Source organism: Mesorhizobium sp. P3_A10 (genome assembly GCF_056403175.1).
The window spans coordinates 775,509-833,179 of the sequence record NZ_JBFUFZ010000002.1; the positions used below are offsets into that span (position 1 = coordinate 775,509).

Annotated in this window: 46 protein-coding genes and 1 tRNA gene (1 of these 47 only partly in view); 20 read left to right on the plus strand and 27 right to left on the minus strand. The window is 63.1% G+C overall.

Features of this window, described 5'->3' with window-relative positions:
* Positions 1-99 precede the first annotated feature (99 nt).
* A complete protein-coding gene (locus AC1DXU_RS10630) occupies positions 100-501 on the plus strand; it encodes an SET domain-containing protein (protein ID WP_477368932.1) in 402 nt (133 codons plus the stop codon).
* A 56-nt stretch (positions 502-557) separates the two neighbouring features.
* Here the strand turns inward: AC1DXU_RS10630 and AC1DXU_RS10635 are convergent, their stop codons facing one another.
* From AC1DXU_RS10635 to AC1DXU_RS10650, 4 genes are all read right to left on the minus strand, one after another.
* Positions 558-1,508, minus strand: coding sequence for a cytochrome c (locus tag AC1DXU_RS10635; protein WP_477367880.1), 951 nt, complete (start codon positions 1,506-1,508; stop codon positions 558-560).
* Positions 1,509-1,517: 9 nt separating this feature from the next.
* Positions 1,518-1,955, minus strand: a complete 438-nt coding sequence (locus AC1DXU_RS10640; protein WP_477316198.1) for a c-type cytochrome — start codon at positions 1,953-1,955, stop codon at positions 1,518-1,520.
* A 167-nt stretch (positions 1,956-2,122) separates the two neighbouring features.
* Positions 2,123-2,719 (minus strand): superoxide dismutase, encoded by a 597-nt coding sequence (locus tag AC1DXU_RS10645; protein WP_477316196.1) that lies wholly within the window; start codon positions 2,717-2,719, stop codon positions 2,123-2,125.
* A gap of 107 nt (positions 2,720-2,826) precedes the next feature.
* Complete coding sequence (locus AC1DXU_RS10650; protein ID WP_477367883.1) at positions 2,827-3,705, minus strand: branched-chain amino acid aminotransferase; 879 nt, start codon at positions 3,703-3,705, stop codon at positions 2,827-2,829.
* A gap of 154 nt (positions 3,706-3,859) precedes the next feature.
* Between AC1DXU_RS10650 and AC1DXU_RS10655 the strand changes: the two genes are divergently transcribed.
* A complete protein-coding gene (locus tag AC1DXU_RS10655) occupies positions 3,860-4,522 on the plus strand; it encodes a haloacid dehalogenase type II (protein WP_477367886.1) in 663 nt (220 codons plus the stop codon).
* 171 nt (positions 4,523-4,693) lie between these two features.
* Positions 4,694-5,494: a L,D-transpeptidase gene (locus AC1DXU_RS10660; protein WP_477367889.1), complete on the plus strand. Its 801-nt coding sequence runs from the start codon at positions 4,694-4,696 to the stop codon at positions 5,492-5,494.
* Between the two features lie 66 nt (positions 5,495-5,560).
* Here the strand turns inward: AC1DXU_RS10660 and AC1DXU_RS10665 are convergent, their stop codons facing one another.
* A complete protein-coding gene (locus AC1DXU_RS10665) occupies positions 5,561-7,108 on the minus strand; it encodes a helicase HerA-like C-terminal domain-containing protein (RefSeq protein WP_477367891.1) in 1,548 nt (515 codons plus the stop codon).
* 275 nt (positions 7,109-7,383) lie between these two features.
* On the opposite strand from AC1DXU_RS10665, the gene AC1DXU_RS10670 reads away from it, so the two are divergent.
* The 4 genes from AC1DXU_RS10670 (at position 7,384) to AC1DXU_RS10685 (ending at position 11,625) form a co-directional block, all read left to right on the plus strand.
* Complete coding sequence (locus tag AC1DXU_RS10670; protein WP_477367894.1) at positions 7,384-8,826, plus strand: methylmalonyl-CoA mutase subunit beta; 1,443 nt, start codon at positions 7,384-7,386, stop codon at positions 8,824-8,826.
* Complete coding sequence (scpA, locus tag AC1DXU_RS10675) at positions 8,823-10,943, plus strand: methylmalonyl-CoA mutase (protein ID WP_477367897.1); 2,121 nt, start codon at positions 8,823-8,825, stop codon at positions 10,941-10,943. Before AC1DXU_RS10670 ends, scpA begins: the two co-directional genes overlap by 4 nt.
* Positions 10,944-11,011: 68 nt before the next feature.
* A complete protein-coding gene (locus AC1DXU_RS10680) occupies positions 11,012-11,242 on the plus strand; it encodes an AbrB/MazE/SpoVT family DNA-binding domain-containing protein (RefSeq protein WP_477367900.1) in 231 nt (76 codons plus the stop codon).
* On the plus strand, positions 11,239-11,625 hold the full coding sequence (locus AC1DXU_RS10685; protein WP_477367903.1) for a type II toxin-antitoxin system death-on-curing family toxin: 387 nt from the start codon (positions 11,239-11,241) through the stop codon (positions 11,623-11,625). The genes AC1DXU_RS10680 and AC1DXU_RS10685 overlap by 4 nt, the downstream gene beginning before the upstream one ends.
* Here the strand turns inward: AC1DXU_RS10685 and greA are convergent.
* Positions 11,622-12,095, minus strand: coding sequence for a transcription elongation factor GreA (greA, locus tag AC1DXU_RS10690; protein ID WP_477367906.1), 474 nt, complete (start codon positions 12,093-12,095; stop codon positions 11,622-11,624). The two genes, AC1DXU_RS10685 and greA, sit on opposite strands and share 4 nt — an antisense overlap.
* Before the next feature lie 109 nt (positions 12,096-12,204).
* Here greA and AC1DXU_RS10695 point away from each other — a divergent pair, with 109 nt between their 5' ends.
* A complete protein-coding gene (locus tag AC1DXU_RS10695; protein ID WP_477367908.1) occupies positions 12,205-13,557 on the plus strand; it encodes a TIGR03808 family TAT-translocated repetitive protein in 1,353 nt (450 codons plus the stop codon).
* A gap of 53 nt (positions 13,558-13,610) precedes the next feature.
* Here the strand turns inward: AC1DXU_RS10695 and AC1DXU_RS10700 are convergent, their stop codons facing one another.
* Both AC1DXU_RS10700 and AC1DXU_RS10705 read right to left on the minus strand, forming a co-directional pair.
* A complete protein-coding gene (locus tag AC1DXU_RS10700) occupies positions 13,611-14,615 on the minus strand; it encodes an asparaginase (protein ID WP_477367911.1) in 1,005 nt (334 codons plus the stop codon).
* A gap of 25 nt (positions 14,616-14,640) precedes the next feature.
* Positions 14,641-15,807 (minus strand): acetyl-CoA acetyltransferase, encoded by a 1,167-nt coding sequence (locus tag AC1DXU_RS10705; protein ID WP_477243714.1) that lies wholly within the window; start codon positions 15,805-15,807, stop codon positions 14,641-14,643.
* 209 nt (positions 15,808-16,016) lie between these two features.
* Between AC1DXU_RS10705 and betI the strand changes: the two genes are divergently transcribed.
* The 5 genes from betI (at position 16,017) to betB (ending at position 22,311) form a co-directional block, all read left to right on the plus strand.
* Positions 16,017-16,607 (plus strand): choline-binding transcriptional repressor BetI, encoded by a 591-nt coding sequence (gene betI / locus AC1DXU_RS10710; protein ID WP_477316172.1) that lies wholly within the window; start codon positions 16,017-16,019, stop codon positions 16,605-16,607.
* A complete protein-coding gene (betC, locus tag AC1DXU_RS10715) occupies positions 16,604-18,133 on the plus strand; it encodes a choline-sulfatase (RefSeq protein WP_477367914.1) in 1,530 nt (509 codons plus the stop codon). The genes betI and betC overlap by 4 nt, the downstream gene beginning before the upstream one ends.
* Positions 18,130-19,131, plus strand: coding sequence for a threonine/serine dehydratase (locus tag AC1DXU_RS10720; protein ID WP_477367917.1), 1,002 nt, complete (start codon positions 18,130-18,132; stop codon positions 19,129-19,131). The genes betC and AC1DXU_RS10720 overlap by 4 nt, the downstream gene beginning before the upstream one ends.
* The gene (betA, locus tag AC1DXU_RS10725) at positions 19,124-20,776 is read left to right on the plus strand and encodes a choline dehydrogenase (protein WP_477367920.1); all 1,653 of its coding nucleotides are present in this window, start codon (positions 19,124-19,126) and stop codon (positions 20,774-20,776) included. Before AC1DXU_RS10720 ends, betA begins: the two co-directional genes overlap by 8 nt.
* 71 nt (positions 20,777-20,847) lie before the next feature.
* Positions 20,848-22,311, plus strand: a complete 1,464-nt coding sequence (betB, locus tag AC1DXU_RS10730) for a betaine-aldehyde dehydrogenase (protein WP_477367923.1) — start codon at positions 20,848-20,850, stop codon at positions 22,309-22,311.
* 63 nt (positions 22,312-22,374) lie between these two features.
* On the opposite strand, the gene AC1DXU_RS10735 is transcribed toward betB, so the two are convergent.
* On the minus strand, positions 22,375-24,612 hold the full coding sequence (locus AC1DXU_RS10735) for a mannose-1-phosphate guanylyltransferase/mannose-6-phosphate isomerase (RefSeq protein ID WP_477316162.1): 2,238 nt from the start codon (positions 24,610-24,612) through the stop codon (positions 22,375-22,377).
* A 53-nt stretch (positions 24,613-24,665) separates the two neighbouring features.
* A complete protein-coding gene (locus tag AC1DXU_RS10740) occupies positions 24,666-25,565 on the minus strand; it encodes a LysR family transcriptional regulator (protein ID WP_477367926.1) in 900 nt (299 codons plus the stop codon).
* Between the two features lie 98 nt (positions 25,566-25,663).
* Between AC1DXU_RS10740 and AC1DXU_RS10745 the strand changes: the two genes are divergently transcribed.
* Positions 25,664-26,551 (plus strand): NmrA/HSCARG family protein, encoded by an 888-nt coding sequence (locus AC1DXU_RS10745; RefSeq protein ID WP_477367929.1) that lies wholly within the window; start codon positions 25,664-25,666, stop codon positions 26,549-26,551.
* A gap of 100 nt (positions 26,552-26,651) precedes the next feature.
* Here AC1DXU_RS10745 and AC1DXU_RS10750 read toward each other — a convergent pair whose 3' ends face one another.
* Positions 26,652-28,172, minus strand: coding sequence for a phosphomannomutase/phosphoglucomutase (locus tag AC1DXU_RS10750; protein WP_477367932.1), 1,521 nt, complete (start codon positions 28,170-28,172; stop codon positions 26,652-26,654).
* A gap of 199 nt (positions 28,173-28,371) precedes the next feature.
* Here AC1DXU_RS10750 and AC1DXU_RS10755 point away from each other — a divergent pair.
* Positions 28,372-28,448 (plus strand) — tRNA-Pro (locus AC1DXU_RS10755).
* 219 nt (positions 28,449-28,667) lie between these two features.
* Positions 28,668-29,012 carry a hypothetical protein gene (locus AC1DXU_RS10760; protein WP_477367935.1) on the plus strand — a complete coding sequence of 115 codons (345 nt, stop codon included), beginning with the start codon at positions 28,668-28,670 and terminating at the stop codon, positions 29,010-29,012.
* 38 nt (positions 29,013-29,050) lie between these two features.
* Here the strand turns inward: AC1DXU_RS10760 and AC1DXU_RS10765 are convergent, their stop codons facing one another.
* From AC1DXU_RS10765 to AC1DXU_RS10830, 14 genes are all read right to left on the minus strand, one after another.
* Positions 29,051-30,670, minus strand: coding sequence for an ABC transporter ATP-binding protein (locus tag AC1DXU_RS10765; RefSeq protein ID WP_477316152.1), 1,620 nt, complete (start codon positions 30,668-30,670; stop codon positions 29,051-29,053).
* Positions 30,671-30,687: 17 nt separating this feature from the next.
* Positions 30,688-31,815, minus strand: coding sequence for an ABC transporter permease (locus AC1DXU_RS10770; RefSeq protein ID WP_477316150.1), 1,128 nt, complete (start codon positions 31,813-31,815; stop codon positions 30,688-30,690).
* Positions 31,808-32,731: an ABC transporter permease subunit gene (locus tag AC1DXU_RS10775; RefSeq protein ID WP_477316148.1), complete on the minus strand. Its 924-nt coding sequence runs from the start codon at positions 32,729-32,731 to the stop codon at positions 31,808-31,810. Before AC1DXU_RS10775 ends, AC1DXU_RS10770 begins: the two co-directional genes overlap by 8 nt.
* 175 nt (positions 32,732-32,906) lie before the next feature.
* Positions 32,907-34,499: a peptide ABC transporter substrate-binding protein gene (locus AC1DXU_RS10780; RefSeq protein WP_477316146.1), complete on the minus strand. Its 1,593-nt coding sequence runs from the start codon at positions 34,497-34,499 to the stop codon at positions 32,907-32,909.
* 473 nt (positions 34,500-34,972) lie between these two features.
* Positions 34,973-36,601 carry a beta-galactosidase BglA gene (gene bglA, locus AC1DXU_RS10785; RefSeq protein WP_477367938.1) on the minus strand — a complete coding sequence of 543 codons (1,629 nt, stop codon included), beginning with the start codon at positions 36,599-36,601 and terminating at the stop codon, positions 34,973-34,975.
* Complete coding sequence (gene glgX / locus AC1DXU_RS10790; protein WP_477367941.1) at positions 36,601-38,604, minus strand: glycogen debranching protein GlgX; 2,004 nt, start codon at positions 38,602-38,604, stop codon at positions 36,601-36,603. The genes bglA and glgX overlap by 1 nt, the downstream gene beginning before the upstream one ends.
* Before the next feature lie 157 nt (positions 38,605-38,761).
* A complete protein-coding gene (locus AC1DXU_RS10795) occupies positions 38,762-40,390 on the minus strand; it encodes an alpha-D-glucose phosphate-specific phosphoglucomutase (protein WP_477367944.1) in 1,629 nt (542 codons plus the stop codon).
* Positions 40,391-40,393: 3 nt separating this feature from the next.
* The gene (glgA, locus tag AC1DXU_RS10800; protein ID WP_477367947.1) at positions 40,394-41,839 is read right to left on the minus strand and encodes a glycogen synthase GlgA; all 1,446 of its coding nucleotides are present in this window, start codon (positions 41,837-41,839) and stop codon (positions 40,394-40,396) included.
* Between the two features lie 19 nt (positions 41,840-41,858).
* Positions 41,859-43,124, minus strand: coding sequence for a glucose-1-phosphate adenylyltransferase (gene glgC / locus AC1DXU_RS10805; protein WP_477367950.1), 1,266 nt, complete (start codon positions 43,122-43,124; stop codon positions 41,859-41,861).
* Positions 43,125-43,160: 36 nt separating this feature from the next.
* Positions 43,161-45,374 (minus strand): 1,4-alpha-glucan branching protein GlgB, encoded by a 2,214-nt coding sequence (gene glgB / locus AC1DXU_RS10810; RefSeq protein ID WP_477367953.1) that lies wholly within the window; start codon positions 45,372-45,374, stop codon positions 43,161-43,163.
* A gap of 182 nt (positions 45,375-45,556) precedes the next feature.
* Positions 45,557-48,025, minus strand: coding sequence for a glycogen/starch/alpha-glucan phosphorylase (locus AC1DXU_RS10815; protein WP_477367956.1), 2,469 nt, complete (start codon positions 48,023-48,025; stop codon positions 45,557-45,559).
* A gap of 149 nt (positions 48,026-48,174) precedes the next feature.
* Entirely contained in the window at positions 48,175-48,957 is a 783-nt protein-coding gene (locus tag AC1DXU_RS10820; RefSeq protein ID WP_477243678.1) for an ATP-binding cassette domain-containing protein, read from the minus strand.
* Positions 48,958-48,959: 2 nt separating this feature from the next.
* Positions 48,960-50,021, minus strand: coding sequence for an ABC transporter permease (locus tag AC1DXU_RS10825; RefSeq protein WP_477316130.1), 1,062 nt, complete (start codon positions 50,019-50,021; stop codon positions 48,960-48,962).
* Positions 50,022-50,180: 159 nt separating this feature from the next.
* The gene (locus tag AC1DXU_RS10830; RefSeq protein ID WP_477316476.1) at positions 50,181-51,158 is read right to left on the minus strand and encodes a substrate-binding domain-containing protein; all 978 of its coding nucleotides are present in this window, start codon (positions 51,156-51,158) and stop codon (positions 50,181-50,183) included.
* Positions 51,159-51,430: 272 nt separating this feature from the next.
* Between AC1DXU_RS10830 and AC1DXU_RS10835 the strand changes: the two genes are divergently transcribed.
* The 4 genes from AC1DXU_RS10835 to AC1DXU_RS10850 all read left to right on the plus strand — a co-directional run bounded on the left by AC1DXU_RS10835 (position 51,431) and on the right by AC1DXU_RS10850 (position 55,421).
* Positions 51,431-52,654 (plus strand): ROK family transcriptional regulator, encoded by a 1,224-nt coding sequence (locus tag AC1DXU_RS10835; protein WP_477367959.1) that lies wholly within the window; start codon positions 51,431-51,433, stop codon positions 52,652-52,654.
* Complete coding sequence (locus AC1DXU_RS10840) at positions 52,655-53,101, plus strand: RbsD/FucU family protein (protein ID WP_477367962.1); 447 nt, start codon at positions 52,655-52,657, stop codon at positions 53,099-53,101. It begins immediately after the preceding gene.
* A complete protein-coding gene (locus AC1DXU_RS10845) occupies positions 53,098-54,021 on the plus strand; it encodes a carbohydrate kinase family protein (protein ID WP_477367965.1) in 924 nt (307 codons plus the stop codon). The genes AC1DXU_RS10840 and AC1DXU_RS10845 overlap by 4 nt, the downstream gene beginning before the upstream one ends.
* Before the next feature lie 257 nt (positions 54,022-54,278).
* Positions 54,279-55,421, plus strand: coding sequence for a DegT/DnrJ/EryC1/StrS family aminotransferase (locus AC1DXU_RS10850; RefSeq protein ID WP_477367968.1), 1,143 nt, complete (start codon positions 54,279-54,281; stop codon positions 55,419-55,421).
* Between the two features lie 3 nt (positions 55,422-55,424).
* Here AC1DXU_RS10850 and cysQ read toward each other — a convergent pair whose 3' ends face one another.
* Positions 55,425-56,213, minus strand: a complete 789-nt coding sequence (gene cysQ / locus AC1DXU_RS10855; RefSeq protein ID WP_477368933.1) for a 3'(2'),5'-bisphosphate nucleotidase CysQ — start codon at positions 56,211-56,213, stop codon at positions 55,425-55,427.
* 10 nt (positions 56,214-56,223) lie between these two features.
* On the minus strand, positions 56,224-57,671 hold the 3' portion of the coding sequence (gene cysN / locus AC1DXU_RS10860; RefSeq protein WP_477367971.1) for a sulfate adenylyltransferase subunit CysN. The gene runs 490 nt beyond the window's last position; the window shows 1,448 of its 1,938 coding nt (coding positions 491-1,938); its start codon lies off the right edge, out of view; it ends in the stop codon at positions 56,224-56,226.

Consider the following 57,671-nt stretch of genomic DNA (forward strand, 5'->3'; position numbering starts at 1 on the left):
GGCGCGATTTTCTGCTCGCAATTGCCACCATCGCGCGCTACCCAATGCCCGGCTTTTTCAATGCCGCGACTGCCAGTTGCCATCTCGCAAGGGTCCGCCATGCTGCTCGTTGACGTCTATCTCGACAAATCGTCCATCCAGGGCATCGGTGTGTTTGCGAGGGGTCACATTCCGCGCGGCGCGCTGATCTGGAAGCTGGACCCGAGATTCGATCGAATCATCGACGTGGAGACTTATGAGAGCGAAAGCGGATCGGTGAAGAGTTATCTCGACCGCTATTCCTACCCCGACCGGCGCGACCCGAACTACATCGTCTTTGAAGCCGACGACGCGCGCTTCATGAACCATGCCGATGAGCCGAATTGCGACGTCTCCTCACCTGAGGAAACATACGCCTTGCGCGATATCGTGCCCGGCGAGGAACTGACTTGTGACTACAATCATTTCTTCGAGACCGGCTTCGACTTTCTCGGCGACCGCCATTTGTCGCCGGAAAACTAGAGCATGATCCCGAAAAGTGGGAACCGGTTTTCGGAAAAGATCTTGCTCAATACAGACTAGCTCGCCGGCTTTTTACGCGGCGGATAGCCGTTGGGATGCGGCGGTATTGCCTTCAGATAGGCTGCGATCGCCGCACGGTCCTCGGGCGTCAGCTCGGCCATGTTTTTCTGTACATCGACCATGGCACCGCTCGCGGAATCGAACTCAGGCGTAAAGCCGGTTTCGAGATAGTTGGCGATGTCGGCTTCAGACCAGTTGCCGATGCCGCCCTCGCCGGAGGTGATGTTCGACACGATACCACTGCCTTCGACAGCCGCGGCGCCGGCCAGCCACTGGCTTTTCTTGCTGCCGCCGGTGAAGGCGCGCGGCGTATGGCATTCGCCGCAGTGGCCCGGCCCCTCGACCAGATAGCGGCCGGCCATCACCGGATCCGGCGTGCTATAGGGAAAGGGGACAACCGGCTGGTCACTCAGATAGAGGCGTTTCCAAAGCCCGAGACCGCGACGGATGTTGAAGGGAAAACTCAAGGAATGGTCCGGCGCCTTGCCGGCGACCGCCGGCAGCGTCTTCAGGAAGGCGTAGAGATCGGCAATGTCCGAAGGTCTCATGCGCGCATAGGAGGCATAGGGAAAGGCCGGGTAAAAATGCTCGCCGGTCGGTGACACGCCCTTCAGCATGGCGTTGGCCAGGTCTTCGACCGACCAGGCACCGATGCCGTCCTTGGCATCCTGCGAAATGTTGGGCGGCACGAAGGTGCCGAACGGCGTCTTCAGTTCGAGACCGCCGACCAGTTGAAAACGGGCATCGCCTTTCGAGCCCGGCTTCGAATGACAGGATGTGCAGCCGCCGGCATTGAAAATGCGCTTGCCCCTGGCGGCATCGCCGGGGCCGAGCTTTGCTACGGTCTCGGCGTCCAGCCTGACCGGCGCCGATAGGAGCCAACCGCCAACCGCGCCGACGCCACCCAGAACAAGGGCGGCGCCGACAAGTTTTTTCAGCCAGGGCATTGCCCGCGATCAGCCCTTTTTGATCCTGTAAGTCTGATGGCAAGTGCCGCAATCGGAGCCGATGGTGTTGAACTGCGCCTTCAAGGCGTCGACATCCGCAGGTGCGGCTGCGACTGCTGCCTTGACGTCAGCGAGATACTTGGCATGAACCGTCTTGAAGCCGGCCATATCTTCCCAGATCTTGGGAGCAGCCGTGGTGTCGCCAGCGTCGCTGCCAGCCGGGAAAAGAGCGTCAATATCCAATTTCTCGGCATTGGCCTGCAGCGCCTGCAACGCGGTCAGCACCGCCGCTGCCTCAAAGGGTTCCTGGCCGTTGACCACTTTCGACAAGCCGCCGGCAATCTTGCCACGTTCCTTCATCAGAAGCTGCCGATCCAGGATGGGGTCGGCAAAGGCCGCCGAGCCGACGAGGGCGAGCATAGAGATGGCGAGGACAAGCTTTCTCATTCAATTGGCTCCATGGTGAAGATATTTCGAGACAGAACGATAACGGTGCGGATGGTGCGAATATTCCCCTTATGCGTGGGTAATTCCGGTCGGCGATTGTTCAGTGCCAGACGCTTTGGCACGCAAAAGAAAAGCCCCGGTCGTGCCGGGGCTTTTCAGAAGAGCGATCAGGCCTTTTCGTAGAGTTCGAGGACATGGTCCCAGTTGATGAGACTGTCGACGAAGGCTTCGAGGTATTTCGGCCGGGCATTGCGATAGTCGATGTAATAGGAGTGCTCCCAGACATCGACGCCCAGGATCGGCGACGCGCCGTGGACGAGCGGGTTCTCGCCGTTCGGCGTCTTCGAGATCGCCAGCTTGCCGTCCTTGACCGAAACCCAGGCCCAGCCCGAGCCGAACTGGGTGGTGCCGGCGGCAATGAAGTCCGCCTTGAACTTGTCGTAGCCACCGAGGTCGCTGTCGAAAGCCTTCTGCAGCGCGCCCGGAAGCTTGGTGCCGCCGCCGCCCTTTTTCATCCACTTCCAGAAATGGATGTGGTTGTAGTGCTGGGCGGCATTGTTGAAGAGGCCAGCATTCTTGCCGAATGACTGCTTCACCACATCTTCGACCGAGAGATCGCCGAGGCCCGCTTCCGCGGCCAGCTTGTTGCCGTTGTCGACATAGGCCTTGTGGTGCTTGTCGTGATGATACTCCAGCGTCTCCTTCGACATGTAAGGCTGCAGGGCCTCGTAGTCGTAAGGCAAGGCGGGCAATTCAAAAGCCATCGGTCATACTCCTCGTGGAAAAAATCCGGTGTCGATACCGGATTAACATAGGTCTGGATTGATCTGGAACAACTCCGGGATGAAGCGCCGGTTCCCTTTTTAGCGGGTCAGCCAGCGGAAGTCGAATGCGCCCAATCCCAATAAAGTTCACGCGCCTTCTTGGCCACCGGCCCAGGCTGCAGGTTGCGATCCTCGATCCGGGTGATCGGCACGACTTTCGAATGGTTTCCGGTCGAGAAGATTTCGTCCGCTTCGAGGAAATCGCGCACCGACAGCGTCTTTTCGGTGGTCTTGAAGCCGTAGTCGCCAAGCAGCGTCATCGTCCTGGAGCGGGTGATGCCGGACAGGAAAGTGCCGTTCGGCGCCGGCGTCAGCACATGGCTGTCCTTGACCAGGAAAATGTTGGAGCTTCCGGTCTCGGCGACATTGCCCAGCATGTCGAGCACCAGCGCATTGTCGAAGCCGCGCATCTTGGCTTCGAGGATGGCCCGCCCATTGTTGGGGTAGAGGCAGCCGGCCTTGGCATTGGTCGGCATGGTTTCGATGGTCGGCCGCCGGAACGGCGACACCGTGACCGAAAAGCCGGTCGGCGAGATCATCGGCGATTCGTAGAGGCAGAGGCAGAAACGGGTCGAGGCCGGGTCGGCCGGCACGCCCATATAGCCGCCATGCTCGGCCCAATACATCGGCCTGATGTAGACCGCCGTCTTGCCGTCGAACTTCTTCAGCCCGTCCCAGGTCAGCCCGACGATCTTGTCAGGGCTCATGGTTGGCTTGAGGCCAAGCGCGATGGCCGAGGAATTCACCCGCGCGGCGTGAAGATCGAGGTCGGGCGCCACACCTTCGAACCAGCGGGCGCCGTCAAAGACGCTGGTGCCGAGCCACATGGCATGGCTGCGCGGCCCCAGAATGGCGACGTTGCCTTCATACCAGTCGCCGTCGACGAAGGTCCATGTCGCTGAGAGCGCCGCTGCCGCCAGTGTCATTGCTGGGTTCCGTTCCGATCCTGTCTCATCAGGTCATTGGAAGATGCTTTGGCGGGCGCCGTCAACCGGCTTGAGCCAGATTTTGTTGAGGCCAGCGGAGCTTAGCTACAATCAGCGCTTGCACCTTGCCTTGCCTCGCCTCAAGACTGTTGCCATGCACCATGCAGCCTATGTTTTCGACGCCTACGGCACTCTGTTCGACGTGCACGCCGCCGTGCGCCGTCACGCCGACCAGATCGGACCGGACGGCCAGCTGCTGTCGGAGATCTGGCGCGCCAAGCAGCTGGAGTATTCCTGGGTGCGGACGTTGATGGGCGCCTATGCCGATTTCTGGCAACTCACCGAACAGGCGCTCGACTTCGCCTTGCGCAAGGTTCCCTCCGCGGACAAGGGCCTCAGGGCCAAGCTGCTCGAGGCCTATTGGCGGCTGGACTGCTACCCGGAAGTGCCGGCCGTGCTCAAGGCACTCAAGGCTTCGGGCGCCAGGCTGGCGATCCTGTCCAACGGCTCGCCCGAGATGCTGGAAGCGGCAGTCAAATCCGCAGCGCTCGATCAGGTTCTGGATGATATCTACTCGGTCGACGCAGTCAGGCGCTTCAAGACCGACCCTGTTGTCTACGAGATGGTGACGACGGGCTGGCGCCTCTATCCGAGCGCGGTGTCGTTCCAGTCATCCAATCGCTGGGATATTGCCGGCGCCACCAAATTCGGTTTCCGGACAGTCTGGATCAACCGCTCAAACCAGCCTGAGGAATACCGGGATTTTCCGCCGGCACTGATCCTGCCGTCGCTGGAAGGGCTCTTGACCGGCGGCTGAACACCTGTTGCCCCTAGGCAACAGTGGCGGAGCCGCCACAGCTTTGCCTTTGTTTGCCCACCCTCAGGCCAGAATCGGAACCGCCTATCGCGCCAGGCATTGGTAGGGCTAGCGCCGCACCGATCAGCGTATTCACGCTTTGTTTCGACTTGAGACTTCATAAAGGCAACCATGTTCACAACCAAAATCGATTCGTATCGTCTGAGCCGCCGCGGCTTTCTCAATGCCGCAGCGCTCGGCGCCGCCTCGGTTGCGGTTTCCGCCTGCGCCACGGTGGCGCCGCCGGTTGAGCCGCCGCCGCCGGTTTATGAAGAGCCGCCCCTCGGCGACTATGCGACAATGTACGGCCCGATTTCGGACAGCGGCTTCGACCTGCCGGCCATCCCGATCAAGAAGATGGACCCGCAGTTCCTGCGCCAGATCGTTCCCGACCCGACCGGCCAGAGGCCCGGCACTATCGTCGTCGATACGACCAACCATTTCCTCTATCTGGTGCGTGAGGGTGGCCAGGCCATCCGTTACGGCGTCGGCCTCGGTCGCGCCGGCTTCGAATGGTCAGGAGACGCCGTTGTCCAGTGGAAGCAGAAATGGCCGAAATGGACGCCGCCGGACGAGATGGTTGCCCGGCAGCCCGAGCTGGAGCAGTACAGCGCCAAGAATGGCGGCATGCCCGGCGGGCTGAAGAACCCGCTCGGTGCGCGTGCGCTCTATCTATTCCAGGGCGATGCCGACACGCTCTACCGCCTGCACGGCTCGCCCGAATGGAATTCGATCGGCAAGTCGGTGTCTTCCGGCTGTGTTCGCTTGATGAACCAGGACATCATCGATCTGTTCGACCGCGTGCCCTCGAAGACGCCGGTGATCGTCACCGCCAATGTCGGTCAGGACATGGTGGCGACGGCAAACCGCAGAGCCATTCCGATCGATGCCGGCGTGCCGGAAGGATCGATCCTGCTCGGCCCGGTAAACTGATCGGCGAACTCGATTTTCTGATGGGGCGAAAGTAGCGAGCGGCGGGCCTTCGCCGCTCCGGCTTTCTCAGCGTCCTCGTGAGAGGCTCCCCAATATTCCGCGAACGATGGCGCGGCCGACGGACGAGCCGACTGAACGCACCACCGCTTTGATCGCGGCTTCAGTGACGGTCTGGCGGTTGGAAGGCCTTGGCGCCGGCGCGCGGCGGCCACCGGATTGCGGCGGCGAATCGTCATTGCCGAAGCCGGGGATGGTCCAGCGCGAGCGGCCGCTGTCGGCCTGCTGTGCCTGCTCTTCAGCCTCCTGCGCTCCTTTGGCCTTCTTCTGCAGCATCTCAAAGGCCGATTCACGATCGATGGTCTGGTCGTACTGGCCGGCGACCGGGCTCTGGTCGATCAGCTTGCGGCGCTCGTCCGCCGTAATCGGGCCAAGCCTGGACGACGGCGGCCGGATCAGCGTCCGCTGCACCATGGACGGCACGCCCTTGGCTTCCAGCGTCGAGACCAGCGCCTCGCCGGTGCCGAGCTGCGTGATGGCCGTGGCGCAGTCGAAGTCGGGATTCGGCCTGAACGTTTCGGCGGCCGTCTTCACCGCCTGCTGCTCACGCGGGGTATAGGCGCGCAGCGCGTGCTGGACGCGATTACCGAGCTGAGCCAGAACCTTCTCAGGGATATCCAAGGGGTTCTGCGTGACAAAATAGACGCCGACGCCTTTCGAGCGGATCAGGCGGACGACCTGCTCGACGCGGTCGATCAGCACCTTCGGCGCCTCGTCGAACAGGAGGTGCGCCTCGTCGAAAAAGAAGACCAGCTTCGGCCTGTCGGGGTCGCCGACCTCGGGCAATTCCTCGAACAGTTCCGACATCAGCCAGAGCAGGAAGGTGGCATAGAGCCTGGGGTTCATCATCAGTTTGTCGGCAGCCAGCACGCTGATGGCGCCGCGGCCGTCGCGGGTGGTGCGCATGATGTCGGCGATGCGCAGTGCCGGCTCGCCAAAGAAATGCGCAGCACCCTGCTGTTCCAGCACCAGCAGGGTGCGCTGGATGGCGCCGACGGAGGGCTTGGTGACATTGCCGTAACGCGAGCTGATCTCGTCGGCGCGCTCGGCGATGTTGGCCAGCAGCGCCTGCAGATCCTTCATGTCGAGCAGCAGCAGGCCGTCCTCGTCGGCGATGCGGAAGGCGATGTTCATGATGCCTTCCTGCGCCTCGGACAGGTTCATCAGCCGCGACAGAAGCAGCGGCCCCATTTCCGAGACGGTGGCGCGGATCGGATGACCCTGCTCGCCGAACAGGTCCCAGAAGATGACCGGGAATTCCTGGAAATCATAGGGTTCGAGCTTGACCTGCGCGGCGCGCTTGACCAGGAAATCCTGGGTCGTGCCCATCATGGCGATACCGGACAGATCGCCCTTGATGTCGGCGCAGAACACCGGCACGCCGGCATTGGAGAAGCCCTCCGCCAGAATCTGCAGGGACACGGTCTTGCCGGTGCCGGTGGCGCCGGTGATAAGGCCATGGCGGTTGCCATATTGCAGCAACAGCTGTTCGGCGCGCTGATAGCTGTCATCGGGCTTGCGGCTGGCGCCGAGGAAAATGCTGGTGTCGTCAGCCATATGTCGGTCTCCGCAAAGCTGATGGCATCGAATGCCCTGATCTTTTGAAGGCCCGATCTTTTGAGGGCATAGGGCTCGCCGCAGCTATAGTGAGGCCATTGCGCAGCGACAATGGCCATCATCGAAAATGGCCTTTTGCCGCTTGCGGATTTTGCGCATGTTTGGCAATCGGTTGCTGGTTCGCCATCGCAGCAAGCATGTTGCATTGTGATATCGCACCGGGGACCGTAGACTGACGTTTCAGGCTGTTGCGGCCGACAAAATGAGGAATGCGGATGGGCGCCGGCGCCTTGACCAGGGATGACGACCTTCCGAACGCTGACCGGCAGCGATGGCTGGCGCTGGCGGAGAAGGCGCTCGCCGGCGGCTCGTTCGAGGAAAACCTGGTCTCCCATACCGACGACGGCATCCGCATCGAGCCGCTCTACGATCGTTCGCCGACGGCAGAGCCGTTGGTGCGGGCCAATCCAAGATCGCCGTGGATCGTCAGCCAGCGCATCGACGATCCGGATGTCGGCCGTGCCAAAGCTCAGGCGATGGACGACGTCGCACAGGGCGCCACGGGATTGTCGCTGGTCTTCGAGGGCGCGCCGAACGCGTTCGGTTACGGCCTGCCGCGGACGGCGAAGGCGCTGGAAACGGTGCTGGACGGTGTGCCGCTCAACCGCGTCCAGGTGCGCATCGACGCGCATCCGTGGAGCCGCGCCGTGGCCGACTGGCTGGTGGCGTTCCTCGGTAAGCGCCGCTCCGACCCAGCCAAGCTCAACCTCTCCTTCGGCATCGATCCGGCGGCGATCTTTGCCGGAACCGGCCGGCTGCGCATGTCGATCGAGGCCTTGCAGGCATCGATGCCGCAATCGCTGGCGCATTTCTTCTCGATGGGCGTGCCCGGCGTGCTGCTCGAGGCGGACGGGCGGGTGTTCCACAATGCCGGCGCCACCGAGGCGCAGGAACTCGGCACCATGCTCGCTTCGGCGGTCTCCTATCTCAGGATGTTCGAGCAAGCGCGCCAGCCGCTGGTCTATGCGGCCCCGCATATCGGTTTTGCGCTGAGCGTCGACCAGGATCAGTTGCTGTCGATGGCCAAGGTCCGGGCGCTGCGCCGGTTGTGGGCGCGGATCCAGGAGACTTGCTCGATCCCGGCCTCGACCGCCAACATCCATGCCGAAACGTCGTTCCGCATGATGACGATGGCGGATCCGGAGACCAACATCCTGCGTACCGCGATCGCCGCTTTTGCGGCTGCGGCCGGCGGGGCGGATTCGATCTCTATCCTGCCGCACACGATCGCGCATGGCCTGCCGGCCGGCTTTGCCCGCCGCGTCGCCCGCAACGCGCAGCTGATCATGGCCAATGAAAGCCATATCGACCATGTCGCCGACCCCGCCTATGGCTCGGGCGCCGTCGAGGCGCTGACTTTGGGCCTCTGCGAAGCCGCCTGGGACGAGTTCCAGAAGATTGAGGCGGAAGGCGGCGTGCTGTCCAGCCTGAGCCAAGGCCATATCCAGAAACGGGTCAAGGCGGCTGCCGCCCGCCGCAACGCCGCCTATTTGACCGGCGAAAGGGCGATCATCGGCACGACGCTTTATCCCCCAACAAGTGAACGTCCGGTCGAGACGCTGGCAGCAGAGCGGCGGCCCGCCTTCACCGACGGCGTGGCGGTGTGCGAGCCGCTGTTTCCTGTTCGTGTCGACCAATCGATCGGAGCCGCTCCTTGATCCCGGACTTCAGCCAGATCGGCTGGGTGTCGCCACGCCGCGCACCGGTCGAAATCAAGGGCCAGCGGCTGACGCCGGAAGGGCTGATCGCCAAGCATCTGTACAATCAGAGCGACCTCAAGGGTTTGCCGAACCTCGACACCTATCCTGGTATGCCGCCCTTCGTGCGCGGCCCCTATCCGACCATGTATGTCCAGCAACCCTGGACGATCCGGCAATATGCCGGCTTCTCGACCGCGGAAGAATCCAACGCCTTCTACCGGCGCAATCTTGCCGCGGGGCAGAAAGGCCTATCGGTCGCCTTCGATCTCGCCACGCATCGTGGCTATGACAGCGACCATCCGCGCGTTGCCGGCGATGTCGGCATGGCAGGTGTCGCCATCGATTCCATCCTCGACATGCGCCAACTGTTCGACGGTATCCCGCTCGACGAGATGACGGTGTCGATGACCATGAACGGCGCGGTGCTGCCGATCATGGCGCTGTTCATCGTGGCGGCGGAAGAACAGGGCGTTGCGCAGAAGGATCTGGCTGGGACCATTCAGAACGACATTCTGAAAGAGTTCATGGTGCGCAACACCTACATCTATCCGCCAAAGCCATCGATGCGGATCGTGTCGGATATCTTTTCCTACACGTCGAAGCACATGCCGAAGTTCAATTCGATTTCGATCTCCGGCTATCACATGCAGGAAGCGGGCGCGACGGCCGACCTCGAGCTCGCCTACACGATCGCCGACGGCATCGAATATGCCCGCGCCGGCGTCGCCGCCGGCCTCGACATCGACCGTTTCGCGCCGCGGCTGTCCTTCTTCTGGGCGATCGGCATGAACTTCTTCATGGAGGTCGCCAAGCTACGGGCAGCGCGCCTGTTGTGGTCGAGCCTGATGCAGAAGAATTTTGCGCCGAAGGACGAGCGCTCGCTATCGCTGCGCACCCATTGCCAGACGTCGGGCTGGTCGCTGACGGCGCAGGATCCGTACAACAACATCATCCGCACCATGATCGAGGCGATGGCCGCCACGCAAGGCCATACGCAGTCGCTGCACACCAACTCCTTCGACGAGGCGATGGCGCTGCCGACCGACCATTCGGCCCGCATCGCCCGCAACACGCAGCTCATCCTGCAGAAAGAATCCGGCACCACGCGCATAGTCGACCCGTGGGGCGGCTCGGCCTATCTCGAACGGCTGACGCATGATCTGGCGGCGCGCGCGCTTGCCCATATCGAGGAGGTCGAAAGTCTCGGCGGCATGGCCGCCGCAATCGAAAAGGGCATACCCAAGCTGCGCATCGAAGAGGCGGCTGCGCGCACGCAGGCACGCATCGATTCCGGCGAGCAGATGCTGGTTGGCGTCAACGCGCATCGACCGGAGACCGATATCGACGTCGATGTGCTGAAGATCGACAATGCCGAGGTCAGGGCGCGGCAATTGTCGAAGCTGCAGCGGCTGAAAGGCACACGCGATGTCGCTGCCGCCGAGAGCGCGCTCGATGCCCTGACCCGCGCGGCGGAGAGCGGCGACAATCTGCTGGAATTCGCCATTCGCGCCGCGCGCGCCAATGCCACGGTCGGCGAAATTTCGCTGGCGCTGGAAAAGGTTTTTGGCCGCCATGTCGCCTCGGTGCAGACGATTTCGGGTGTCTACCGCAACGCACTCGGCGACAACCCGGTGGTCGACCGGCTGCAGGAAAAGATCGAGGCTTTCGAGAAGACATCCGGCGGCAAGCCGCGCATCCTCGTCGCCAAAATGGGACAGGACGGCCACGATCGCGGCCAGAAGGTGATCGCCACCGCCTTTGCCGATCTCGGCTTCGACGTCACCGTCGGGGCGATGTTCCAGACACCGGAAGAGATCGCAAAGCTCGCGGTCCAACATGATGTCCACATCATCGGGGCGTCATCGCTGGCGGCGGGTCACCTGACGCTCATTCCGCAGCTGAAGGACGCGCTGAAGAAGCTCGGTCGCGACGATATGCTGATCGTCGCGGGCGGCGTCATCCCGCCGCAGGACTACGACGCGGTGCTGAAGGCGGGTGCCGCGGAAATCTTCCCGCCGGGCACGGTCATTCCGGAAGCCGCGGACCGGCTGATGGATCGCCTGCTGGCGGGCTAGCTTGTTGTATCTCGTTGTAACATTTAGCATGCCGCGTTATAATCGATGTTGAAACAGGACATTTCAACATGAACACCACCATTCGTAAGATCGGCAATTCCGACGGCTTGATCCTGCCCAAGGAGCTTCTTGAGCAGCTGAATCTGAAGACGGGCGATAAGGTGGCTGTCGTTCGGGAAGGCGAGGAGCTTCGACTGCGCCGCCTTGAGGACTCCGCCGAGGAATTCGAGCGCAAGATGAAGATCGCACATGAGCGGATGAAGAAATACGAGGTTGCCTACCGCGCGCTCGCGAAATGATCGAACATCACTCGCGGGAATTCGTGGAAGCGATGCATGCCGAACAATTACGCCTTCACGGCGGGGCGCCGGATATCCGCGATGGAGGCATGCTGGAATCAGCGCTCGCCAGACCCCGGCAGAAAGAGACCTACGGCGAGCCTGATCTTTGCGAACTGGCGGCCGCCTATCTTTTCGGCATCGCGAAGAACCATCCGTTCGTAGACGGCAACAAGCGCACGGCTTTTGCCGCAGCAGACTTGTTTCTCTACTTTAACGGGTTCAGCGTTGAAGCCGAGCAGGCGGATGTCATCCAGTTGGTTATGATGGTGGCGGCCAGCGAAATCGATGAAGCGGGTGCTGCGGCTTTCTTTCGCGACCATGTCGTCAAGCTCGAAGACTAGCCGTCCGAGAGCTTGACGATTTCCCATTCCTTGCCGTTGACGGCAGCCACGTCGCCGATCCTCTTACCATATAGCGCGATGGCCATAGGCGAAACGTGGGAAATGCTACCCTTGGCGGGGTCGGCTTCGTCTTCGCCGACGATCTTCCAGTGGACCTTCCTATCGTCATCGCCTTGCAGCGTGACGCCCATGCCGAAGCGCACCAGATCGCTGCCCGGCTCCGGTACGGAAAGCTCGGCGCTCTCACGCCGCGCGGTCCAGTAGCGCAGGTCGCGCGACACCAGCGCGATGCGCTCCCGATCGGCCTGCTTCTCCGCCTTGGCCAGTTCGTCGCGCAGATCTGCCAACTCCTGCTCGATCTGCACCAGGCCGTGTTCGGTCACCAGATTGCGGTGCTGGCTGACGGGCCGCTCGCCGATGCCGGCAATGGCGCTTTCGCTGTCTTCCTCGCGGGTGAAAGCTCTGCTCATCCGTCGAATTTAGGCGCGTCGTTGCGACTGTACAAGCCATTGCCGGCAAGCTGGCGGCGCCTGGCACGAATCCTGCGATTCCACGACCGGATGCCAGGATACTGTGCCGATGTTGAACAGACGAACGCTGCTGACGCAGACCGCCGGCTTTGCCGTGATCGGCCTCTCGCTCGGCAAGGCAGCCGCTGCCAGCCTGCCCGGCATCGAGAGAGCGACCGATCTCGGCCTGCAGCCGGGCGCGCTTGACGACCAGAGCAAGGCCTTCGCCAAGCTGTTGCGCGACGCCAGCGAGCGCGACATGCCGGTGTTCCTGCCGCCGGGCGCCTATGTCGTGTCCAACCTCACCTTGCCCGCCCGCGTCAGGCTTTCCGGTGTGCCGGGCGCGTCGCGCATCGTCTATGGCGGCGACGGCCATTTGCTTATGACCGAACAGGCAGAGCATGTCGAATTCAGCGGGCTGGTGTTCGACGGCGCCAATCGCTGGATCGCCGACTACGCGCAAGGCCTGCTCGACCTGCGCCGCGTCGCCCACCTCGTCGTCGACAATTGCCAGATCTCCGGCAGCGGCAAGCATGGGCTGGCGCTCGAGCACGCGTCGGGCCGCATCGAGCGTTCCGAAATATCGGGGGCGGCGGACGCCGGCATCTACTCCGTCGAGGCCGCCGGCCTGGAGATTTCTGATAACACCGTGTCCGACTGCGGCAATGGCGGCATTCTCGTGCATCGCTGGCAAGTGGCTGAAGACGGCACCATCGTCACCGGCAACCGCGTGCAGCGCATCCAGGCGCGCACCGGCGGAACCGGCCAGAACGGCAGCGGCATCAACGCCTTCCGCGCCGGCAATGTCTCGATATCGGGCAACATCGTCTCCGACTGCGCGTTTTCGGCGATCCGCGCCAACAGCTCCAGCAATTTGCAGGTCACCGGTAACACCTGCTCGCGGTCGGGCGAGACGGCGCTCTATTCCGAATTTGCCTTTGAAGGCGCGATCCTCAGCAACAACATCGTCGACGGCGCCGCCAACGGCATCTCGATCGTCAATTTCAACGAAGGCGGACGCATGGGCGTGTGCCAGGGCAACATCGTGCGCAACCTCTCGACGACAGGCCCCTACCTCGCCGATGCGCCCGGCTTCGGCGTCGGCATCAGCGTCGAGGCCGACACCACGGTTTCCGGCAATGTCATCGAGAACGCACCGCTCTACGGCATGCAGATCGGCTGGGGCGCCTATATGCGCAACGTTGTGGCGACCGGAAACATCATCCGCAAGGCCGGAACCGGCATCGCCGTCACCGTGGTCGAAGGTGCTGGAACGGCAGTCATTTCCGACAATGTCATCGACGGCGCGAAAAACGGCGCCATCATCGGCCAGCGCTGGGCCGAACCGGTGACTGGCGATCTCGCCTCGCTAGGCAATGCGGGCTACGCGCATCTCACTGTCGAGCGCAACCACGTCAGCTAGGAATTCGGGTGAGGCCGGCCTGACCCGAATTTTCACCGGCAGGAGTGTATTCGTCAGCTGAGGGCTTCCGTCAGCCGGAGCGCGCCGACCTTGGCGCCGACCCGGCTTGCGATGGCTGGATTTGCCTGTTCGGTCAGTGTCGCGGCGAGAACCGTGTCGGTCCTTAGCAGCTTGGCCAGCACGGCGGCGATCATGACTTCGGCGGCGCGGCCGGCGCCGTCATCGCATTTGAGCGCGATGCCGAGGCCAAGCTCGGGAAGTGCTGCGCAATAGACGCCTTCGGCGCCGGTCTTAACGAAAATCCGACCAGGCGCGGCCTGCATCAGCGCGACATCCGCCTTGCCGGTGCCGGCGACCAGAAAAGGCTCCGCCATGCATGCCGCCAGCAATCGTTCTGCCGCCTTGGCGCGGGCCGGCCCAAAACCCGTGCCGGTCGCCATGCGGGCAAAGCCGAGGGCAAAACTGCGCAGCGGCACGGCGTAGGTCGGGATCGAGCAGCCGTCGGTCGCCCAATCGTCGGCACCGTGGGCGGCACCGGTCACCGCTTGCATCGCGTCGCGCACCATCTCCTGCAAGGCATGGCCCGCCTTGACGTAGCCGTGGTGCTCGATGCCGGTGTGGACGCAGGTGCAGAGAAAGCCCGAATGCTTGCCGGAGCAGTTGTTGTGCAGCGGGTTGGGCGAGCCGCCAGCACGGGCGAGCGCAATCTCGGCGTCGTGGCTCGACGGCCAATGCGCGCCGCACTCGAGTGCTGTTTTATCGAGACCGGCCTTGGCCAGCATCGCCTGCGCCAGTTCGACATGCGCCGGCTCGCCGGAATGCGAGGCGCAAGCCAGCGCCAGTTCGCGGTTGCCGAAGCCGTAGGCATCCGCCGTGCCGCTTTCGATCAGTGGCAGCGCCTGGATCGCCTTGACCGCCGAGCGCGGGAACACCGGCCGCGCCGTGTCGCCGATCTCCAGGAACGGCTTGCCATCGGCATCGAAGACCGCGACGGCGCCGCGATGCGCGCTCTCGACGATCGCGCCGCGCAGAACCTCGACCAGAACCGGATTTGTCATGTCACCTCCCGTAAATGCGGGCGGTTTATCTGATCCGGTCGAGAATGGAAACGTAGTTGGCGACGGCGGCACCGCCCATGTTGAAGATGCCGCCGAGTTTTGCGCCCGGCACCTGGATGCCGCCGGCCTCGCCGACAAGCTGCATGGCGGTCAGCACATGCATGGAGACACCGGTGGCACCGATCGGGTGGCCCTTGGCCTTCAGCCCGCCCGAGGGATTGACCGGCAGCCTTCCGTCCTTGGCGGTCTCGCCACTCATGGCCAGCTTCGCGCCCTCGCCCGGTTTGGCCAGGCCCATCGCCTCATACTCGATCAGCTCAGCGATGGTGAAGCAATCATGCGTCTCGACGAAGGACAGATCGTCGAGCGTGACGCCGGCCTGTTTCAGCGCCTGGTTCCAGGCCTGCTCGCAGCCTTCGAAGGTCAGGATGTCGCGCTTCGACATCGGCAGGAAATCCTGTACATGCTGGTTGGCGCGGAAGGCAACCGCGCGGCGCATCTTCAGCGCCGTTGCGGTGTCGGCAAGGATAAGGGCGGCGGCGCCGTCGGAGACCAGCGAGCAGTCGGTGCGCTTCAGCGGACCGGCAACGAAGGGGTTCTTCTCGCTCTCCTGGCGGCAGAACTCGTAGCCGAAATCCTTGCGCATCTGCGCATAGGGATTGTCGACGCCGTTCTTGTGGTTCTTGGCGGCAATCATGGCGAGCGCATCCGACTGGTCGCCATAGCGCTGGAAATAGGCTTGCGCGATCTTGCCGAAGACGCCGGCAAAACCCGCCGGCGTGTCGCCGTCCTCGGGCAGATAGGAGGCCTTGAGCAGGTTCTTGCCGATCTCGGGACCGGGCGTCGTCGTCATCTGCTCGGCGCCGACCACCAGCACGATGCGGGCGGCATTGGCATCGATGGCGCGGATGCCTTGCCGGACCGCGGCCGAACCGGTGGCGCAAGCATTCTCGACCCGCGTCGCCGGCTTGAAGCGCAGCCGGTCGTCGGCCTGAAGAACCAGGCTGGCAGTAAAATCCTGGGCCGAAAAGCCGGCATTGAAGTGGCCGAGCACGATCTCGTCGACCTCGTCCGGGCCAATGCCGGCATGGTCGAGCGCGTCCGTTGCGACCTTGACGATCAGGCTCTCCAGCGTCTCGCCTTCGAGCTTGCCGAAGCGCGAATGCGCCCAACCGACGATGCATGCTGTCATCTCAACCTCCATCCTCGACGCCAGCCTAGCACGTCCTGCGGCGCCCGCGCTTCGAATATTGTTCAATCATGAACCGATTTTCGGGTCGCGTGAAGAGCCAGAAACGCCTGTCGTTGGGCCACCTGATCTGCGCATCGAAAACGTGCTGGATTTTTGTTGATTGATCCGTCAATAAAAAATAATCATGGCTGCAAGAGCCGGGAACAAGAATGCCGAAAGTCGGAATGGAGCCATTGCGCCGCCGGGCGCTTATCGACGCGACGATCTCGGCGATCGGCGAGCGCGGCTCGCTTGACGTGACCATGTCGGAAATCGCCGGCCGCGCCGGTGTGTCGTCGGCGCTTGCCCATCACTATTTCGGCGCCAAGGACGAACTCTTGCTGGCGACAATGCGCTACATCCTGGCCGAGCTGACCGCCGACACGTTGCGCGCCCTGGGTTCGGCCACTACGCCGCGTGAGCGTGTCTCGGCGGTGGTCGCGGTCAATTTCTCCGAGGTCCAGTTCCATCCGCAAACGATTGCCGCCTGGCTCGCCTTCTATGTCGAGGCGCAAAAATCGTCGGCGCTGCGCCGGCTGCTCAAGGTCTATGCGCGGCGCCTGCACTCCAATTTGTTGAGCGGGCTGACCGGCATCCTGCCGCGCAGCGAGGCCGACCGCGTTGCCGAAGCGACAGCGGCAATGATCGACGGACTCTACATCAGGCGCGCGCTGAAGGACGGCGTGCCCGATGCCGCGACGGCGATCGCCTTGATCGAGGACTATCTGGAAACCAAACTTAGCGGGCGGCAGCAGCAGTGACAGCCAAGCAACCCAACTTCCTGATCGTCATGGTCGATCAGCTCAACGGCACGCTGTTCCCGGACGGGCCGGCGGAGTTCCTGCATGCGCCGCATCTGAAGGCGCTGGCCGCCCGGTCGGCGCGTTTCAAGAACAACTATACGGCGTCGCCGCTTTGTGCGCCGGGCCGCGCCTCGTTCATGAGCGGGCAGTTGCCGTCGCGCACCGGGGTCTATGACAACGCCGCCGAATTCGTCTCCTCAATCCCCACCTTCGCCCATCATTTGCGCGCCGCCGGCTACTACACCTGCCTGTCGGGCAAGATGCATTTCGTCGGGCCGGACCAGTTGCACGGTTTCGAGGAACGGCTGACCACCGATATTTATCCCGCCGATTTCGGCTGGACGCCGGACTATCGCAAGCCCGACGAGCGGATCGACTGGTGGTATCACAATCTCGGTTCGGTGACCGGCGCCGGCGTCGCCGAGACCACCAACCAGATGGAGTATGACGACGAGGTCGTGTTCCTGGCCACGCAAAAACTCTATCAGCTTTCGCGCGAACAGGACGATGCGAGCCATCGACCCTGGTGCCTCACGGTCTCGCTGTCGCATCCGCACGATCCCTATGTGGCGCGCAAGCAGTATTGGGATCTCTACGAGCATTGCCAGGCGCTGGACCCGGAAACCGGGTTCATCGCCTATGACGATCAGGACACGCATTCGCAGCGGCTGTACCGCGCCAGCGACTATGCGTCCTTCGAGATCACCCCTGAGCGGGTGCGTCGCTCGCGGCGCGGCTATTTCGCCAACATTTCCTATGTCGACGACAAGCTCGGCGAGCTTGTGGACGTTCTCAAGCGCACGCGCATGCTCGACGACACCATCATCCTGTTCTGCTCGGACCACGGCGACATGCTCGGCGAGCGCGGCCTGTGGTTCAAGATGAGCTTCTTCGAGGGCTCGGCGCGGGTGCCGCTGATGATCGCCGGCAAGGGTGTTCCAGCCGGGCTGATCGAGGCGCCGGTCTCCAATCTCGACGTGACGCCGACGCTTTGCGACCTCGCCGGCATCGACATCGGCGCGATCGCAGCGTGGACCGACGGCCAGTCGCTGTTGCCGCTCACCGCGGGCGGGCCGCGCACGGCACCGGTGTTGATCGAGTATGCCGCGGAAGGCTCGTCCGCGCCGCTGGTGGCGATCCGCGACGGCAAATACAAATTCGTCCATTGCGAGCTCGACCCGCCGCTTCTGTTCGACCTCGAAGCCGATCCGCTCGAGCGCAACAACCTCGCAGCCGATCCAGCCCATGCATCTCTGGTGGCCGCGTTCATGGACAAGGTTCGGACACGCTGGGACATGGCCGGCTTCGACGCCGCCGTGCGCGAAAGCCAGGCGCGCCGCTGGGTCGTCTATCCCGCGCTGCGCAACGGCGCCTATTACCCCTGGGATTTCCAGCCGCTGCAAAAGGCATCGGAGCGCTACATGCGCAATCACATGAACCTCGACAATCTCGAAGAGAGCAAACGGTATCCGCGAGGCGAATGATGACAAATCTTGTTCCCACCCTCGACCACCTCAAGCAGGCCTATGCCGTTACCTCCAAGGCGACGCAGATCACGCCGCTGCTGGAATCGACAGCACTCGCCCGCGAGACCGGTGCGGCGCGCGTCTTCATTAAGCCGGAATCGCTGCAATGGGCCGGATCGTTCAAGGTGCGCGGCGCCTATTGGCGGCTGAAGAAGCTGTCGGCTGACGAAGCCAAAAAGGGTGTCGTCGCCTATTCCTCCGGCAATTTCGCGCAAGGGCTGGCCGCCGCCGGCCAGGCACTCGGCATCCCTGTCACCATTGTCATGCCGATCGATGCGCCGGCGGCCAAGCGCGATGCCACGGCGGGCTATGGCGCCCGTGTCGTGCTGACCGATCATGGCGAGCGCGCGCGTGAGGAGGTCGCGGCCGCCAAGGCGCGCGAGATCGCCGAGACCGAGGGCCTGGCGCTGCTGCATCCGTTCGACGATCCCGAGATCGTCGCTGGCCAGGCCGGAGCCGGGCTGGAAGCGCTCGAGCAGCTCGGGGCCAAGGGCGCCAGCGCCGATCTGCTATTCTGCTCGGTCGGCGGCGGCGGACTGATCGGCGGCGTTTCGCTTGCCTTCCACTATCTGTCGCCGAGGACACAAATCATCGGCGTCGAGCCGGAAGGTTTCAACGGCATGGGTTCGTCGCTGGCGCATGGCGCCATCGAGACCATGCCGATCGCGCCGAAATCGATCTGCGACGGGTTGATGTCGCGACGGCCGGGCGACGCACCGTTCGCCGCGGTGAAAGCCGCCGGCGTTCGCGGCATCACTGTCGACGACGCCTCGGTGCGGCAGGCAATGAAGATCGCCTTCGAGCGGATGAAGCTTGTGCTGGAGCCGTCGGGCGCCGCGTCGCTGGCGGCACTGCTCGGCGGCAAGGTGGATGTGGCTGACAAAACAGTCCTGGTTGTGGCTACCGGCGGCAATGTCTCGCTGGCCGATTTTATGGCGCATATGAACCATGCTTGAAGCAGATTTCGTCATCATCGGCTCCGGCTCGGCCGGCTCGGCCATGGCCTATCGGCTGTCGGAAGACGGCAAGCATTCGGTCATCGTCATTGAGTTCGGCGGCACCGATATCGGGCCGCTGATCCAGATGCCGTCGGCGCTGTCGATCCCACTCAACATGAGCCTTTACGACTGGGGCTTCGCCAGCGAGCCGGAGCCGCATCTCGGCGGCCGCGTGCTGGCGACGCCGCGCGGCAAGGTCATCGGCGGCTCGTCCTCGATCAACGGCATGGTCTATGTGCGCGGTCATGCGCGCGACTTCGACCACTGGGCCGAAGAGGGGGCGACCGGCTGGGGCTTTGCCGATGTGCTTCCCTATTTCAAGCGCATGGAGGACAGCGACGGCGGCGAGGATGGCTGGCGGGGCAAAAGCGGGCCGCTGCATGTGCAGCGCGGCCCGCGGAGAAATCCGCTCTACGGAGCCTTCGTCGAGGCAGGCCGCCAGGCCGGTTTCGAACTGACCGACGACTACAATGGATCGAAGCAGGAAGGCTTCGGGCCGATGGAGCAGACCATTCGCGGCGGCCGCCGCTGGTCGGCGGCGAGCGCCTATCTGAAGCCGGCTTTGAAACGCAAGAATGTCAGTGTGGTCAAGGGCTTCGCCCGGCGGGTGATCATCGAGAATCAACGCGCCACCGGTGTCGAGATCGAAGCTCACAAACAGATTCAAATCGTTAAGGCGCGACGTGAAGTGATCATCGCCGCATCGTCGATCAATTCGCCCAAGATCCTGATGCTGTCCGGCATCGGCCCGGGCGCGCATCTGCAGGAGAACGGCATTGCCGTGGTGGCCGACCGGCCTGGAGTCGGCCGCAATCTGCAGGACCATATGGAGCTCTACATCCAGCAGGAATCGACCAAGCCGATCACGCTGAACTCGGTGCTCAACCCCTTCTCCAAGGCGTTGATCGGCGCACAGTGGCTGTTCTTCAAGTCAGGCCTCGGCGCCACCAATCATTTCGAGGCGGCCGCCTTCGTGCGCTCGCAGGCCGGTGTCGACTACCCTGATATCCAGTATCATTTCATCCCGGCAGCAGTGCGCTATGACGGCAAGGCGGCGGCGAAGTCGCACGGGTTCCAGGCGCATGTCGGACCGATGCGGTCAAAGTCGCGCGGCTCGGTGACACTGCGCTCGCCCGACCCGAAATCGAAGCCGGTGATCCGCTTCAACTACATGTCGCATCCAGACGACTGGACGGAGTTCCGCCACTGCATTCGGCTGACCCGCGAGATCTTCGGGCAGAAGGCATTCGATGCCTATCGCGGCAAGGAAATCTCGCCGGGTTCGCACGTCCAGTCGGACGATGATCTCGACGTCTTCATCCGAGATCACGCCGAAAGCGCCTACCATCCTTGCGGCACCTGCAAGATGGGCCGTGCCGACGAGATGATGAGCGTCGTCGATCCGGAATGCCGAGTCATCGGCGTCGACGGGCTTCGGGTCGCCGACTCCTCGATCTTCCCGCGCGTCACCAACGGCAACCTCAATGCGCCGTCGATCATGACCGGCGAGAAGGCCGCCGACCACATTCTGGGCCGCACACCGCTGGCGCCGTCCAACCAGGAACCATGGATCAATCCGCGCTGGCAGGCGTCGGACAGATAGAGCATGATCCACCCAACAGTTTGAACCGATTGAGCCGCCCATCTGGGGCGAAGACGACTTGGAGACCTCCCATGCGCGCCCAGCCCACGGCATCGCACTATGTCAATGGACGCTATATCGAGGACGAAGGCGGTGCGCCGCTGCCGGTCATCTATCCGGCGACCGGCGAGACCATCGCCATGTTGCGTTCGGCGACCCCGAACGTGGTGGAACTGGCCATCGAGGCGGCGCGCGCAGCGCAGCCCGCCTGGGCGCGGTTGAAGCCGGTGGAACGCGGACGCATCCTGCGCCGCGCCGCCGACATATTGCGCGCCCGCAATGCCGACCTCGCGCGCATCGAGACGCTCGACACCGGCAAGGCGATCCAGGAAACGCTGGTCGCGGATGCGCCGTCGGCAGCGGATTGCCTCGAATATTTTGGCGGCGCGGTCGCTGCCTACAATGGCGAATCCGTCGACCTCGGCGGACCCTTCGCCTACACGCGGCGCGAAGCACTCGGTGTCTGCGTCGGCATCGGCGCCTGGAACTACCCGATCCAGATCGCCGGCTGGAAATCGGCGCCGGCGCTCGCCATGGGCAACGCCATGGTGTTCAAGCCGTCGGAGAACACGCCGCTATCGGCGCTGGCTCTGGCCGAAATCTACACCGAAGCCGGCCTGCCCGATGGGCTGTTCAACGTCGTGCAGGGTTTTGGCGATGTCGGCGCCGGACTTGTCGGTCACGATGTCGTCGCCAAGGTCTCGGTGACCGGTTCGGTGCCGACCGGCCGCAAGGTGCTGTCGCTCGCCGGTTCGAAGATGAAGCATGCCACGATGGAGCTTGGCGGCAAGTCGCCGCTGATCGTCTTCGACGACGCCGATCTCGAAAACGCCATCGGCGGCGCCATGCTCGGCAATTTCTATTCGAGCGGCCAGATCTGCTCCAACGGCACACGCGTCTTCGTGCAGAGCGGTATCCACGACCGTTTCGTCCAACGGCTGGTCGAGCGGACGAAAAAGATCCGCATCGGCGATCCGCTCGATCCCGAGACGCAGATGGGGCCGCTGGTGTCGAAGGCGCAGCATGAGAAGGTGGTTGGCTATATCGAGATCGGCAAGCAGGACGGCGCGACGCTTGCCTGCGGCGGCAATTTGCCTTCGCTGCAGGGTTTTGGCGGCGGCTTCTTCGTCGAGCCGACGGTGTTCACCGGCGTCACCGACAGTATGCGCATTGCCCGCGAGGAGATTTTCGGACCGGTGATGAGCGTGCTGAAATTCGACGGCGAGGACGAGGTGATCGACCGCGCCAACGACACCGAATTCGGCCTTGCTGCCGGCGTTTTCACGCGCGACCTGCCGCGTGCCCACCGCGTCATCGCCGAGCTGCAGGCCGGCACCTGCTGGATCAACGCCTACAATCTCACACCGGTTGAAATCCCGTTCGGCGGCTTCAAACAGTCGGGCATCGGGCGCGAGAATTCACTGGCAGCACTGGCGCTCTATTCGCAGCTGAAGTCGATCTATGTCGAGACCGGGGATGTGGCGTCGCCTTACTGAGAGGCGAAAGCTAGCGAGCGCGTAGTCTCCCCACTTGAGGGGAAGAGCAGCAGCTTGTGCGTCTCACCCCTTCTCAGCCGTCCTATCCAGATACTGCGTCAGCGCGCAGACCAGGTGATAAAAGATGCTGGCCGGCACGTCCGACGCCAGCGAGCGGCCGCGTTCGTCGATGCGGTCGATCCACAGGCCGAGCGGCGCCGGGTCGATGTGCCAGCGGAACAGCCGGCCGACACGCGCCTCGATCTCGGGCTTGAGGTCAGGTCCGCCCGAACCGTCCAGCGCAATCGCTGCCTTCACCGCTTCGGCCTGCGGCCAGCTGCGCGATAGCAGGTCGAGCGGCAGGGCTTGCCGCGACACAGCGCCATAGGCGAGGCCAGTGGCGCGGTTGAGGCCGTTAGCGATGGCCGAGGCGTAGAGCTTTCGGGCAAAGCCGGTCAGTTCGCTCTGGCCGCTGCGCGCGGCGAAATCGACCAGCAGCGAGGCCCATTCGAAATGGTGGCCGGGCTCCGTCCATGAGCCTTTCTCGCCAGCCGCCGGTTTCCATTCGGCGTCGAAATATTCGCCGAGCGTCCAGCTCTCCGGGTCGAAGAAATGGCTGCGGAACAGGTCGATGATGCGGGCGGCGCGGCGCAGATAGGTGCGCTCGCCGGTCGCCTGATGCCAGGCCAGGAAGGCCTCGAGCAGGTGCATATGCGGGTTGGAGCGCCGTTCGCCCTCCCCGTTCGATGTCTCGAGGAAACCGGTCATGCGGCTGTCCTCCAGATGGGCGTCGAGGAAGGCGAAGGTTGCCTCACCAAGCCGCAGTGCATCCGGATTGCCAGAGAGATGGGCGTGCGCCAGCGCCAGCAGCACGCAGGAATGATCGTAGGCATCTTCCGTGGCGTCGGCGACGCTGCCATCGACATTGAGCGTGCGCACCCAGCCGCCCCTGCCGGTGCGGCCCTTGCCGGCGATGAAGTCGATGCCGTGGCCGATCAGCCGGTCGGCGGGACCGTCCCAGCCGTGTGCCTTGGCAACGGCGAAGGCATAGATCTGGCGGGCCTGGGTCCGCATGCGCTTGGGCTTCATCAGCGGCGTGGCGTCGAAGCCCAGCGCCTCGTGGAACCCGCCATGGCGCTCGTCGACGCCAACCGTCGACCATAGCGGCAAGGTCTCCTGAAACAGCCAGTGACGGACGCGGCGGCGCCAGGCGCCACTCTCGATGACGCGGTCATGCGCCGGCGTGAATCGTGTCTCCAGCCGGCCGGATTTTTCCAGCTGCTCGACGATTTTCTTGACGTGCTGGCTGTGGCTGACCGGGGCGACGAAGGTGGCGTCGGCGGTCGAGACGATGGCGACGTCCTTCATGCCGATGGCCGAGAGCAGCCGGCCATCGCTGCGGATGTAGGAGTTTTCGCAATCGATGGCGACGACGTCGCCGACGATGACATTGCCTGCGCTGTCCGACGGACCGACATCGAGCAGCGACTGCCAGGAGCCGAGATCGTTCCAGCGGAAGCCGGCCGGCACCATCGCAATGTCCTTGGCGTGCTCCATGATCGCATAGTCGATCGAGTTCGACGGAATGGCGCCATAGAGCTCCAGCGGCATGTAGAGACCGGACAGGTCAGATGTCGCGGCCTTGTAGGCGGCCTCTGTCGTGTTCCAGATATCCGGCCGAAAAGCGGCGAAAGCGTCGCGCATGGCGCTGGCGCGAAACAGGAAGATGCCGGTGTTCCAGTAGAAATTTCCAGCCTTGAGATAGTTCTGCGCCGTCGCAAGGTCGGGCTTTTCGACGAAACGCGACACGTCGAAGACGCCACCCTTCTCGCCAGCGACCTCGATATAGCCGTAACCGGTTTCGGGCTGGGTCGGCTTGATGCCGAACACCACCAACCGGCCCGCACGCGCCGCCGCGCTGCCGGCCTCGACGCTCTGCCAGAATTGCCGCGCCGTCGCGATCTCATGGTCCGACGGCACCACCAGCACCAGGCTGTCGCCGAAGTCGGACAGCGTGCGCAGCGTCGCCAGCGCTACCGCTGCAGCGGTGTTGCGGCCGGTCGGCTCGAACAGCGGGCCGCCGCCGGACAGGTCGATACCGGCGAGGTCGGCACGAACGCGCTCGGCATGCCGTTCCGAGGCGATCAGGAAGATCGGCGTTTCGCCGCTGGGCCTGTCCGTCAGCCGGCGCAGCGTCTTGACCAGCATCGAGCCGTCGCCCGACAGGTCATGGAATTGCTTCGGGTTGTCCTCGCGCGACAGCGGCCACAGCCGCGAGCCGACGCCGCCGCTCATGACAAAACTGACGATCCGCTCGGTCATTCAGGTCTCGCGCTCAGGAATTGGTTGTGGCCGACTGCTTATTGCACATGCCTTTAAGCTGTGTTTAGCCGATTGGAAATGCGCTCGGCCGCCAGCTCGATGAAAGCCTTGACCAAAGGCGAAAGGTGCCGGCTGCTCGGATAGAGAACGTGGAGGCCACCGGCCGGTGTCGTGTAGTCCCCAAGAACGCGGTGCAACCGCCCCTCATTGATCAACCCCTCGGCAATTGCCTGGGGCAATTGGGCGACGCCGAAGCCCGCAAGCGCGGCCGCAACGACCGCCTGCATTTCATTGGCGGCGAAGCGCCCGGCCACCATGACCGTTTCCTGGCCGCCTGGCCCGTCCAACACCCAATGAGCGGCCGAGGTCGAAGGACCTGCGATGACGCACAGATGATGCGTGAGGTCCGCCGGGCCTTCCGGCACCCCATTGCGCGCGAGATAGTCCGGGCTGGCGCAGAGCAGCCTGTGCGTGGAGCCGAGCTTGCGGGCAATCAGCGTCGAATCCTGCAGTACCCCGGTGCGGAAAGCGAGATCGATGCCGTCCTCGACCAGATTGAGCCTGTCGTCAGTCAGGCGGAGCTCGACCTTGGTCTTTGGATAGATCTCAAGAAAGGCGACCACGGCACTGTTGAGGAAATAGGCGCCGAAACCGACGGGCGCCGAAATGCGGATCGTGCCGGATGGTTCCGCCCTCGCCTCGGCAAGGCGCAGATTTGCCTCCTCGATCGTCCGCAGCGCCTGGCTGCTCTGCTCATAGTAGAGGCGACCGGCGTCGGTCATGTTGAGGCTGCGTGTCGTGCGCTGCAGCAGGCGGACGCCGACTTCGCGCTCGAGCGCGGCTATGCGGCGGCTGACTGTTGTCTTAGGCATGGCGAGCAGGCGCGCGGCAGCCGTGAAGCTGCCGGCTTCGACCACGCGAGCAAACACGACGATGTCGTTGAGATCGAGCATTGTATCCAAAATCGGGACGAAGCTTTCCAATTATAGCCAATTATGCATCAATGTGAAAGATCCTAACTTTGCTCCAGAAACAAGAAGGAGCAGACACTATGACCCCCAAACGAAGCATTCTGGTGACCGGCGCCACGGGCCAGCAAGGCGGCGCGGTTGCGCGCGCCCTGTTGTCGAGGGGCCATCGCGTCAAGGCGCTGACGCGCAAGCCGGACAGCGATAGTGCGCGGCAGCTGGCATCAGCGGGCGCCGAAGTCGTGGCGGGCGATCTCGCTGACACAGCCTCCGTCGTAAGAGCCGCCAGCGACGTCGACACCATGTTCCTCATGGGCAACAGCTACGAGGCCGGCATGGAAGAGGAAACCCGCCAGGGGATTCTTGCCGCCGATGCTGCGAAGTCTGCCGGCGTCGGGCATCTGATCTATTCGTCGGTTGCCGACGCTGACAAGAAAACCGGCATCCCGCATTTCGAAAGCAAGTATCTCGTCGAGAAACACATCGTCGGGCTCGGCATCCCCTACACGATCAGTGCGCCGGTCGCCTTCATGGAGAACATCGTCGCGCCATGGTCGATCGGCGCGCTCAGCCAGGGCACCTATGCCTTTGCGATGCCTCCAAAGCGTGTCCTTCAGCTCGTCGCCCTGGCCGACATCGGCGCCTTCGTCGCTGCCCTCGTCGAGCGGCGTGAGCGGGTGTTCGGCAAGCGCTTCGATTTCGCCGGCGACGAATTGTCCGGCGAAGCGCAGGCGAAGATCCTGTCCGAGGCCATCGGCCGCCCGATCGGCTACCAGGAAATCCCGATCGCCGCGGCCCGTCAGCAGAGCGAGGATGCGGCGCTCATGTTCGAATGGTTCGACCGCGTTGGCTACGACGTCGACATCGCCGCCTTGCGCAGGGATTTCCCGGAGGTCCGCTGGCATAGTTTATCTGATTGGGCGCGAGAATTCGACTGGAGCACTCTTGGGCGGACATCTTCCGCCGCGTGAGTGCCTGTAGCCCATGAAATCCTTGGGTAAGCGAACCAGCAAGCAAGGCGCGGGATCCGCTTACCCCATTTCGTTGGCCTCTCAGGATGCGATGAGATCCTCAAAAAGTCTGGTTGTAGGCACCGACTTCCGGGCTGCGGCGCAGCACGGCATTGACGGCTTCGAACATCTGCCAGCGGCGCTCGGGCGATACCGGGCTCTCCACCACCACGACAAGCGCCGGTTCGTTCGACGAGGCACGCACCAGCCCCCAGGTGCCGTCCTCGGCCACGACCCGCACGCCATTGACGGTGATGAGGTCTGCGATCTTCTGGCCGGCGAAAATGGCGCCGTCCTTCTGCATGGCCTGAAAGTCGGAGACCACCCGCTCGACAACGCCATATTTCACATCGTCTGGGCAGTGCGGCGACATGGTCGGCGTGCCAAAAGTCAGCGGAAGGTCGTGGTAGAGATCGGCCATCGATCTGCCCGGGCTGCGATCCAGCATCTGGCAGATGGCGATCGCCGTGATGATGCCATCGTCATAGCCGCGCCCGACCGGCGGATTGAAAAAGAAGTGGCCGGACTTTTCGAAGCCGGCGATGGCGCCGAGTTCGGCCACACGGCGCTTTATGTAGGAATGGCCGGTTTTCCAGTAGTCGGTGACGGCGCCATTTTCCCGCAAAACTCTGTCGGTGTTGAACAGCCCGGTCGACTTGACGTCGACGACGAAGGTCGAGCCCGGGTGGAGCCGCGAAATATCGCGCGCCAGCATGACGCCCACCTTGTCGGCGAAGATCTCATCGCCTTCATTGTCGACGACGCCGCAGCGGTCGCCGTCGCCGTCGAAGCCGAGGCCGACATCGGCCCCGGCTTCCAGCACCTTGTCGCGGATGGCGTGCAGCATCCGCATGTCTTCGGGATTGGGATTGTAGCGCGGGAAGGTGTGATCGAGCTCGATATCGAGTGGGATGACCTCGCAGCCGATCCGCGCCAGCGCTTCCGGCGCAAAAGCGCCGGCGGTGCCATTGCCACAGGCGACGACCACCTTCAGCGGTCTCGAGATGCGCTTTCCCGCAGTCAGATCGTCGAGATAGGTCTCGCGGAAGCCGGAAACGAAATCATAGGTGCCGCCGCCGACAAGGTCGAAGTCGCCGGCAAGCACGATCTTTTTCAGCGCGCCCATCTCTTCCGGGCCGAAGGTCAGCGGACGTGCCGCGCCCATCTTGACGCCGGTCCAGCCGTTCTCGTTGTGGGAGGCCGTGACCATGGCGACCGACTGGGTCCCCAGCGCGAACTGGGCGAAATAGGCCATCGGCGACAGCGCCAGGCCGACATCCCTGACCCGCGCGCCGGCGGCCATCAGCCCGGAGATGAGCGCCAGCTTGATGCCAAGCGAATAGGAGCGGAAATCATGTCCGGTGACGATGTCGGGCCCAGCACCGAGGCGCCGAATCAGCGTGCCCAGCCCCATGCCGAGCGCCTGGACGCCGATCAGATTGAGCTGCGGCGGCACTTCCGAGCCCGGATGGCCGAACCACCAGCGGGCGTCATATTCGCGAAACCCGGACGCCTTGATCAGCGCCGAGGTTTCAAACTCGAAGGTGTTGTGCCGGGCGTCGCCAACGATCTTCAGGGTCAAGGCAGCAAACTCCAAGCGGCTGGATTCACGTCGTTTCAGGGCGGCTGCTTAGCACACAAGCCATTAAGCCATGTTTATCCGACCTGAAAATCCCGGCTTGCCAGCGATGTCCGACGAAAGGGGACGAAATGCGACAGAAGCGCTGCCATTGGTGCTTGCAGGAACGAAGTACGGCGGCTATAAGCCCGCGGTCTGGTCACGGAGTGTAGCGCAGCCTGGTAGCGCACCTCGTTCGGGACGAGGGGGTCGCAGGTTCAAATCCTGCCACTCCGACCAGAAAAAACAGCGACTTAGCTGTTCTCCCGAAAAAGCACGATCTCCCGGAAAATGCTGCGTTTCATAGCGGCGGGCCAAGGCCGGCCGCGCAGCATCTGCTGCTGCCGCATTCGGGCACGCACTTGACAGCGCAGGATGCTTTTGACGAAACGATAGCCTGCTCTACCTCGACACTATGATCAGTTGCCGAAGTGGCAGTGCTGGAGTGAGGCTGCGGATATGACGCTGATTTCGACGGCACGGTTGCCGCTCCCTGTTTTGCTCCTGCTGCTCGTTGTCGGTGGCTGCACGTCGATGGGCGGAGCGGTCAATCCGGCGAAATACGACACGATGACCTGCGTCGAGCTCAACAATGCCGTGGGAAGCATCGCCCGTGAGATCTCCCAAACGGCCATCAGTCGCGGCAAGGTTGCTAATACCAGCGTGCCGAGCTGGCTGTGGGGCGGCACGCGCGTCAAGACTGCCGTCGCCGATCGCGAAACGGCCAGGATCGACCGGCTGAAGCAGCAGGAAGAGGCGATTGCGGCCGTCAGAGCCCGCAAGTGCCAGGCATCGCAGGAATGAACTGACACGGCCAGAATGCCTGGCTGTCGCCGTCCGCCTTAGGCACTCAATCTGAACCGCGTGACATCGATTGCCGCCGCCATCAGCGTCTGCGTGTAGATGTCCTGCGGATTGCTGAAGATCGCCTCGGTCGGCCCCTCCTCGACGATCTTGCCCTGCTTCATGACGATGATGTAGTCGGCCATCGCCCGCACCACAGCGAGATCGTGGCTGATGAAGAGATAGGACAGTTCGTGGTCGGCCTGCAGCTTGCGCAGCAGCTCGACGATCTGCTTCTGCACCGAGCGGTCGAGCGCCGAGGTCGGTTCGTCGAGCACCACCACCTTGGGCTTGAGGATCATGGCGCGCGCAATGGCGATGCGCTGACGCTGGCCACCAGAGAATTCGTGCGGGTAGCGGTTGCGCGAATTGGGATCGAGCCCGACCTCGAGCAGGGCCTCGACCGCGCGCAGATCGCGCTGCTTGCCCGACAGGCTCGGCTCGTGCACCAGAAGCCCTTCGGTGATGACCTGGCCGATGGTCATGCGCGGCGACAGCGAGCCGAACGGATCCTGGAAGACCAGCTGCAATTCGCGCCGCAGCGGCCGCATCGCCTGACGGTCGGCGCCGGAAATATCGCGGTCGCCGAAACGGATGACGCCGTCGCTGGGCAAAAGCCGCAGCAGAGCGCGGCCGAGCGTCGATTTTCCCGAACCGGATTCACCGACTATGCCGATGGTCTGGTTGCGTTGCAGCCGGATCGAAATGTGGTCGACCGCGCGCAGCAGCAGCGGCTCGCCGGCGAGAAAACCGCCGCCGATCTTGAAGGTCACCTCGACGTTCCTGCCTTCGAGCAGGACAGGCGCCTTGGCCGGCGGCGGCGCCTTGGTGCCGGTCGGTTCGGCGGCAATCAGCATCTTGGTATAGGCATGCTGCGGGTTGGCGAACAGCGCTTGCGCCTCGCCTTCCTCGACCACCTCGCCATAGCGCATGACATAGACGCGGTCGGCAAAGCGGCGGACGATGCCGAGATCGTGGGTGATGAAGACGATCGCCATGCCGAGCTTGCGCTGCAGTTCGGCCAGCAGCATCAGAATCTGCGCCTGGATGGTGACGTCGAGCGCCGTCGTCGGTTCGTCGGCGATCAATATGTCGGGATCGTTGGCCAGCGCCATGGCGATCATGACGCGCTGGCGCTGGCCGCCCGACATTTCGTGCGGGTAGGATTTCATCCGCCGCTCGGGATCGGGAATATGCACCAGCCGCATAAGCTTGAGCGCCTCTTCGCGCGCTTCGGCCGCGTTCAGCCCGCGATGTTTGCGGATCGGCTCGATCAGCTGGTTGCCGATCGAATAAAGCGGATCGAGCGAGGTCATCGGCTCCTGGAAGATCATGCTGATCTTGGCGCCGCGGACCTTGTTCAATTCGGATTTGCTCAGCGTCAGAAGGTTGCGGCCGCGATAGTCGACACTGCCAGTGGCCTCACCGTTCGAGGCCAGCAGGCTCATCGCCGCCATCATCGTCTGGCTCTTGCCGGAACCGGATTCGCCGACGACGGCAACGGTCTCGCCCGCCTTGACATGGATGTTGATGCCCTTGACCGCTTCGACGGCGCCATCGAGCGTGCGAAACCGGACGCGCAGGTCCTTGACGCTGAGGATCGTTTCGGGAGTTTTCATCTCGGCGGTCCCCATCCTTATCGATCTCTCGGGTCGAGCGCATCGCGCAGGCCGTCGCCGACGAAATTCAGCGCAAACAGCGTTGAGACGAGGAAGAAGGCCGGAAACAGCAGCAGCCAGTTGGCGGTGCCGATGTTCTTGGCGCCGACCGAAATCAGCACACCCCAGCTGGTCATCGGTTCCTGGACGCCGAGCCCGAGGAACGACAGGAAGCTTTCCAGAATGATCACCTGCGGCACCAGCAGCGTCATGTAGATCACCACCGGGCCAAGCAGATTGGGGATGACGTGGCGGATCAGGATGCCGCGCTGGCCAACGCCCATGGCTTCGGCCGCCTGGACATATTCCTGGCGCCGGATCGACAGCGCCTGTCCGCGCACGATGCGCGCCATATCGAGCCACAGCACGGCGCCGACCGCCAAAAACATCAGCACGAAGTTGCGGCCGAAAAACACCACCAGCATGATGACGAAGAAGATGAACGGCAAGGAATAGAGCACGTCGACGATGCGCATCATCACCTCGTCGATTTTGCCGCCGGAAAATCCGGCCGCGGCCCCGTAAAGCACGCCGATGACCACGGCGACGACACCGGCAAGCAGACCGATGGCCAGCGAGATGCGCCCTGCCATCAGCGTGCGCGACAACAGATCGCGCCCGGTGTTGTCGGTGCCGAACAGGAAATACTGCTGTTTGACCGACGCAGTCATCGTCAATTCGAGCCCGTCGGGCGATTTGCTCTCTATCTTGGTATCGTCAAAGGCATCGGAGCGGTCGAGATAGCGGATGTTGCGCTCGTCGATCGGCTTGGTCGAGGTGACGGTGACGGTGACGCGATCGCCCTCCTGCTTCCACTCCTTGATGTCGACGCGCATGCGCTTGATTGCATCCTTGAGCGCCGTCTCGATCATGTCGGGCTTCGGATAGGATGAAAAGCTTGGCGGCGTGCGCACATAGTCGGCGTAGATGGTGGTGTATTGATGCGGCACGAACCAGGGCCCGAACACGCTGATGACGCCAATGAAGGCCAGATAATAGAGGCTGAACATGGCGGCGCGGTTGGCCTTGAGCCGCGCCCAGGCATCGCCCCAGAGCGAGCGGCCGACGACGGCCGGCGGGGCGGCGGTGGCTGCGATGTCAGTCATAGCGCACCCTCGGGTCGACGACCGCGTACATGACATCGACGATCAGGTTGAAGACGATGGTGAACAGCGCGATCACCACCACGGTTCCCATCACCAGCGTGTAGTCGCGGTTGAGCGCGGCATCGACGAAATAGCGGCCGACGCCTGGAATGGAGAAGATGGTCTCGACGATGACCGAACCGGTGAGCAGCGCCGCGGCTGCCGGCCCGGTGAAGGAGACGATCGGCAGGATGGCGCCGCGCAGCGCGTGCTTGACCACCACCGACCAATCCGACAGGCCAAGCGCACGCGCCGTTCGGATATGATGCGAGCGCAAGCTCTCAATCATCGAACCACGCATCAGGCGGGCAACGATGGCGATCTGCGGCAGAGCGAGCGTCAGTACTGGGCCGACCTTGTTGATGAAGGCGCCATCGCCCCAACCGCCGATCGGCAACAGTTTCCAGGTCAACCCGAACACAAGTTGGATCACCGGCGCGATGACGAAGGTGGGGATGGTGCTGCCGGCGGTCGCCAGCGCAATCACCGTATAGTCGCCAAGCTTGTTCTGGTTGAGCGCGGCAATGGTGCCGAGCACCGAACCAAGCAGCAGCGCCAGAATCAGCGCGGAGGTGCCGAGCTGGACTGAAATAGGCAAGCCCTTGGCGAAGAGTTCGGTGACGGTGAAATCAGGCAAATTGTAGCTCGGCCCGAAATTGCCGCGCAGCAGATTGCCGAGATAGTGGGCATATTGCAGCCAGAGCGGATCGCCGAGACCGAACTGCGCCTCGAGATTGGCCCTGATCTCGGGGCTCAGGCCCCGCTCCTGATTAAACGGGCCGCCCGGTGCAACGCGTATCAGGAAGAACGCCATGGTCACGATGACAAATAGCGTCGGTATGGCGGTCAGAAGCCGCCGGAGAATATATCGCAGCATCGGCGCCCCGCTTCGGCCAGAGCGACATTACGTCCATGCAGACGCATTGCCACGCTCCGGCGCCTCCAATCTTCGCACCGGGCTAGCCAAAAATCGACCACGACTTTCGGACCGGTGCGATGACCGACCGGCCCGCCGCACCCAGATGAGGCGCGGCGGTCCAGTCAGGGATGATTCAGTCCTTGGAGACGAAGCGGGACGGATGGATGTCCATCACATTGTCGTCGAAGCCATGCAGCTTCGAGGAAACGATATCGTGGAAGCTGTAGTAGAGAAGCGGGATCTGGCCGACATCGTCGATGAGGATGCGCTCGGCCTCAGTGAGGTCCTTCATGCGGTCTTCTGGCTTGCCGCCAGCAGCCGCAGCCTTGTCCATGGCCGCTTCATATGCCGGGCTGACATAGTCCGAATAGTTGTTGCCGCTCGCCTTGCGGGAAATGCCGAGGAAGGTTTCCGGATCCTTGTAGTCGGCGATCCAGGCGGCGCGCGCCACGTCATAGTTGCCCTTCTGCTCGAGGAAGGAATAGTGGGTCTTGGTGTCGGTGTTGAGCAGCGTCACCTCGACGCCAAGCGGCTTCAGCTGTTCCTGGATGGCAACCGCGGTGTTCTTGTGGTTCTCCGAGGTGTTGTAGCGGATCTCCATCTTCAGCGGATGCTCGGGCGTGTAGCCGAGTTTCTCGAGGATCTTCTTGGCGGCGTCCTCACGGTCGATCTGCGGCATGTCAGCAAATTTGGCCATTGCCGGTGTGTAGCCCGCGATGCCGGGAGGGACCATCGAATAGCCAGGCAGCATCGAGTTCTGCCAGACTTTCTCGGCAAGGAAGTCGCGGTCGATCGCCATCGAGACGGCGGTGCGCAGCTCGGGATTGTCCCACGGCGCCTTGTCGGTCTTGATCGCATAGTAGTAGGTGCCGAGATACGGTCCGACGCGGACCTGATCGCCGAACTTGGTCTTGAGGTCGGCAAGCTGTTCGGTCGGCAGATCGCCGTAACTGTCGAGTTCACCGGCCTCGAAGCGCTTCATCGCCGATGAGCGGTCTTCTGTCGGGATGTAGTTGACCACGTCCATCTTGACGGTCGCGGCGTCCCAGAATTTCGAATTCTTGACCAGCTTCATATGGTCGTTGGGAATCCACTCCGCCAGCGTATAAGCGCCGTTCGAAACCAGATTGCCCGGCTTGATCCACTCGGCGCCGAGCTTGTCAATCGAAGCCTTGTTGACCGGATAGGTCGCCTGGTGGGTCAGCATCTCGAGGAAGTAGGGAGTCGGCGCCTTCAGCGTCACTTCCAGGGTGTTGGCGTCGATCGCCTTGACGCCCATATCCTCGGGCTTGCCTTTCTTGGTGTTGACTTCCTCGGCGTTCTTCACGGGATAAAGCATGGAAGCGTATTCGGCGGCGGTCGCCGGATCCTCGAGCCGACGGAAGGAATAGACGAAGTCGTCCGCCGTCACCGGGCTGCCATCCGACCACAAGCCGTCCTTGCGCAGCTTGAAGGTGTAGACGGTGCCGTCATCGGACACGGTCCAGCTTTCGGCGGCGCCCGGAATGAGGTTCGTCTTCTGATCGTGCATGACCAGTCCCTGGAACAGGTCGCGGATGATATCGGCTTCATAGACGGTCGAGGTCTTGTGCGGATCGACCGTCTCCGCTTCGGCGGCGCTGCCTCTGTTATAGACAGTCTCGGCAAGGGCCGGCGTCAGGAACGTGCCGGCGGCAAAGGTCATGGTTGTGGCGACCAGCGTCGCCTTCAGCATGTTTTTCAGCATGAAGTTTCTCCCTGTGGCGCAGCCATCAGCCACGCCTTTCGAGTGTTGACGCCCCGAGACCGATATCTGGCCCCTTTGAGCGCACCGCCGGTTCCCTTTTCCGGCAGCTGGTGGCTGGAGACTAGACAGACGGAAATCTTATTTCAACCGCCCCCTGCTTGACGTAAAGTGAGTAGCTGCGCGCTAAAACAGCAAAGATTAAAGTTCAAAGCACTCTTTCAACTGGCTGCATCTTCCGGTTGCTCCACCGGTTTTCTGGTTTTGCAGCCAGGGTTTGGCGAAAGCCGCACCACGCTCACGAACACCAAAAACCCTGCTTCGAGTTGACGTTTGCGGGCACACAGCGTCCGCGACATCGGCGATCGAATTTACCCTGCAGGTGCTGCTTCTTGATACCTCCTCTGCTCGGCATGGTTGTATCGCGACATGGATCGAGGCAAACAGCGACGTTCCGCAAATCGCTGTGGAAGCCGCTATCTGACCCGCCCGAGGAAGCATCCCAACGGCGGCAGCGACAGCCGGTCCTCCTGCAACACCGCACCGGCACCGCCAAGAGCAATCATATCTATGGCAGTCAGATCCGATGGCAATGGCCAGTTGGCTGGCTCGTCGGCGAAATTGAAAACGCAGAGCATTTTCGCGCCGCCGCCTTCGCGGATGAAGGCAAGGACATCGCCCTCCGCATCGAGAAAGCGGATCGAGCCGTCCACCAGCGCCGGAAGCCGCTTGCGCAGCGCAAGCATCGCCCGATAGGCGGCGAGCACAGACTCCTCCTCGCCATTCTCGACATCGACAGCACGGGCGCGATGGGCTTCCGGCACCGGAAGCCACGGCCTGCCCGAGGAGAAGCCGGCATTTTCGGCGCCCGCCTCCCAGACCATCGGCGTGCGGCAACCATCCCTGCCCTTGATTCCCGGCCAGAAGCGGATGCCGAACGGATCGCGCAAATCCTCGAAGGCGAGTTCCGCTTCCTCCAGCCCAAGCTCCTCGCCCTGATAGAGGCAGATCGATCCGCGCAGGCAGGACAAAAGCGCGATGGAGAATTTCGCCACGGTGTCCGGATCGCCGCCGGGCCGCGTCCAGCGGCTGACATGGCGCACGACATCGTGGTTGGAGAACGCCCAGCAGACCCAGCCATCGGCAACTGCCGTCTCGAAAGCCTCGACGCAGCCGCGCACATGGGCTGCCGAGAATTGCTGGCCGAGCAGGTCGAACGTGTAGCACATTTGCAGCGTGTCGCCGCCGGAGGTGTAGGCGGCCAGCGTCTGCAGCGAACGGCCTTCGTCGCCGATTTCGCCGACGGCGGCGCGGCCTTCATACTCATCGAGCAGCGCCCGGAAGCGCCGGAGGAAAGCAAGGTTTTCCGGCCGCGTCTTGTCGAACAGATGTTCCTGATAGAGGTAGGTGTTGGTTTCGGTGTTGGTGCCGGCGACGCTTGCCGCGAGCGGGGGGTTGCTGCGCAGCCAACGGTCATGGACATAGTAGTTGACCGTATCCAGCCGGAAGCCGTCGACGCCGCGCTCGAGCCAGAACCGCACCGTCTCCAGAAGCGCGTCCTGGACCTCGGGATTGTGAAAATTCAGGTCCGGCTGCGAGGCGAGGAAATTGTGCATGTAAAACTGCCTGCGGGTCGAATCCCACTCCCAGGCAGGGCCGCCGAACACAGACAGCCAGTTGTTGGGTGCGTTGCCGTCAGGCCTGGTGTCGGCCCAGACATACCAGTCCGCTTTAGGGTTATCGCGGCTGGCGCGGCTTTCGACGAACCATTCGTGCTTGTCCGAGGAATGCGACAGGACCTGGTCGATGATGATCTTCAGGCCGAGCCGGTGCGCCTCGGCGACCAGCGCGTCGAAATCGTCAATCGTGCCGAACATCGGATCGACGTCACAATAATCGGAGACGTCGTAGCCCATATCGGCCATCGGCGACTTGAAGAAGGGCGACAGCCAGATGGCGTCGACGCCAAGCGATGCGACATGAGCCAGCCTCGAGGTGATACCGCTGAGATCGCCGCTGCCGTCGCCTGTCGTGTCCTGATAGGAGCGCGGGTAGATCTGGTAGATGACGCAGCCGCGCCACCACTGCGCATTGTTATCGGCCACTAAGATCTCTCCTTCGCGCCAGCCTGCCCGGCTTTGCGTTCGATCCTGAAAATCACCGTTCGCCCCGGCACCGGCCGTGCAATGTCGGCAGCGTCGGTTGGCGCCGCAGCCCACAAAAATCCGTCCCGCTGAGGCAGGGTGAAAACGCAGGCCCGGCGATCACCGTTGAAGATGACGGCAAGACGGCCATCGCCGTCGCTGGCGGCGCCGAGCACCATGACAAGGCGATGCCGATCCGGGTCGTGCCAGCTGGCTTCTTCGAGCGGCACACCAGTTTCCGTCAGCCAGGCAACATCGGGTATGGTCGGCCCCGCAGCCGGCTGGCCGCTTAGAAAGCGCGTGTCCGAGAGCGCCGCGGCGGCACGACGCATCGCGGCAAGCGCAAAGGCATGGCGTTCCAGCGCCTGATCGCGGCCGGCCCAGTCGAGCCAGATGATGTCGTTGTCCTGCGCATAGGCGTTGTTGTTGCCGCGCTGCGTGCGGCCAAATTCGTCGCCTGCTGTCAGCATGATCGTGCCGCGCGAGGCGAACAGCGTCGCCAGCAGCGCGCGCTGATCATCGAGGCGAGCCTTTGCTACTGCCTCGTCGCCACTCTCACCTTCGACGCCGTTGTTCCACGACAAATTGTCGTTGTGGCCGTCGCGGTTCTGCTCGCCATTGGCCTGGTTGTGCTTGCGCTCATAGGCGACGATGTCGGCCAGCGTCATGCCGTCATGGGCAGCGATGAAATTGACCGAGCGGCTGGTCCGCTGGTCACCTTTGGCAAAGACGTCGGACGAACCGGCCAGCCTCGTCGCCAGCGCGCCGACCATGCCGCGATCGCCGCGCCAGAAGCGGCGGATGTCGTCGCGAAACTTGTCGTTCCATTCGAGGAAGGGCGGGCGAAAATTGCCGAGCTGATAGCCGTCCGGGCCGATATCCCAAGGCTCGGCGATCAGCACGCGATCGCCCAGAACCGGATCGTTGTGCATGGCCCGCAGCAACGGCGCGTCGGCGTCGAATGTTCCCTCGACACGGCCGAGAATGGGCGCGAGATCGAACCGGAACCCATCGACGCCGGCATGACTGACAAAGTGACGAAGCGTATCGAGGACCATTTCCCGCACGACCGGATGATCGCAAGCGACCGTGTTGCCGGTGCCGGTGTCGTTGACCAGCCTGTTGTCGGCCTCGTGCCGATAGTAGGCGCGATTGTCGAGCCCACGCAGCGACAGCGTCGGGCCAAGCCTGTCGCTTTCGCCGGTGTGGTTGAAGACGAGATCGAGGATGGTGCCGATGCCGGCCTTGCGCAGCACGGCGACCGTCTCGCGCAATTCGGCCAGGCCGCCCGGAGCAAGCCGTGGATCGAGCGCCATGAAGGTGACGGGGTTGTAGCCCCAGGCGTTGCGCAGCCCGAGCGGCGGCAGGTGCCGTTCGTCGATCGACGCCGTCACCGGCATCAGTTCCACCGCTCCGACGCCAAGTTTCTTCAGGTGCTCGATGATGGCGGGGTGGGCAAGCGCTGCAATCGTGCCGCGCTGCTCCTGGGGGATATCAGGATGCAGCATGGTGAAGGCGCGCACCGGCACTTCGTAGACAAGGCCGCCCGGCTGGAACAGTGGCGGCAAGGCAGGCGCAGGCCGGGGCAAGGCGCCGGCGATGGCCTTCGGCAGCAGCGGGGCGGTGTCGGCCCCTTCGCCGCGGCGCTGGGCCAGCCGCCAGTCATAGGCGTAGGGCCTGTCGATCTCGACCGCATAGGGATCGACCAACAGCTTGTCAGGGTCGAACCACAGCCCGCGCCCCGGCGCATAGTCACCATCGGCGCGAAAGCCGTATCTGGTGCCGGCGGCGAGACCGGCAACGAACAGTGCGTAGACGCCCTCGCCTTCCGGCTGAAGTTCAAGCCGGTCGATCTCGCGGCTTCCCGCGTCGTCGAAGATTGACACCCAGAGACGCCGCGCCGCCGACGACCATGCGGCAAAGCGGATGCCTTCCGGGGTGATGGTGGCGCCGAGTTGGGTCACAGGCGCGTCCTCCACCCTCCCCCTTGTGGGGAGGGTCGCGAACGAAGTGAGCGGGGTGGGGGGCGGCGCAGGGCAAGCGCATCACGAGCACCCCCACCCCGATCCGCTACGCGGATCGACCCTCCCCCCAAGGGGGAGGGTGAAGCCACCGCCAACCTCAAGTAATCACGCTCGGCTTGTTGCGGCCGGTGTGGCTCTTGATGCCGGCGATATCATCGGCCGCCGTAATCAGGTCGGCGAGCGCCTCTTGCGTGTCGAGATCATGCCTCGCTGTGTCCGGCTCGTAGCGCTCGATATAGACGCGCAGCGTGGCGCCTGAGGTGCCGGTGCCGGAGAGGCGGAAGACGACGCGTGAGCCGCCTTCGAACAGCACCCGGATGCCCTGGTTCTTGCTGATCGAGCCATCGACCGGATCGTGATAGGCAAAATCGTCGGCGCTGGCGATCTTCATGCCGCGCACGCTGGTACCCGGCAGCGAGGCAAGCTTGGCGCGCAGTTCGTCGACCAGGGCGTTGGCGCGGTCGCTCTCGACCTCTTCGTAGTCATGGCGCGAATAGTAGTTGCGGCCATAGCTCGCCCAGTGCTCGGTGACGATCTCTCTGGCGCTTTCGCCGCGCACCGCCAGGATGTTGAGCCACAACAGCACCGCCCAAAGGCCGTCCTTTTCGCGGACATGGTTGGAGCCGGTCCCGGCACTCTCCTCGCCGCAGATCGTCGCCATATCGGCGTCGAGCAGATTGCCGAAGAACTTCCAGCCGGTCGGCGTCTCGTAGATGCCAATGCCGAGCTTTTCGGCGACGCGGTCGGCAGCACCGCTGGTCGGCATCGAGCGGGCGATGCCCTTCAAGCCGGCCTTATAGCCGGGCGCCAGATGGGCGTTGGCGGCGAGCATGGCGACCGAATCCGACGGGGTGACGAAAATGCCCTTGCCGATGATCAGATTGCGGTCGCCGTCGCCGTCGGAGGCGGCGCCAAAGTCCGGCGCGTCCGGCCCCATCATCTCGTCATATAGGTGCTTGGCGTGGACGAGGTTGGGATCGGGGTGGTGACCGCCAAAATCCTCCAATGGCTTGAAGTTGCGGCAGGTGCCGTTGGGCGCGCCAAGCCGCCGTTCGAGGATCTCCTTGGCATAGGGGCCGGTGACCGCATGCATGGCGTCGAAGCGCATGCGGAAGCCGTATTTGAAATTGGCGCGGATGGCGTCGAAGTCGAACAGGCTTTCCATCAGCTCGGCATAGTCGGTGACCGGATCGATGATCTCGACCGTCATGCCGGCAGCCTTGACCGTGCCGATCTTGTCGATGTCGATCGGTTCGATGTCGGCGATCTTGAAGCTCGAAATCGTCTTGGTCTTTTCGAACATCGCGTCGGTCAGTTTTTCCGGCGCCGGCCCGCCATTGCCGGCATTGTACTTGATGCCGAAATCCTCATGCGGGCCGCCTGGATTGTGGCTGGCCGACAGGATGATGCCGCCGAAAGTCTTGTATTTGCGGATGACATTCGAGGCCGCCGGCGTCGACAGGATGCCGCCCTGCCCGACCATCACCTTGCCGAAGCCGTTGGCCGCCGCCATGGCGATGGCCTTCTGGATGACCTCGCGATTGTAGAAACGGCCGTCGCCGCCGATCACCAGGGTCTTGCCCTCGAAACCTTCCAGCGCATCGAAGATCGACTGGATGAAGTTCTCGGCATAGTGCTCCTGCTGGAACACCGGCACCTTCTTGCGCAGCCCGGAAGTGCCGGGCTTCTGGTCGGAATAGGGTTTGGTGGCGACGGTTCTTATCATGCCTCAGGCAGCCCTTTTCGAAAGCAGCAAGCGATAGAGTTCAACGTATTTTTCAGCACTTCGATCCCACGACACGTCGGCCTTCATGCCTTGCCTCTGGATCGACGTCCAGACCGCCGGATTGGCGTGCGCCTCCACCAGCCGGCGGATGGCGTGCAGGAAGGCGCCGGCGTTGGCGGGCGCAAACTGGAAGCCGGTTGCCACGCCGGCCGAAACAGCGGCTTCATTGGCGTCGATGATCGTGTCGGCAAGACCGCCGGTGCGGGCGACGACCGGCACGCAGCCATAGCGCAGCCCGTAAAGCTGGGTCAGTCCGCATGGCTCGAAACGCGACGGGATGATGATGGCGTCGCAGCCGCCCTGCATGGTGTGGGACAGAACCTCGTCATAGCCGACGACGACGCCGATGCGGCCGCGATGGCGGGCGGCGGCGGCAAGCAGCGCGCCTTCGAGGCCGGCATCGCCGGAGCCCAGGATCGCCAGCCGCGCACCAGATGCGACGATGCCGTCGACGACCGCCGCCAGTATGTCCATGCCCTTTTGCCAGGTCAGCCGGCTGATGACGCAGACGATCGGGCTGTCGTCGCGGTCGAGGCTGAAACGATCCTCGACAGCGGCCCTGTTGGGTGCGCGCGCCTTCAGGGTCTTGGCCGTGTAGGTGGACACCAGCTGCTTGTCGGTCTCCGGATTCCAGATGTCGGTGTCGATGCCGTTGACGATGCCGTAGAGATCGGTGGAGCGCATGTTGATGAGGCCATCGAGGCCCATGCCGAATTCCGGCGCGCGGATTTCCTGGGCATAGGTCGGGCTGACCGTGGTGATCGCCCAGGCAGCCTGCAGGCCGGCTTTCAGGAAACCGACGCCACCGTAATATTCGACGCCGTCGAGCGCCATCGCAACCGCCGGCAGGCCAAGCTCGCCAAAAATGCCGGCGCCGAACTGGCCCTGGAAGGCAAGGTTGTGGACGGTGATCATCGACGGGACGCCGACCGCCTTGCCGTAGCGCATATAGGCGAGCGTCATCGCCGACTGCCAGTCATGGGCGTGGACGAGGTCGGGCTGGTAGCCTGATATGGCGCCGCCGGCGATGTCGCCGCCGACCTGGCTCAAGGCCGCGAAGCGCCGCCAATTGTCTGGCCAGTCAGCGCCGGCCGCATTGCCATAGGGACCGCCGGGACGATCAAACAGATGCGGCGCGTCGAGCACGAACAGGTCGAGCCCGGCGATCTGGACGGCATGCACCGAAGCCTTGCCGCCCTGCAGCAGCGGATACTGGTGCACGGCCTTCTTTTTCTTGAAGGCGTCCATCACCACGGGGAAGCCCGGGATGAGCGTTCGCATGGTCACGCCCTTGGCCGCCAATGCGATGGGCAAGGCGCCGGTTACGTCGGCCAGTCCGCCGGTCTTGATCAGCGGGAAAATCTCGGGCGTAACCGACAGAACCTGCATTCACTACAATCCTAATCCGCTACAGCTTCAATTTGTCGATCATTTCCTGCGTGACAAGGCAGATGCCTTTTTCAGAAACGCGGAAGCGCTTGGCGTCGAGGATCGGGTCTTCGCCAACCACCAGCCCCTCCGGTATCCTTACGCCATGATCGATAACCAAGCGCTTCAACTTTGCGTTCCGGCCGACATGAACGTCGGGCAACATGACGACTTCCTCGAGCGTCGAATAGGAGTTGATGCGCGCGCCGGTGAAGATCAGGCTTTTCTTCAGCGAAGCGCCCGACACGATGCAATCGCCTGACACCAGCGAGGATACGGCCGAACCACGGCGGCCATCCTCGTCATGCACGAACTTTGCCGGCGGCTTCAATTCTGCGTAAGTCCAGATCGGCCAGTCGCGGTCGTAGAGATCGAGCTCCGGCGTGACGTCGGTCAAGTCGATATTGGCTTCCCAATAGGCGTCGACCGTACCGACATCGCGCCAGTAGGCCTCGTTTTCCATCGTCGAGCGGACGCAGGATTTGGCGAAGCGATGCGCGATCGCCTTACCGTGCTGGACGATATAGGGGATGATGTCCTTGCCGAAGTCGCGGCTTGAGCCCGGCTCGGCCGCATCGCGGCGCAACTGCTCCATCAGGAACTTGGTCTTGAAGACGTAGATGCCCATCGAGGCCAGCGCGAATTCCGGCTTGTCGGGAATGCCCGGTGGATCGGCCGGCTTTTCGACGAAGGCAATGATGTTGTCCTTGGCATCGACATGCATGACGCCGAAGCCGGTGGCTTCCATGCGCGGCACTTCGAGACAGCCGACGGTGACGTCGGCGCCGGCATCGACATGCTGGCGAAGCATCATCTCGTAGTCCATCTTGTAGATGTGGTCGCCGGCGAGGATGACCATGTATTCGGGCCCATAGGCCTCGATGATATCGATGTTCTGGTAGACCGCGTCCGCCGTGCCTTCATACCACTGCGTTTCCGAAACGCGCTGGCTGGCCGGCAGGATGTCAAAACTTTCGTTTCGTTCGGGCCGCAGGAAGTTCCAGCCACGCTGCAGATGGCGGATCAGCGAATGCGCCTTGTACTGGGTGGCGACGCCGAGGCGGCGAATGCCGGAATTGAGCGCGTTGGAGAGCGCGAAATCGATGATGCGCGTCTTGCCGCCGAAATAGACCGCGGGCTTGGCGCGCCGGTCGGTCAATTCCTTGAGGCGACTGCCGCGGCCGCCGGCCAGCACATAGGCCATGGCGTCGCGGGCCAGCGGCTGGGTTCGTTTCGTTTCTGCCATTTTTACCCTCCCAAATCACTCAGTCTGGAACATCGCTCAGTCCGGAACAAATTCGAGCATGATCGTCGACAGCGGCGGCAAAAGCATCGTCACCGAAATGCCTCCTCCTTCCGCCCTGGCTTCGACCACGCCGCCATTGCCCTTGCCCGAACCACCATAGTCCGATGCATCGGTGTTGATGATCTCGCGCCATTTGCCGGCCTGCGGCAACGGCACGCGGTAATTGTCGCGCGGCACCGGCGTGAAGTTGGAAATGACGGCGACCGGGTTGCCGCCCGGCGCGCTGCGCAGCCAGGCAAAGACCGAGTTGGCGCTGTCGTCGACGATCAGCCAGGAGAAGCCCTCCGGCTCGCAATCGCGCGCATGCAGCGCCGGGCGTGAGCGGTAGAGATAGTTGAGGTCGCGCACCGTCTGCCAGACGCCGCGGTGCAGCCGGAACTCGAGCAGGTTCCAGTCGAGCGCGCGCGCTTCGCTCCATTCGCGGCGCTGGGCGAATTCCTGGCCCATGAACAAAAGCTTCTTGCCGGGGTAGCCCCACATGAAGGCGTAGTAGGCGCGCAGCGTCGCGAACTTCTGCCAGTCGTCGCCGGCCATCTTGCCGAGAAGCGTGCCCTTGCCGTGCACGACTTCGTCATGGGAAAGCGGCAGCACGAAATTCTCTGAGAAGGCGTAGGTCAGGCCAAAGGTAAGGTCGTTGTGGTGGTGCTTGCGAAAGATCGGCTCCTTGGAAAAGTACTCCAGCGTGTCGTGCATGAAGCCCATGTTCCACTTGAAGCCGAAGCCCAGCCCGCCTTCATGGACGGGTGCCGAGACTTTTGGCCATGAGGTCGATTCCTCGGCGATCGTCATCACGCCGGGATGATGGCCGTAGACCTCCTTGTTCATCTTCTGCAGGAAGCTGACCGCCTCGAGGTTTTCGCGCCCGCCCTTCTCGTTGGGGATCCATTCGCCGGCCTTGCGCGAATAATCGAGGTAGAGCATCGACGCCACCGCATCGACGCGCAAACCGTCGACATGGTATTTCTCAGCCCAGAACAGCGCGTTGTTGACGAGGAACGAGACCACCTCGCGGCGGCCGAAATTGTAGATCGCGGTGTTCCAGTCGGGATGAAAACCCTTGCGCGGGTCGGCATGCTCATAGAGCGCGGTGCCGTCGAAATTGGCTAGGCCGTGCGCGTCGACCGGAAAATGCGCCGGCACCCAGTCGAGGATGACGCCGAGGCCGGCGCGGTGGGCGCCGTCGACGAAACGGGCAAACCCATCCGGATCGCCGAAGCGGGCCGACGGCGCATAAAGGCCAGTTGTCTGGTAACCCCATGACGGGTCATAGGGATGTTCGGAGATCGGCATGAATTCGATATGGGTGAAACCCGTCTCGACCACATAGGGGATCAGCTGGTCGGCGAGTTCGTCCCATGACAGGAAACTGCCGTCGTCGCGTAGCTGCCACGAGCCGGCATGGACCTCGTAGATCGACACCGCTTCGCGCCTGTGGTCGGCGTTGCGCCAGAAATTTCGGTGCGCGTCGTCGCCCCATTCATGCGCCGGCGGCACCGCCGTCACCGAAGCGGTGGCCGGGCGCAGTTCTGACTTGAAGGCGAAGGGATCGGCCTTCAGCGGCAGCCGGACGCCATCGGGCCCGATGATCTCGTATTTGTAGGGCCGGCCGGCGCCAATATCAGGAATGAACAGTTCCCAGATGCCGGTGTCGCGGCGGTCGCGCATCGTGTGCCGGCGGCCGTCCCATTCGTTGAAGTCGCCGACCACCGACACCCGCTTGGCATTGGGCGCCCAGACAGCGAAGTGCACGCCGGACGCACCCTCATGGTCGATGAGATGGGCGCCGAGCTTGTCGAACAGCCTCAGATGCGACCCTTGCGCGATGTAGTAATCGTCGAGAGGTCCGAGCACCGGGCCGAAGGAATAGGGATCGGTCAGCCACCAGTCGGCGGTGGCGTTCCTGGCGTGATAGCGCAGCGGCTGGCGTTTGCGCAGCGAGAGCTTGCCCTCGAAGAAGCCGTGATCGTCGCGCCTGGACAGCTCGCCGGCATTCTTGCCGGTCAGCGTATAGGCGGTGACGAATTCGGCATGCGGGACGAAACAGCGGGCGACGAAGCCCTTGCCCACTTCGTGCACACCGAGCACTGCAAATGGATCGCCATGCGTGCCGGCAACAATCGCCGTGACATCGCTGGCTGGTGCCAGTCCGTCCGGCCCGCTTGTCGTAGCGGTCGCGCGCGGCTTCCTCATCAGGCAGTGACCCTCCCTGGGCACCTGGTCTTGTTCTTATGCATGTCGCTGTCCCAAAACCGCTACGCACTTTTGGGCGACATGCACCTCTTTGTTGTCGTGCATGTCGTTGCCCCAAAACCGCTGGGCACTTTTGGGCGACATGCACCGGACCACATTGTTCGTGGCCTCATGCAATCATATCAGGCGGGCACGTTCCAGATTTCTTTCGCGTATTGGCGGATCGTGCGATCGGAAGAGAACCAGCCGACGCGGGCGACATTGCGGATTGCTCTCGCGTACCAGTCGGGACTGTTGCGCCAGACGGCGTCGACCTCGCGCTGGGCAGCAGTGTAGGAGTCGAAATCGGCGGCGACCATGAACCAGTCGCTCTGGTAGAGACCGTTGATCAGGTCGCGATAACGATCAGGATCGTCAGGTGAGAAGACGCCCGACGAAACGGCCGACACCGCTTGCGCCAGTTCCGGCGATGCCTCGATCACGGCGCGCGGATTGTAGCCATTGGCGCGCCGCTCGGCGACCTCGGCTGTGGTCAGGCCGAAGATGAAGATGTTGTCGTCGCCGACGCACTCCTTGATCTCGACATTGGCGCCGTCGAGCGTGCCGATGGTGAGTGCGCCGTTCAGGGCGAACTTCATGTTGCCGGTGCCCGACGCTTCCATGCCGGCGGTCGAGATCTGCTCGGAAAGGTCGGCGGCCGGCATCATGATTTCGGCCAGGCTGACATTGTAGTTCGGCAGGAATACCACTTTCAGCAGGCCACGAACCGACGGGTCGCTGTTGATGACCTTGGCGACGTCGTTGGCGAGTTTGATGATCAGTTTAGCGTTGTGGTAGCTGGGCGCCGCCTTGCCGCCGAAGAACTTTACGCGAGGCATCCAGTCGCGCTCCGGATGCGAGCGGATCTGGTCATACAGCGCGATCGCTTCGAGGATGTTGAGCAGCTGGCGCTTGTATTCGTGGATGCGCTTGATCTGGATGTCGAACAGCGCCGAGGGATCGACCTTGATGCCAAGCCGGTCGGCGACGAGATTGGCCAGCCGCGCCTTGTTGGTCCGCTTGACGGCGGCGAACTTGTCGCGGAAGGCGGCGTCGCCGGCGAAGGCCTCGAGGCCCTTGATGGCGTCGATGTCATCCAGGAAACGGTCGCCGATCGTCTCGCGGGTCAGCGCCGTCAGGCCGGGATTGCACTGGATCAGCCAGCGCCGCGGCGTAATGCCGTTGGTCTTGTTGTTGATGCGATCGGGATAGAGCTTGTGAAGGTCGGCAAACACCGTCTCCTTCATCAATTCGGTATGCAGCGCCGAGACGCCGTTGATCGAATGCGAGCCGACAAAGGCTAGATTGCCCATGCGCACCCGGCGGTCGCCATTTTCCTGAATCAGCGAGATGCGGCTGATCTGCTCGTCCGAGAACTGGTTGGACGCGCGCGCCTCGAGCAGCACCTCGGCATTGATGGCGTAGACGATCTGCATGTGGCGCGGCAACAGCCGTTCGAACAGCGGCACCGGCCAGCTTTCCAGCGCTTCGGGCAGCAGCGTGTGGTTGGTGTAGCCGAAGGTGCGCTTGGTGATGCTCCAGGCCTGGTCGAAATCCATGCCGTGGACATCCATCAAAAGCCGCATCAACTCGGGCACAGCAATGGCCGGGTGGGTGTCGTTGAGATGGATCGCCGCCTTGTCAGGCAGCGACTGCAAATTGCCATACTGGCTGAGATGACGCTGGAGGATATCCTGCAGCGAGGCGGTGGAGAAGAAATACTCCTGCCGCAGCCGCAGTTCCTGGCCCGCCTTGTGGGAATCGGCGGGGTAAAGCACGCGCGACAAGGCATCGGCCTTGTTGCTTTCGGCAAGCGCGCCGATGTGATCGCCGGCGTTGAACTTGTCGAGCAGGATCGGATCGATCGGCATGCCCGACCACAGCCGCAGCGTGTTGACGCGATTGGCCCGCCAGCCGACGACGGGCGTGTCGTAGGCGACAGCCTGAATATGTTCGGTCGGCTTCCAGACGTGACGCTCGAGCCGGCCGTCCTTCGAGGTGATCGATTCCACCGAACCACCGAAACCGACCTCGAAGGCACGTTCGCGCCGTTCGAACTCCCACGGGTTGCCGTGGTCGAGCCAGGTCTCGGGCAGTTCGACCTGCCAGCCGTCATGGATCTCCTGCCGGAACATGCCGTTGGCATAACGGATGCCGTAGCCGTGTGCCGGAATGTCGACCGTCGCCATGCTTTCCATGAAGCAGGCGGCGAGACGGCCAAGACCGCCATTGCCGAGGGCGGCATCCGGTTCGAGCGCAGCGATGATGTCGAGGTCGACGCCGAGCGACTTGAGCGCCTCGCGCATATTGTCCATCAGGCCGAGATTGGAGAAGGCATCGCGCATCAGGCGGCCGATGAGGAATTCCAGCGACAGATAGTAGACGCGCTTTTCCTGCTGAGCGTAGGCCTCCTGCGTCGCCTGCATCCAGTGATCGACGATGCGGTCGCGCACGACCTTGATTGAGGCGGTGAGCCAATCGTACTGGGTGGCGACGTTGGTGCCCTTGCCGACCCGGTATTTGAGGGCCAGCAAGACTTCGTCAGCGAGCGTCTTGGGATCTGGGTTTTCAAGAATGGGCTTGTTGGCTTGGGATGTCATCGCGCGCGTCATGCTGCCTCTCGTGCGGTTGCCATGATCATACCGGCTTTCACCATTCCTCCCAGCCCATGCTACTGCATCTTATTATATATTCAATCGATTTAGCCTGCCACGGCTCCGACCGGCCCTGCGGCAATTTGGCAATCCAGGCGGTCAGTGCCTCAGGCCGCCAGTGCCGCCTCCGGCGGAACCTTCGCCCCGGTCATGAAGGCGACGGCGTCGGACATGGTATATTGCTTGGGATCGATGACGCACAGGCGACGGCCCAGCCGGTGAATGTGGATGCGGTCCGCCACTTCGAAGACATGCGGCATGTTGTGCGAGATCAGCACGATCGGCAGGCCGCGCTTCTTCACATCGAGGATCAGTTCGAGCACGCGGCGGCTTTCCTTGACGCCAAGTGCTGCCGTCGGCTCATCCATGATCACCACTTTTGAGCCGAAGGCGGCGGCACGCGCCACCGCCACGCCCTGGCGTTGGCCGCCCGACAGCGTTTCGACCGCCTGGCTGATGTTCTGGATGGTCATCAGCCCCAGCTCGGTCAGCTTGTCACGGGCGCGCTTTTCCATCGCCGGACGGTCGAGCATGCGCAGCCAGTCGCCGAGAAAACCCGGTTTGCGGATTTCGCGGCCGAGGAACATGTTGTCGGCGATCGACAGCGCCGGCGACAGCGCCAGGTTCTGGTAGACGGTCTCGATGCCAGCTTCGCGGGCTTCCATCGGCGATTTAAAGGCGACGGCTTTGCCTTCGAGCCGGATCTCGCCTTCATCGGGCAAGGCCGCGCCGGAAATCGCCTTGATGAGCGACGACTTGCCGGCGCCATTGTCGCCGATGACAGCGAGGATTTCGCCCGGATAGAGGTCGAAATCGGCACTGTCGAGGGCGGTGACGCGGCCATAGCGTTTGATCAGACCGCGCGCGGTGAGGATGGGTTCCTGGGTCATGACTATGCCGAAACCTTTCTGATCCATTGGTCGATCGCGACGGCGCCGATGATCAGCATACCGGTGAGCAGCACTTTCCATTGCGGATCGGCGCCCAGCATGTTGAGGCCCATCGAGACGACGCCGACGATCATGGCGCCAAACAGCGTACCCAGGATCGAGCCGCGCCCGCCGAACAGGGAAATACCGCCGATCACCGTCGCGGTGATGGCCTGTAGATTGTAGTCGGTGACAGCGGCTGACGGCGAAATCGAGCCGTTGCGGCCGATGGAGACCCAGGCAGCGAAAGCGGCAATCAGCCCGGCAAGGGTGTAGACCGTCATCAACACCTTCTTGGTCTGGATGCCCGACAGCTTCGCCGCCTCCTGGTCATCGCCAACGGCGTAGACATGGCGACCCCATGCGGTGTGATTGAGCACATACCAGAGGATCAAAACGAGCACGACCGTGGCAATGACGCCGAGCGTCAGTACCGCCGAGCCGATCTTGAAGCTCATGGCAAAAAGATGCAGTAGCGGCGCCTGGGCATCGACGTCGGTGTCGCGGATCGTCTCATTGGCCGAATAGATGAAATTCGTGGCCATGACGATGTTCCAGGTGCCAAGCGTCACGATGAAGGGCGGCAGCTTCATGTAGGCGACCAGCACCCCGTTGAGCAGCCCGCAGGCCGCGCCGGCGGCAAGCCCGATTGGCACGGCGAGAATGGCCGGCATGCCGTAACTGACCGCGCAATTGCCCATGATCACGGCTGAAATCACCATGATCACGCCAATCGAAAGGTCGATGCCGGCGGTCAGGATGACCAGCGTCTGCGCGGCGCCGAGAATGCCGACAATGGCGATCTGCTGCAGGATCAGCGTCAGCGTGTAGGACGAAAAGAACCGCCCGCCGATGGTGATGCCGAAGACGATGATCGCCAGAACCAGCACGATCAGCGGCACCGCGGCCGGGGTCGAATGCAGGAAATGCTGGATGCGTTTGACGGCCGATTTGTGCTCGTCAAAAGCGGCAACGCTTGTGTCGCTGCTCGAGAGAACCTTCTCGAATTCCTGAGCTTGAGCCATGTTTCCTCCCCGTAAGGCTCAGCCGCGCGCTGAGACCCGTCCACGCCTTTCCGGTCTGCCGCCGGGATTATTCGCGTCTACAGTGACACATCGTCCACCCGAAACGGCCGGGGATCAAGCCCCCGGCCGGTCGGTTCTTTTTTGCCGGTCAGACCAGCATCAGCCCCAGCACTTGGCGAGGCCTTCCTTGGTGTCGATGGACTTCACGCCGGCGGCGGGTTTGTCGGTCACGAGGTTGACGCCGGTGTCGAAGAAATTCTTGCCTTCGGTCGGCTTCGGCTTGGTGCCGTCCTTGGCGAAAGCGGCGATAGCCTCGATGCCGAGTGCCGCCATCTGCAGCGGATATTGCTGCGAGGTCGCACCGATCACGCCTTCGGTAACCGATTTCACGCCGGGGCAGCCGCCGTCAACCGACACGATCAACACCTGCTTTTCAAGACCGACGGCCTTGAGCGCCTGATAGGCGCCGACAGCGGCGGGCTCGTTGATGGTGTGGATGACGGTGATGCCGGAGTCCTTCTGGAGAAGGTTCTCCATAGCCTTGCGGCCGCCTTCCTCGTTGCCGTTGGTGACGTCATGGCCGACGATGCGTGCATCGTCCTCGTCGCCGATTTTGTTGGGGTCCTTCACGTCGATGCCGTAGCCCATCATGAAGCCCTGGTCGCGCAGCACGTCGACTGTCGGCTGCGAGGGAGTCAGGTCGAGGAAGCCGATCTTGGCATCCTTGGCCTTGTCGCCGAGCGTCGCCGCAGCCCATGCGCCGATCAGCTTGCCGGCTTCGAGATTGTCCGTCGCGAAGGTTGCGTCGGCAGCGTCGATCGGGTCAAGCGGCGTGTCGAGCGCGATCACCAGCAGACCGGCGTCGCGCGCCTTCTTCACCGTTGGGACGATGCCCTTGGTGTCGGACGCGGTGATCAGGATGCCCTTGGCGCCGTCGGCAATGCAGCTCTCGATTGCCGCCACCTGGCTCTCGCTGTCGCCGTCGACCTTGCCTGCGTAGGATTTGAGGTCGACGCCGAGTTCCTTGGCTTTCGCGGTGGCGCCTTCCTTCATCTTGACGAAGAAGGGATTGGTGTCGGTCTTGGTGATCAGGCAGGCGCCGACGCCGGCGGCCGATGCCGACGATGCAAATGCCATCAAACCCAACCCGGCAGCGGCAAACACGGTGGACTTCAAAAGTTTTGACTTGGTCACGATTTTCCTCCCAGTGGAACCATTCCGGATGCCGGCCAACCGGCATCTTGCAGCGCATCCAACGAAGTTCTCCCAGCGTGGACGCTGTCTCCAACAGACACCAGTCCTAAACCTCTGTCAATAATTAAATCACTCTTATTTATTATTGACACCCTTGTCCCGTTCACTCATTCTGGCCCAAAAGCATTGAGGGGAAACGACGGGAGGAGACAAGGGTGGAGACCGGCATTGCGAGGCACGGTTCGCCCGAGGCGGCTGAAAGCCATCTGCATCGCGGCACCAACCAGAGCGGCATGCGCGACCACAATGAGCGGTTGGTGCTGTCGCTGGTGCGTCAGCACGGCAGTCTGGCCAAATCCGACATTGCGCGCATGACCGGGCTTTCGGCCCAGACGGTTTCGGTGATCATGCGCGAGCTCGAGGAAGACAGCCTGCTTGTCCGGCAGGCGCCGTTGCGCGGCAAGATCGGCCAACCCTCCATCCCGATGGCGCTCAATCCCGATGGCGCCTATTTCATCGGCCTCAAGATCGGCCGCCGCAGCGCCGAGCTGGTGCTCATCGATTTCCTTGGGCATGTGCGCTCGATGCTGCAGCATTCCTACCGCTATCCAGCGCCACGCGAGACAGTGGAATTCGTCACCTCCGGCATGAAGAAGATGCGCGGCGAGCTGACCGCGGCGCAGGACAAGCGCATTGCCGGACTTGGCATCGCCATGCCATTCGAACTTTGGAACTGGGCTGATACGGCAGGCGCGCCGCGCGACGTCATGGATGAATGGCGCCATCGCGACATCCGTGCCGACATCCAGGCGCAATGCGAATTCCCGGTCTATCTGCAGAACGACGCCACTTCGGCCTGCGGCGCCGAGTTGGTGTTCGGCCAGGCGGGCGCGCGCGACTTCGTCTACTTCTACATCGGCGCCTTTGCCGGCGGCGGCATCGTGCTGAACGGCCGGCTTTTTGGCGGCCCGACCGGCAATGCCGGCGCGCTGGGCTCGATGCCGGTGCCGGGACCCGACGGCAAGCCAACGCAATTGATCGACGTGGCGTCGATCGCCATGCTGGAGAAGGCACTCAACGCGCGCGGCGTCGAAGCCTCGCATTTGTGGACCTCGCCGCAGGACTGGGGCGAGATCGGCGTCGAGCTCGATGACTGGATCGTTGGTGCCGCACAAGCGCTGGCCTATGCGATCGTCTCCGCATCATCGGTCATCGATTTTGAGGCGGCGGTGATCGACGGATGGATGCCACTCACTGTCCGCCGCCGGCTTGTCGATGCCGTCATCGAGGCCATCGCCACGATCGACGGCGAGGGCCTGAAATTGCCAACCGTTCGCGAAGGCACCGTCGGCATACATGCGCGCGCACTGGGCGGCGCCAGCCTGCCGCTCTCCGAACGTTTCCTCATCGGCTCGACGACCATTTCCAGGAGCACCTGAATGCTGATCGGAATCCCGGCGCTGCTCGGTCCGGAGCTTCTGGCGACGTTGCGCGCCATGGGCCATGGCGACGAGATCGCCCTTGTCGACGGAAATTACCCGGCCGAAGAACAGGCAACCCGCCTGATCCGGGCCGACGGTCATCCTCTTATCCCGGTTCTCGATGCCATATTGAGCGTCTTGCCCGTCGACGACGCCGTCCCGGAGGCGTTGTTTCGCGCCTCGGTCAAGGGTGACCCCGCGCTTGCCGATCCAGTCCATCATGAGATCGAGGCGATCTGCGCCAAGCGTGCGCCGGGCCGCAAGGTGGTTGCGCTGGCCGGTGCCGACTTCTATGCACGGGTCAAGTCGGCGCACGCGATCGTCGCCACCAGCGAGCCTCGTCTCTATGCCAACATCATCATCCGCAAGGGCGTGATCTATCCGCCGGAGACCAAGAAGCCATGATCCTTTGCTGCGGCGAAGCCCTGATCGACATGCTGCCGCGCACCACGACTGAGGGCGAGCCGGCTTTTGCCCCCTATGTCGGCGGCGCCGTGTTCAACAGCGCCATTGCGCTTGGCCGGCTGGGCGCGCCAGCGGGGTTCTTTTCCGGCCTGTCGTCGGATCTGTTCGGCGGCCAGTTCCGCGACGCGCTGGGGGCGAGCAAGGTCAGCTCCACCTACGCACACACCTCGCCCCGGCCAACCACGCTTGCCTTCGTGCGGCTGAACAACGGCCAGGCGACCTACACCTTCTATGACGAGAACACGGCCGGCCGCATGCTGACCGTCGACGACCTGCCGGAGCTCGGCGCAGAGATCGAGGCCATGCTGTTCGGTGCCATCAGCCTGATCTCGGAGCCGGCCGGAGGGGCCTATGAGGAATTCATGAAGCGCGAGCATGAGCGCCGCGTGATGATGCTCGACCCCAACATCCGGCCGAACTTCATCCCCGACAAGGCCAAGCATCTGAGGCGCATCCGCTCGATGATGGCGATGGCCGATATCGTCAAACTGTCGGACGAGGACCTGAACTGGTTCGGCGAAGCCGGCTCGCATGAGGACGTCATCCGCAACTGGCTGGATCGCGGCCCGAAGCTGATCGTCGTCACCCATGGCAGCGAAGGCGCCGTCGGCTACACCAGGGATCACGCCGTCACCGTCATGCCGGAAAAGGTCAAGGTGGTCGACACGGTGGGCGCCGGCGACACGTTCAACGCCGGCATCCTCGCCTCGCTGCATGAGCAAGGCCTGTTGTCGAAGACGGCGATCGCCGGCCTGTCGAAAGACGCCATCCACAAGGCGCTTGCGCTCGGCGCCAAGGCCGCCGCGGTGACCGTATCGCGGGCCGGCGCCAATCCGCCTTGGCGGCACGAAATCGCCTGACGGGAACGCGATCCGCCCAGAGCTGTGCTGCGCAAGCCGATCACTTTATGTTTCGCCGGGCGGGACAAATGCGATAAAAAGGCCCGATGATGCGTGTCGACCCCCTGATTTCCGGCATTCGGCGAGGATAGGTCGCAAATCAGGGGTAACAGCCTGCGACACCTAGGCAATTCGCGGTTTTGCTCCTGCGGCTTTCTCGGCCGCGCCAAGTCTGGTACCAGCGGCCAATTATCTGGCTAACCCGTTTTGAGGCCGACATGCAGTTCATCGATCTTGGCGCGCAGCGCGAACGAATCCGCGACCGGCTGAAGGCGGCGATCGACCGCGTCGTCGAGGAAGGCCGCTATATCCTCGGACCTCAGGTCACCGAATTCGAAAACAAGCTCGCCACCTATGTCGGCACCAAGCATGTCATCGCTTGCGCCAACGGCACCGACGCGCTGCTGTTGCCGCTGTTTGCCGCCGGCATCGGCCCCGGCGACGCGGTGTTCGTGCCGAGCTTCACCTTTGCCGCCACGGCCGAAGTGGTGGCGCTTGCCAAGGCCGAGCCGGTTTTTGTCGATGTCGACCCGGCGACCTACAACATCGATATCGCCAGCCTCGAAGCGGCGATCGCCATGATCAAGAAGGAAGGCCGGCTGAAGCCAAAGGCGATCATCCCGGTCGACCTGTTCGGCCTTTCCGCCGACTACGAGGCGATCATGACCATCGCCAATCGTGAAAATCTGATGGTGATCGAGGATGCCGCCCAGTCGATGGGCGGGTCGCTTGACGGCACGATGTGCGGTGCCTTCGGCCATGTCGGCTCGACCAGCTTCTATCCGGCCAAGCCGCTCGGCTGCTATGGCGACGGTGGCGCGATGTTCACCAATGACGACGCGCTGGCTGAACAGCTTCGTTCGTTTGCCTTCCACGGCAAGGGTGAGACGCAGTACGACAATGTCCGCGTCGGCATCAATTCGCGGCTCGACACGATACAGGCGGCGATCCTGATCGAGAAGTTGGCCATTCTCGAAGACGAGATGGTCGCCCGCCAGGTGGTGGCCAATCGTTATGCCGAAGGTCTCGGCGACATCGTCACCGCAGCTCGCAATCTGGATGGCAGCCGCTCGGCCTGGGCGCAATACGCCATCGAGACGCCGAAGCGCGACGGGCTGAAGGCGCATCTTGGCGAAAAGGGCATTCCGTCGGTCATCTACTACGTCAAGCCGCTGCATGCCCAGGTTGCCTATCGCGACTACCCGCGCACGCCGACCGGCCTTGCCGTCTCGGAGGAATTGCCGAAGCGCATCCTGTGCCTGCCGATGCACCCCTATCTCAGCGAAGCCGACCAGGACCGCATCATCGAGACGATCCGCAACTATATTGGGTCGAATTCAGCGCATGTGGCGGCGGCGTAGGCTTCACGCCGGCTGAGCCACCTTGCCGCTGGCAATGAAATGCGGGTTGGCGAAGTCCTCGTCATCGCTCTGCTTGCGCTTGCCGTAGGCGAGCGGCTGGCCGTCGAGCGTGCGCGTCATGCCGCCGGCGGCGCGCAGCACGGCGTCGCCTGCGGCGGTGTCCCACTCCATGGTGCGGCCGAAGCGCGGATAGACGTCGGCCTCGGCGGCGGCGACGAGACAGAACTTCAGCGACGAGCCGACCGAGACAAGTTCGGCTACGCCAAGATCGCGAATATAAGCGTCGGTCTCAGGCGTGTTGTGCGAGCGGCTGGCGACAATGGTCAGCGGCGTCACACCGGTCCTTACAGAGACCGGCCGGCGACCGACGATCTGGTAGTCGCCATCGATCTTGAGAGATTCCGCCCTGCCCGGCCGGCCGGAAAAGAAGCGTCCGGTGCAAGGCGCAAAAACGACACCGATCTCCGGCACGCCGTGGCGGATCAACGCGATGTTGACGGTGAAATCGGTCCTGCGGTTGACGAATTCCTTTGTGCCATCGAGCGGATCGATCAGAAAGAAGGCGCCGTCGAGATCGGGTGGCACGATGCCGGCTGATGCTTCCTCCTCGGCCACGCAAGGAATGTCGGGGAATGCGGCGCGCAAGCCAGCGAGGATGATCTTCTCGCTTTCACGGTCGGCCTCCGTCACTGGCGAGCTGTCGGATTTGCGGTCGACCGCGCAGCCGTCGCGATAGACGCGCATGACTTCGCGTCCGGCCGCGAGCGCCAGGCGCTCGAACACGTCGAGCATCACCTCGTCGTCAGATGCCGCCGCCGTTGTCATATTGGTCTTCGGCAATGTCGCGCTCGTTCAGCCAGAGTTCCAAGGCCTCTACCATCTCCTCGGCCGATCTGCCGAGTGTCTTGAGATGAATTTCGGGTTTTTCCGGAGCTTCATAGGGTGAATCGACGCCGGTGAAATTCTTGATCTCGCCATTCAGCGCCCGCGCATACAGACCCTTCGGATCGCGCCTGGCGCATTCCTCGAACGGCGTGTCGACAAACACCTCGACGAACTCGCCGTCGGCCATCAATTCGCGCGCCATGCGCCGCTCGGCGCTGAACGGCGAAATGAAGGAGACGATGACGATCAGTCCGGCATCCGCCATCAGGCGCGCCACTTCGGCGACGCGGCGAATGTTCTCGACGCGGTCGGCATCGGTGAAGCCGAGATCGCGGTTGAGACCGTGGCGGACGTTGTCGCCATCCAGGATGTAGGTATGGCGGCCGGTGGCGTAGAGCTTCTTTTCGAACAGATTGGCGATGGTCGACTTGCCCGAGCCGGAAAGCCCGGTGAACCAGAACACGGCCGGCCGCTGGTGCTTCATGTCGGCGCGGACCCGCTTGTCAACATCGAGCGACTGCCAGTGGATGTTTTCGGCGCGGCGCAGCGAATGCAGGATCATGCCGGCGCCGACTGTGGCGTTGGTGATGCGGTCGATCAGGATGAAGGCGCCGGTGGTGCGGTTGTCGGCAAAGGTGTCGAAGGCGATCGGCGCCCGCGTCGAGATGTTGCAGATGCCGACTTCGTTCATTTCCAGCGACTTGGCCGCCTCATGGGCAAAGTCGTTGACGTTGACCCGGTATTTCAGGTCGGTGACGGTGGCGCTAGTCTGGTCGGTCTCGGTGCGCAGGATGTAGGAGCGCCCCGGCAGCAGCGCATGCTCGTCGAACCAGACGATGTTGGCGGCGAACTGGTCGGCGACCTGCGGCCGCGCTGCCGGCGACACCAGCATGTTGCCTCTGGAAACCTCGACCTCGTCGTCGAGGACAAGGGTGATGGCCTGGCCGGCGACTGCCTGGCTAAGGTCGCCGCCATGGGCGACGATGCGCTTGACGCGCGACGACTTGCCCGACTTGGCGACCACCACCTCGTCGCCTTGCGCGACCGAGCCGGACGCGATGGTGCCGGCAAAGCCGCGAAAGTCGAGATTGGGACGGTTGACGTATTGCACCGGAAAGCGGAACGGCAATTCGACCGCGGCCTCGTCGACCGAGATGGTTTCGAGATGCTCGATCAGCGTCGGGCCGGAATACCATTCCGTCTTGTCCGAACGGCTGCTGACGTTGTCGCCGTAGCGGGCCGACATCGGGATAGGCACGATGGTCTGGAAGCCGAGTTTTTGCGAGAACTGCCCGTAATCTTCGATGATCCGTTCGAAGACCGCCTTGTCGAAGCCGACGAGGTCGAACTTGTTGATGGCCAGAA

Coding starts and splice junctions, on each gene's coding strand:
- AC1DXU_RS10630 (WP_477368932.1), top strand. CDS start 100: ATGCTGCTCGTTGACGTCTATCTCGACAAATCGTCCATCCAGGGCATC.
- AC1DXU_RS10635 (WP_477367880.1), bottom strand. CDS start 1,508: ATGCCCTGGCTGAAAAAACTTGTCGGCGCCGCCCTTGTTCTGGGTGGC.
- AC1DXU_RS10640 (WP_477316198.1), bottom strand. CDS start 1,955: ATGAGAAAGCTTGTCCTCGCCATCTCTATGCTCGCCCTCGTCGGCTCG.
- AC1DXU_RS10645 (WP_477316196.1), bottom strand. CDS start 2,719: ATGGCTTTTGAATTGCCCGCCTTGCCTTACGACTACGAGGCCCTGCAG.
- AC1DXU_RS10650 (WP_477367883.1), bottom strand. CDS start 3,705: ATGACACTGGCGGCAGCGGCGCTCTCAGCGACATGGACCTTCGTCGAC.
- AC1DXU_RS10655 (WP_477367886.1), top strand. CDS start 3,860: ATGCACCATGCAGCCTATGTTTTCGACGCCTACGGCACTCTGTTCGAC.
- AC1DXU_RS10660 (WP_477367889.1), top strand. CDS start 4,694: ATGTTCACAACCAAAATCGATTCGTATCGTCTGAGCCGCCGCGGCTTT.
- AC1DXU_RS10665 (WP_477367891.1), bottom strand. CDS start 7,108: ATGGCTGACGACACCAGCATTTTCCTCGGCGCCAGCCGCAAGCCCGAT.
- AC1DXU_RS10670 (WP_477367894.1), top strand. CDS start 7,384: ATGGGCGCCGGCGCCTTGACCAGGGATGACGACCTTCCGAACGCTGAC.
- AC1DXU_RS10680 (WP_477367900.1), top strand. CDS start 11,012: ATGAACACCACCATTCGTAAGATCGGCAATTCCGACGGCTTGATCCTG.
- AC1DXU_RS10685 (WP_477367903.1), top strand. CDS start 11,239: ATGATCGAACATCACTCGCGGGAATTCGTGGAAGCGATGCATGCCGAA.
- greA (WP_477367906.1), bottom strand. CDS start 12,095: ATGAGCAGAGCTTTCACCCGCGAGGAAGACAGCGAAAGCGCCATTGCC.
- AC1DXU_RS10695 (WP_477367908.1), top strand. CDS start 12,205: ATGTTGAACAGACGAACGCTGCTGACGCAGACCGCCGGCTTTGCCGTG.
- AC1DXU_RS10700 (WP_477367911.1), bottom strand. CDS start 14,615: ATGACAAATCCGGTTCTGGTCGAGGTTCTGCGCGGCGCGATCGTCGAG.
- AC1DXU_RS10705 (WP_477243714.1), bottom strand. CDS start 15,807: ATGACAGCATGCATCGTCGGTTGGGCGCATTCGCGCTTCGGCAAGCTC.
- betI (WP_477316172.1), top strand. CDS start 16,017: ATGCCGAAAGTCGGAATGGAGCCATTGCGCCGCCGGGCGCTTATCGAC.
- AC1DXU_RS10720 (WP_477367917.1), top strand. CDS start 18,130: ATGATGACAAATCTTGTTCCCACCCTCGACCACCTCAAGCAGGCCTAT.
- betA (WP_477367920.1), top strand. CDS start 19,124: ATGCTTGAAGCAGATTTCGTCATCATCGGCTCCGGCTCGGCCGGCTCG.
- betB (WP_477367923.1), top strand. CDS start 20,848: ATGCGCGCCCAGCCCACGGCATCGCACTATGTCAATGGACGCTATATC.
- AC1DXU_RS10735 (WP_477316162.1), bottom strand. CDS start 24,612: ATGACCGAGCGGATCGTCAGTTTTGTCATGAGCGGCGGCGTCGGCTCG.
- AC1DXU_RS10740 (WP_477367926.1), bottom strand. CDS start 25,565: ATGCTCGATCTCAACGACATCGTCGTGTTTGCTCGCGTGGTCGAAGCC.
- AC1DXU_RS10745 (WP_477367929.1), top strand. CDS start 25,664: ATGACCCCCAAACGAAGCATTCTGGTGACCGGCGCCACGGGCCAGCAA.
- AC1DXU_RS10760 (WP_477367935.1), top strand. CDS start 28,668: ATGACGCTGATTTCGACGGCACGGTTGCCGCTCCCTGTTTTGCTCCTG.
- AC1DXU_RS10765 (WP_477316152.1), bottom strand. CDS start 30,670: ATGAAAACTCCCGAAACGATCCTCAGCGTCAAGGACCTGCGCGTCCGG.
- AC1DXU_RS10770 (WP_477316150.1), bottom strand. CDS start 31,815: ATGACTGACATCGCAGCCACCGCCGCCCCGCCGGCCGTCGTCGGCCGC.
- AC1DXU_RS10775 (WP_477316148.1), bottom strand. CDS start 32,731: ATGCTGCGATATATTCTCCGGCGGCTTCTGACCGCCATACCGACGCTA.
- AC1DXU_RS10780 (WP_477316146.1), bottom strand. CDS start 34,499: ATGCTGAAAAACATGCTGAAGGCGACGCTGGTCGCCACAACCATGACC.
- AC1DXU_RS10795 (WP_477367944.1), bottom strand. CDS start 40,390: ATGATAAGAACCGTCGCCACCAAACCCTATTCCGACCAGAAGCCCGGC.
- glgA (WP_477367947.1), bottom strand. CDS start 41,839: ATGCAGGTTCTGTCGGTTACGCCCGAGATTTTCCCGCTGATCAAGACC.
- glgC (WP_477367950.1), bottom strand. CDS start 43,124: ATGGCAGAAACGAAACGAACCCAGCCGCTGGCCCGCGACGCCATGGCC.
- glgB (WP_477367953.1), bottom strand. CDS start 45,374: ATGAGGAAGCCGCGCGCGACCGCTACGACAAGCGGGCCGGACGGACTG.
- AC1DXU_RS10815 (WP_477367956.1), bottom strand. CDS start 48,025: ATGACGCGCGCGATGACATCCCAAGCCAACAAGCCCATTCTTGAAAAC.
- AC1DXU_RS10820 (WP_477243678.1), bottom strand. CDS start 48,957: ATGACCCAGGAACCCATCCTCACCGCGCGCGGTCTGATCAAACGCTAT.
- AC1DXU_RS10825 (WP_477316130.1), bottom strand. CDS start 50,021: ATGGCTCAAGCTCAGGAATTCGAGAAGGTTCTCTCGAGCAGCGACACA.
- AC1DXU_RS10830 (WP_477316476.1), bottom strand. CDS start 51,158: ATGGCATTTGCATCGTCGGCATCGGCCGCCGGCGTCGGCGCCTGCCTG.
- AC1DXU_RS10840 (WP_477367962.1), top strand. CDS start 52,655: ATGCTGATCGGAATCCCGGCGCTGCTCGGTCCGGAGCTTCTGGCGACG.
- AC1DXU_RS10845 (WP_477367965.1), top strand. CDS start 53,098: ATGATCCTTTGCTGCGGCGAAGCCCTGATCGACATGCTGCCGCGCACC.
- AC1DXU_RS10850 (WP_477367968.1), top strand. CDS start 54,279: ATGCAGTTCATCGATCTTGGCGCGCAGCGCGAACGAATCCGCGACCGG.
- cysQ (WP_477368933.1), bottom strand. CDS start 56,213: ATGCTCGACGTGTTCGAGCGCCTGGCGCTCGCGGCCGGACGCGAAGTC.